Source organism: Hydrogenophaga sp. LT287, from assembly GCF_055702805.1.
Window position 1 is genome coordinate 1 of sequence record NZ_JBVPZC010000027.1, and the last position, 51,669, is coordinate 51,669.

The window sequence follows — 51,669 nt, forward strand, 5'->3', positions numbered from 1 at the left end:
CCACCGCCTTGCTCGACCGACTCACGCACCACTGCCACATCGTGGAGACGGGCAACGAGAGCTGGCGATTCAAGCATTCCAGTGCCGCTGGCGCGGCACTGCCAAAGCAACGCCCAAAGACTCAGAAGGGAGATCGAAAACCAGCGGACCCTATAGACTTATCCACAACCGAGTAGCCAAAAAACCCATCAACCCGGTGGCTCAGTATTCGACGTGATCACTGGCTCAGTTGTACTGATGAATCAACAATCGGTGAAAAAGGCGGGAAATTGAGTACTTTTTAAGAGGTCAACGCAAAACCGGGGCAAAAGCCCCGGTTCTCTTGTCTACTCTGGCGGCGGCGCTCAGGGCGCCAACCGGCCTCAGCGTCAGGTGTTGGGTGCCGTCTTGGAACTCCAGATCATGGTGATGACCAAGATGCCCATCACCACCCCCAGGGACACCGACACCGGAATCTTGAAGATGTCGATCAGCATCATCTTGGTACCAATGAACACCAGGATCACGGCCAGGCCGTAGTTCAGCAAGTGGAAACGGCTGGCGGCCGCTTGCAGCAGGAAGAACATGGCGCGCAGCCCCAGAATGGCAAACACGTTGCTGGTGAGCACAATGAACGGGTCTTTGGTGATGGCAAAAATGGCCGGGATCGAGTCCACCGCAAAGATCACGTCGGTCATGCCGACCAGGGCAATCACCATCAACAGCGGCGTTGCAATGCGCTTGCCGTTTTCAACGGTGAAGAACTTCTCGCCGTCGTACTCTTTGCTCACCGGCATGATCCGGCGCAGCAGCTTCAGGGCCGGGTTGTCGTCCAGGTTGGCCTCGGAATCCGCACCCACCCACATCTTGATGCCGGTCAGGATCAGGAAAGCGCCGAACACGTAGAGGATCCAGTGGAACTGGTCCAGCAGCCAGGCACCCACCAAAATCATGATGGTGCGCAGCACGATGGCGCCCAGAATGCCGATCATCAGCACCCGTTTCTGGAACGTGGGCGGTACCGCGAAGTAGGTAAAGATCAGCAGAAAGACAAAGATGTTGTCCACCGCCAGGCTCTTCTCGATCAGGTAGCCGGTGAGGAACTCCAGCGCCTTCTCGTTGGCGACCTCGACGGACCCGGTGGTGTCCTTGATGGCCCACCAGAACATGGCGTTGAAGACCAGACTGACCACCACCCAGGCCAGCGACCAGTACAGGGCCTCTTTGACACCCACCTCATGGGCGCCCTGCTTGGAGAGCACGACAAAGTCGACAAACAGTGCGACGAGCACGAAGGCGACGAAAACGCCCCATAGCCAAAGGGGAGCAATGGTTTCCATAGAAATACCTTGAAGGACGGTGTTGAAAAACAAACACCCTCCAAGGTCTGGCCTGAACCGGGCATGGCGCCCAGCCCGGAGTTTCCGGCGGCCTGATCGCATTGAACCAGACCACGTATTGACGAAAACCCCACCCGCCGAAACCGGGCAAAGCCCGGTGGCAGGTTGGTTACTCCCCTTGACGGGAACCGAGTAGTTTGGGGGCAGTTGGTTGCCGGCGCAAACTGAAGGTTCTTCAGGATTTGACTGAAGGACGTGGGCTGACCTCAGTCTCTGGCAAATTTTGCGATGGCTTCCTGAGGCTCAACATTGCATGCGCGGCACCAGTCGATGAACACCATCACATCCACATACATTTCACCGCGCTCCACTTTGGAAACGTAGGACTGTCCAACACCCAGTGTTTGAGCAAGCTGCACCTGTGAAAGCCCGGCGGACTGGCGAGTCCGCGCCATTTCAGCCTGCAAGGCTTGGTAGCGAGGATGGTGTATGGAGACGGGCACATATGGATGCTCTATCCCGATTTGGAATAGTCCATTTACGACTATTTCAGATTAAGATCCATTTGGCCGTGACATGTCGTTACAGGCTCTATCAATTAATTCAGGGAATCCATGAACAAATTCAAACTTCGATGGGCGGCATTGGCTGTCAGCACTGCCGTTTTGACCGCATGCGGGGGTGGAGATGACGCTGCCACCACATTGGCGGTCGAAGGCTTTTGGAGTGGCTCAACCACCACAGGGGTTGGTGTCAATCTGGCGATTTTGGAGAACGGAGAGACTTGGGGTGTCTACACCTCAGGCGGTGGGATCGCTGGTGCTTTGTATGGGAATACCACGGCCAGCGGTAACACCCTAAGCGGCTCAGGTTCGGACTTCAACATCCCATCCCGCACGACCTCCTCGGCCACTTATTCAGGCACCTTTGCCCCAAAATCTTCGATCAGCCTCACCACGTCAGGCGGCGTCTCCTTTACGGGGACTTATGAGGCAGCCTACGACCAGCCTGCTTCGTTGGCAGCTGTTGCAGGCTCTTTTACCGGTGAGGGCGTTTCGGGCAGCAGTCCGGTGCAAGGGGTATCTGTCACCATCTCTTCTTCAGGTGCCGTCACGGTACCTGCCAATCTGGGCTGCTCTGCATCAGGTTTAATTACTCCCCGCGCCAGTGGCAAGAACGTGTTCAACGTGTCCGTCACGTTCTCGGGCTCTACCTGCGCCTTGGGGAACGGGGCCACAGCGACAGGCATGGCCTACTACGACTCAGTCGATCAAGGCTTGGTAGTGCTGGCCTTGAACTCTGCGAAAACCGACGGTTTTATCTACATCGGTAGCAAGTAAACCCCGAAAAGGTCCCCGAGCGAATTTCGCTCGGGGACACTTCCACCACACTCAAACCGCCTCTTTGTAAAACGCTTGCCGCCCCACCGCCCGCGGCGCCTGGCTCGCCACCGCGTCGTGAATCGCGCCAATGTGCTGCGGCGTGGTGCCGCAGCAGCCGCCCACGATGTTCACCAGGCCTTCGGCGGCAAACTCGTGCAGCAGGCGGCTGGTCACGTCCGGCGTTTCGTCGAAACCGGTGTCGCTCATGGGGTTGGGCAGTCCGGCGTTGGGGTAGCAGCTGATGAAGGTGTCGCCCGCGACCTTGGCCAGTTCCTGGATGTAGGGACGCATGAGCGTGGCGCCCAGCGCGCAGTTCAGGCCCACGGCCAGCGGCTGGATGTGGCGCACGCTGGCCCAGAAAGCGGTGACGGTCTGGCCGCTCAAGATGCGGCCGGAAGCGTCGGTCACGGTGCCGCTGATGATGACCGGCAGGCGCTCGCCGCTGTTTTCAAAATACTCGTCGATGGCAAACAGCGCCGCTTTGGCGTTGAGGGTGTCGAAGATGGTTTCGACCAGCAACACGTCAGAGCCGCCTTCCACCAGCGCTTCCACTTGCTCGTAATAGGCGGCGCGCAGCTGCTCAAAGGTCACGTTGCGGGCGCCGGCGTCGTTCACGTCGGGGCTGATACTGGCGGTCTTGGGCGTCGGGCCCAGGGCGCCGGCCACGAAGCGGGGCTTGTCGGGTGTGCTGAATTTGTCGCAGGCTTCGCGGGCGATGCGGGCCGACGCCAGGTTCATCTCGCGCGCCAGGGGGGCCATGTCGTAGTCTTCTTGCGCAATCGTGGTGGCGCCGAAGGTGTTGGTCTCGATCAGGTCGGCGCCGGCGGCCAGGTAGCCTTCGTGGATGTCGCGGATCACGTCCGGGCGGGTCAGGCTCAGCAGTTCGTTGTTGCCCTTCACATCTTTGTGAAAGTCTTTGAAGCGTTCACCGCGGTACTGCGCCTCGCCGAGCTTGAAGCGCTGAATCATGGTGCCCATGGCGCCATCCAGAATGGCGATGCGTTTCGAGAGGATGTCAGGCAAGGCCTGGGCGCGGGTGTAGGTCGGGAAAGTCATGGATGGGATTGTAGGAACTGTGGCGGCGGCGGGCCAAAGCCGCGGCACGTGGCCTGCCCCGCAGCAAGGGCGCCCACACGCATACCCGACAATAGGCGCCATGAAACACCTCAACCCCCAGGAAGCCTGGGCCTGGCTGCAACAGGAGCGCGCGCGCAGTGCCGCCGACGGCAGCGCCGGCCCCTTGTTTGTGGACGTGCGCATGGAGATCGAGTCGCTCTACGTGGGCCGCCCGCCCGAGGTGGAGAACATTCCCTGGTACGAATACCCCGACCTCACGCCCGACCCGCAACGCTTTGCTGCGGCGGTGGAGAAAGAAGCGGGCGACAAAACCCGCCCGGTGCTGCTGATCTGCCGCAGCGGCAAGCGCACGCTGGACGCTGGCGCTGCCCTGGAAGCCGCCGGCTTTGCCCAGGTGGCGCATGTGGTGCACGGTTTTGAAGGCGAGCTGAACGACGCGTTCAAGCGCTCCAGCCTGAACGGCTGGCGTTTTGAGGGTTTGCCGTGGGAGCAAATGTGACCGGTGGCCTGAAATCACCCGATGGCGTTGTCCATGATTGATATTTCTCCCCAGGGCGAAACCCTGGAAGCTTGCGTGGGCGTGCTGCAGGAAGTGTTTGGCTATGACGCCTTTCGCGGCCCGCAGGCCGACATTGTTGGGCACGTGAGCGCGGGCGGCGACGCCCTGGTGCTCATGCCCACGGGCGGCGGCAAGTCGCTGTGTTACCAGGTGCCGGCCATCGTGCGCGAGCGCGCCGGGCACGGCCTCACAGTGGTGGTGTCGCCGCTGATCGCGCTCATGCACGACCAGGTGGGCGCGCTGATTGAAGCCGGCGTGGCCGGCGCTTTCCTGAACTCCAGCCTCACCAGCGAAGAAGCCCAGCAAACCGAAAAGCAGCTGCTGCGCGGCGAACTCACGCTCATTTACGCCGCCCCGGAGCGCCTGACCACACCCCGTTTTCTGGCGCTCATGGATTCGCTGCACGAGCGCGGCAAGCTCAGCCTGTTTGCCATTGACGAGGCGCACTGCGTGAGCCAGTGGGGCCACGACTTCCGGCCCGAGTACCGCTCGCTGGCGATATTGCACGAGCGCTACGCCGGCGTGCCCCGCGTGGCGCTCACCGCCACGGCCGACGACCTCACCCGCGCCGACATCGTGGAACGCCTGCAACTGCAACAGGCGCGCACCTTTATCAGCAGTTTTGACCGGCCCAACATCCGCTACCAGCTGGTGGAAAAGAAGGACGCCACCGCCCAGCTGATGCGTTTCATACGCGACGAACACACCAGCAGCGCGGGCCACGACGCGGGCATCGTCTACTGCCAGTCGCGCCGCCGGGTAGAAGAAGTGGCCGGCATGCTGAACGACGCTGGCCTGAACGCCCTGCCCTACCACGCGGGCATGGACGCGACCAAGCGCCAGCAACACCAGGACCGTTTCTTGCGCGAAGAAGGCCTGATCATGGTGGCCACCATCGCGTTTGGCATGGGCATCGACAAGCCCGACGTTCGCTTCGTGGCGCACCTGGATATGCCCAAAAACATTGAGGGCTACTACCAGGAAACCGGCCGTGCCGGTCGCGACGGCGAGCCCGCCAACGCCTGGATGGCCTACGGCCTGCAAGACGTGGTGAACCAGCGCCGCATGATCGACGAGAGCCCCGCGGCCGACGAGTTCAAGCAGGTGCTGCGCGGCAAGCTCGACGCCCTGCTCACCCTGGCCGAAGCCAGCGACTGCCGCCGCGTGCGGCTGCTGGCCTACTTTGGCGAAAAAAGCGAGCCCTGCGGCAATTGCGACAACTGCCTGCACCCGCCGGCGCTAACGGACGCCACCGAGTCGGCCCGCAAGCTGCTCTCCTGCATCTACCGCGTGCAGCAGACCAGCGGCACCGCGTTTGGCGCGGGTCACATCATGGACATCTTGCGCGGCAAGCAGACCGAAAAGATGGCGCAGTACGGGCACGACAAGCTGAGCACCTTTGGCATTGGGGCCGACCTGTCAGAAACCCAATGGCGCGCGCTGCTGCGCCAGCTGATCGCCATTGAAGCGGTGCAGGTGGACGCGGCGCACTACAACACGCTGCACCTGGCCGACGCCGCCCGCGAGATTTTGAAAGGGCAGCGCCCGGTGGCGCTGAAACTGGCGGCTGAAAAAACCCCGGGCCGTACCAGCCGCAGCAAGGCCGCGCGCAGCAGCGCGGCCGCAGCGCCCGACGGCCAGCCGCTGAGCCTGGCCGAACGCGACTGCCTGGACGCCCTCAAGGCCTGGCGCGGCGAAGTGGCGCGCGAGCACAACCTGCCCGCTTTTGTGATTTTTCACGACAGCACCTTGCGCGCCATTGCCAGCCGCATGCCCCAAACCGACGCCGACCTGGATGGAATTGCAGGTCTGGGACAGAAAAAGCGCGAGGCTTACGGTGCGGACGTGCTGCGGGTGGTGAGTGCTTTTGGGTAGTTTGGGCGCGCTGGAAAAAGCGATCTGAACACCATCGTTTGACCTGTTTTTCATAGCGCGACCACTCGTCGGTCGAAGCCTGTTTGAAGGGTAAAAAACCTCAAGGCGGAAGCGGCACCGCCGATGTTGAAGGTGAGCCCGGGGGCAACCCCGTTCACTGACTTTGAACATCGCGAAATGGAGTGCGGCATGTTTTTCAAGCTGCCATGGTTCGGCAAACGCCACCACGAGAAGTACCACGACACCCAGGTGCTGGAACTGGATTTCCTCGTTGACGAATTCCACGACGCGATGGCCGACATCAAAGATCCCGTGCGCACACGCCTGCACGCGGCCCTGATTTCTTGCCAGAGCCCCAAAGACCTCTGGTTTCTGCGCGGCAAGCTGTTCAACCTGATTTCCAAGCACCACTGCGAAAGCGAAGCCCACCAGCGTGTGGGCCGGCTCGACCAGAAGCTGCGTTTCTTTGTGGACCACCACCCGGACTACACGCCGGAAGAACTGCCCTCGGGGCCAATGGCGCTTCTTCACTGACCCCCCGCGCCGCGCTGCGCGCGTCACCCCCCCAGGGGGCAACGGTGGCGGCCCGGCCGGTTCCGCGGCGTTATGGAACAAGACATCTCTCTCACGCATGCTTGCTTGTCTCCTCGTTTGGCCCGTCGTTGAGACGGGCTTTTTCTTGGGCGCAACCCGCGCGGCGAGGGCGGTGTTTCTAGAATCACGGGCATGACTGCACCCCGCCCCCTGCTCATCGTCCAGACCGGTCGCACGCACGACCACATCCGCGAACGCCTGGGAGACTTTCATGACTGGATCGAGGCGGGTCTGCGCACAGGCGGTGCCGAGGTGACAACCTACGACGCCCGCTCGGATACACCGCCCCCCGCGCCGCAAACCGTAGCGGGCATTGTGCTCACGGGTTCACACGCCATGGTGAGCGACCGCGAAGCCTGGAGCGAAGCGCTGGTGCCCTGGCTGCAGCAGGCCGTGGCGGTGCAAACGCCGGTGCTGGGCATTTGCTACGGCCACCAGCTGCTGGCGCACGCGCTGGGCGGCGAGGTGGCACACCACCCACAGGGGGTGGAGATTGGCACGGTGCGCGTGCAGCGCCACGCTGCTGCACAGACCGACGCCCTGCTGGGGCACCTGCCCGACGACTTTGAAGCGCAGGCCACGCACTGGCAGTCGGTGCGCCGCCTGCCGCCGGGGGCGGTGCTGCTGGCCGGCAATGCGTTTGAGCCGCACCACGCCTTTCGGGTGGGGCCCAGCGCCTGGGGCGTGCAATTTCACCCGGAGTTTTCAGCCGAAGCGCTCAGGGCTTATGTGGAGGGCATGGGGCCGGTGCTGGCGCGCGCGGGGCGCGATGCGGCACAGATCAGCGCGGGCTTAAAGGACACGCCGCTAGCGGCTTCGGTGTTGCCGCGGTTTGCGCGGTTGGCCCTCAATGAGTAAAGCCGATACCGCGTGATTCGCGCACCTCGGGTTTGATGCGGTGCTCGGCTTCAAGCTGGGCCAAAAATTCGTCGGGCGCCAGCGTTTCAGCCAAAATTTCCACCTGCCGCTTCACCGCGGCGAAGTCGCCGGGGCACAGCTGTTCCAGCCGGGCCAGCCGTGAGCGCCAGGCGTCCGTCAACACCGCCGCCTCACCGCCCAGCGCTTCCACCACAAACATGCGCTCGCGCTGCTCACGGGTGAGCGGCTTGAAATGGATCTTGAACGTGAAGCGCCGCAGCGCCGCCTGGTCGATGCTGTCCATCAGGTTGGTGGTGCAAATGAAAATGCCCGCGTAGCGCTCCATGCCCTGCAGCATCTCGTTCACCTCGGTCACCTCGTAGGTGCGCTGGGCGCCGCGGCGGTCTTGCAAAAAGCTGTCGGCTTCGTCCAGCAGCAGCACCGCTTTTTCCGCCTCGGCTTCGCGAAACATGGCCGCCATCTGCTGCTCGGTTTCGCCCACAAATTTGCTCATCAGGTCGCTGGCGCGGCGCACCATGAGCGGTCGCTCCAGCTGCTGCGCCATGTGCTCGGCCAGCGCGGTTTTGCCGGTGCCAGGGGCGCCATGGAAACACAGGCAGCCGTGGCCGCGTGCCTTGAGCGCGCTGACGATGCGCGGCAGTTCGTAACGCGACTCCACGTTGAGCATGTCCAGGCTGTACTGCGTCACGCTGGGTCGCTGCAGCGCGTCGGGCCGACGGCCCAGGGCAAGGTCGGCGTGTTTGAGCTGGCGCTCGATCAGGTCGTCCAGCACCGGGGCCGGCGCAGCGCTCATGGCGGCTTTGCCCGCACGGCGGGGGGTGGGCTTGGCCGGTGCGGTGGCCAACTGGGCGAAGCGCACGGCGGTGCGAATCTGCGCCGGCGTGAGGCCTTTGCGCTCCGTCAGCCGGGCCACCAGCGCGTCCGACACACACACGTCTTCCAGCGTTTTGCGCACGAGCTGCTCGCGCGCGCCCGGTGGTGGGCTTTTCAGCTCCAGGTGGTAAGCGAAACGGCGGCGAAACGCCGGGTCAATTTGCTCGATGCGGTTGGTCACCCACAGCGTGGGCACGGCATTGGTTTCCAAAATCTGGTTGACCCAGGCCTTGCCGCTGACGCTGCCGGTGTGCGGCGCGGCCACGTGTTCGGCGCGCGCCATGAGCTGCGCCGCTTCGCTGGAGATGGGCGGAAAAACGTCTTCCACCTCGTCAAACAGCAGCACCGAATGGGCCGTGCCTTTCAAAAACACCTGGGCGATTTGCAACGAGCGATAGCGGTCGCGGCCGCTCAGGGCGTTGCCGTCGCGGTCGGCGTATTCCACTTCAAACAGTTCCAGCCCGGCGGCTTGTGCCACCACCCGGGCCAGCTCGGTTTTGCCGGTGCCAGGCGGGCCGTACAAGAGAATGTTGACGCCCGGTTCCTTGCGCGCCACGGCTTCGCGCAGCAGGCCACTCAGCAGCTGCACATCGTCGCCCACAAAGGCAAAGTCTTTGTCGGTCAGCGCCGAGCGGGCTGCCGGCCGGGTGAACACCGCCATCAGTTCGCTCTGCGTGCGGTACTCGCGCATCAGCACCGGCGGCAGCTTTTCACTCACTTTCATGAGGTCGGCCAGGTCGGTGATGTTGTGCTCGGAGATCAGGTTTTCGACCATGCCGATGCGCTCCAGCCGCGAGCCGGCGCGCAGCGCCTCGCCCACTTCGCTGGCTTTCACGCCCGCCACATCGGCAATGGCAGCATAGGCCTCGGGCGCGTTGTTGACCTTGAACTCCACCAGAATGGAACGCAGGTCGCGCTGGTAGCGCGCCAGCGTGCCGTAGAGCAACAGCGCACGCTCGGCGCGGTTGAGCTGCAGCAGGCCAGCCAGCGCGTCGATGTTTTTTTCCACCAGGGTGGACTGCTTCTTCAGCGCCTGGCTGAGCCAGTCGCCGGTGACGGCCAGCACGGCCAGCAGGTCTTTGGGCGATTCTTTGGCGTACTCGTCCAGGTAGAAAAACAGCGTGCCTTCTTCGTACGGGCCGCGCCAGATGCCGTAGCGCTCCATAAAGGCGTTGGTGCTCAGGCGGTCGTGGTCGCTCCAGAGTTCGTTGTCTTTGCAGCGGCGCTGCAAAAATTCCCGCAGCCGGCCCAGCACGGTCAGCGGCCACACCAGATGGCGCCCGGCCAGCGACAGCAAGGTGTTCAGGTCGCGCCGCACATTGAAGCGCGGGCCTTGGCGGGCGGCCAGTGTGAGCACGAAATGCGAACACATGAGGTCGAGCACCGGTGCCTGGCGCAGACCATGGGGCACGAACACCCGGCCTTCCGCCGCGCAGGGGCTGCGCCCTTCGCGGGGCTCTCGCGGTTCCAGCACCGCCCGCGCCAAAGGGCTTGCGGGCTGCACCGTGCGTTTGGTCATCCAGACACCTCCAGAAAAACCTCGGGCCGCCCAAGCCGGGCAGCCCACATGCGGCTCTGAGCGGAACATAACCCAGCTTGATGTTTCATGGAAGAGCGTGATGGAGCGTGTTTGAGCAATTTGTGGGGCTTTTCCCCAAGCCCGTTGGCGGGGACGGCGGGCCACAATGGCGCCATGCTGGAACTACACGACATTGAAGCCGCCGCCGCCCGTCTGACCGGGCAGGTGCTGGACACCCCATTTGTGGAATCGCGCACCATTTCGCAGCTCACCGGCTGCCAGGTGTTTTTGAAGTTTGAAAACCTGCAGTACACCGCTTCGTTCAAAGAGCGCGGCGCCTGCAACAAGCTGACCCAGCTCAGCGCCGACGAGCGCGCGCGCGGTGTGGTGGCCATGAGCGCGGGCAATCACGCGCAAGGGGTGGCCTACCACGCCCAGCGGCTGGGCATTCGGGCGGTGATCGTCATGCCCCGCTTCACACCGGGTGTGAAGATTGACCGCACCCGCGGCTTTGATGTCGAGGTGGTGCTGCACGGCGACACCCTGGACGAAGCCCGCGCCCACGCCTACGCCCTGGCGCAGCAGCAAGGCCTGGTGTTTGTGCACCCTTACGACGACGAAGCGATCGTGGCTGGCCAGGGCACGGTGGCGCTGGAAATGCTGCGCGCGCAGCCCGATCTGGACACCCTGGTGGTGGCCGTGGGCGGGGGCGGCCTCATCGCCGGCATGGCCACGGTGGCCAAGGCCCTGAAGCCCGGTATCCGCATCATCGGCGTGCAGACCGAGCGGTTTCCGGCGATGTACAACGCCATCAAGGGCACGCACCTGCCGCAGGGCAGCAGCACGATTGCCGAGGGCATTGCGGTGGGCACGCCGGGCGAGATCACCCAGGCCATCGTGCGCGAGAAGGTGGACGACCTGGTGCTGGTGGACGAGGGCGACATTGAGCAGGCCATCGTGATGCTGCTGGAGATTGAAAAGACCCTGGTGGAAGGCGCGGGCGCCGCCGGGCTGGCCGCGGTGTTGAAGTACCCCGAGCGGTTTGCCGGGCAGAAAGTGGGCCTGGTGCTGTGCGGCGGCAACATCGACCCGCTGCTGCTGGCCTCCATCATTGAGCGTGGCATGGTGCGCGCCGGCCGGTTGGCGCGTATTCAGGTGAACGCGCGCGACGTGCCGGGCAACCTCGCGCGCATCACCGGCATCGTGGCCGAGGCCGGCGCCAACATCGACGAGGTGCACCACCAGCGCGCCTTCACCTTGTTGGCGGCGCAAAACGTGGCGATTGAACTGGTGTTGCAAACCCGCGGCCGCGAACACATTGCGCAGGTGATCGAGTGCCTGCGCGAAGCCGGCTTCGACACCACGCTGCTCTAACGCACAGACCACCAAAACACATTTGCCGGCAACGCGCCGGCATTGGCGGCGTTTGCCATTTTTCCTCTGCGATCGGCGGGCATCTTGCTTCACACGGGTTGACGCCTGCCCAGTGGCTCTGCATCATGGTCCGGTGTCCAACACCAATCGGGAGGAAGCGCCATGAACACGAACGCCTTGTGGGACTCGCTGCAAAGCACCTTGGGCAGCCACATACCGCAACTGCTCGGGGCCTTGGCCATTTTTGTGCTGGGCTGGCTCATCGCCGTGGTGGTGCGCGCCGCCGTGCGCAAAAGCCTGGGCTTCATTGGCGTCAACCACCGGTTTGGCAAACTCACCGGCACCGGGGTCGACATTGAAGGCGCGGTGGCGCTGGGCCTGTTCTGGGTGGTGATTTTGCTCACGCTGGTGGCGGTGTTCAACTCGCTGAACCTGGCCATCGTGTCGGGTCCGTTTTCGGCCCTGGCTACCGAGCTGTTTGCCTACGCGCCGCGCCTGCTGGGCGGCCTGGTGCTGGCGCTGGTGGGCTGGCTGGTGGCCAGTGTGGTGCGCGCCGTCGCGCAAAAGCTGCTGGACAAGTCCACGCTGGACGAAAAGCTGTCGGAGCACGCCGACATGGCCCCCATGAGCGAAGGCCTGGCGGGTGCGTTGTTCTGGCTGGTCATTTTGCTGTTTGTGCCCGCGGTGCTGGGTGCGCTGGACATGGAAGGTTTGCTGGACCCGCTGCGCACCATGGTCACCCAAACCCTGAGCATGCTGCCTAACGCGCTGGGTGCCCTCATCATTGGGGGCGTGGGCTGGATCGTGGCCACCGTGCTGCGCAACCTCACCACCAACCTGAGCCGTACTGCGGGTGTGGACAAGCTGGGCGGGCAGGCGGGGCTGGCCGAGTCGGTCCGCTTGTCCACCGTCATCGGCCTGCTGGTGTTTGTGGCGGTGTTTCTGCCCTCGCTCATTGCGGCGCTGGACGCACTGAAGATCGAAGCCATTTCGCGCCCCGCCACCGACATGCTAGCCCTGCTGATGCAAGGCGTACCCCACCTGATTGCCGCCGGCCTCATTTTGGTGGTGACCTGGCTGGTGGCTTCGTTTGCCAGCAAACTGCTCGCCAGCCTGCTGGCCACGCTGGGTTTTGACACCCTGCCCGCCCGCATCGGCATGGCCCATGCCTTTGAGCGCACGCCCGCTTCAACCGCCGTGGGGCGGGTGGCGCTGTTTTTTGCCATGCTGTTTGCCAGCGTGGAAGCAGCCAGCCAGCTCGGTTTTTCGCAGGTGAGCGACATCGTGTCCACCTTTATCCGCTTTGGGGGCGACATCTTGCTGGGCTCGGCCATTTTGGTGATCGGCTTCTGGCTAGCCAATGTGGCCTACGACGCCATTGACCGGGCCAGCGGCGCCAGCACGAAAGGCCTGGCGCGCGTCGGGCGCTATGCCATTTTGGCGCTGGTGATCGCCATGGGTCTGCGCGCCATGGGCATTGCGGACGACATCGTGAATCTGGCGTTTGGCCTCACCCTGGGCGCTGTGGCGGTGGCGGTGGCCCTGGCGTTTGGCCTGGGTGGACGCGAAGCCGCCGGCAAAATGATGGAACACTGGCTGTCCCAGCTGCGCCGCAAAGAATGAACCCATGACCCAAGACACCCCTTTCGCCTCCGTCACCACCGACACCCTGCAACACGCGCTGGCCGACTGGTTTGCCCCCTGGGTGCAAGCGCTCGGCCTCACCGTGGAGGCGTTTTCAGACGGCGAAGTAACCCTGCGTCTGCCTCAGAACGACCAGCTCAGCCGCGTGGGCGGCATGGTGTGCGGCCAGGCGCTCATGTCGGCGGCCGACACCGCCATGGTGCTGGCCATCGTGACCCGCCTGGGCAACCAGCGGCCCATGACCACGGTGCAGCTCAACACCAGCTTCCTCAAGCCTTTGTCTAACCAGGACGCCCTGGTGACGGCGCGCATCGTCCGCGCCGGCAAAAGCCTCGTGTTTGGCGAAATTGACATCAGCGGGGCACGCGACGGCCAGAGCGTGTGCCGCGCCAGCACCACCTACGCGCTGCTGTAACCCCGTTTTTTTCGCCGTTCCACGGCGTCTGCCCTAAAATCAGCGGCAGTTTTGTTCATTCCTCTGGAGAACCCATGTCCCACCACGATCACGACAGCCACAAAGACCAGCCGCAAGATGTGGTGGAGTCCATCGTTCCCCTGATGCCCATCGTCCTGCCCATCGCCGGCGCTGTGCTGATCTTCCTGCTGGCCTTCATTGCCGTGTTCATGGCCTGACACCATCCCGTCAGCCCACCAGGCCGAACGCCCGCCCGGGCCTTCGGCCTTTTTCTTGTCACAGGCACGACCCAGCGCACGGTCGCCCTACACCACACAGCGCGAACCGGCCACAGCCCGCCGTCATACGCATAAGGTTATGCGGGTTTTGCATGTAACTTGCCGGTAACTGACCCGGCGCTTTCATAAAATTGTGCGAATAGGCCGACACGCGGATCAAAACCCGGGATCATCCTCCCGCTTTTTTCCTTCGTGCTGCATCCGCAACCCGTACAGCAGCCCCGAGCGCCGACCGCCCTTTTTCGCACAAGGGAGCCTCACAGCCGCCCCCAGTCTTGACTGGCTTGCGGCTGTTGGTGTCTCTTGGGCTTGCCGCTTTACAAACTCTGGAGCTTCTTCCCATGAACTCACCCGTGATGCAGGGCCTCAACCTGAACACCCCCGCCTACGTCAAAAATGCCCGGCTGATTGCCTGGGTGGCCGACATGGTTGCCCTGTGCAAGCCTGCCAGCGTGGTCTGGTGCGACGGCAGCGATGCCGAATACGACCGCCTGTGCCAACAGCTGGTGGACGCCGGCACCTTCAAACGGCTCGACCCTGCCAAGCGCCCCAACAGCTTCCTGGCATGGTCGGACCCGTCCGACGTGGCCCGTGTGGAAGACCGCACCTACATCTGCGCCGAGAAAAAAGAAGACGCCGGCCCGACCAACAACTGGATGGCCCCAGCCGACATGCGCAAAACCCTGCAGCCGCTGTTTGACGGCTGCATGACCGGCCGCACCATGTATGTGGTGCCGTTCAGCATGGGCCCGCTGGGCTCACACATCGCTCACATTGGCGTCGAGCTGACCGACAGCGCCTACGTGGTCGTGAACCAGAAGCTGATGACCCGCATGGGCAAGGCCGTGTACGACGTGCTGGGCACCGACGGCGAGTTTGTTCCCTGTATGCACACCGTGGGCGCGCCGCTGGCTGCGGGCGAGCAAGACAGCACCAGCTGGCCCTGCAACCCAACCACCAAGTACATCGTGCATTACCCCGAAACGCGCGAAATCTGGAGCTACGGCTCGGGCTACGGTGGCAACGCACTGCTGGGCAAAAAGTGTCTGGCGCTGCGCATCGCGTCCACCATGGGCCGTGACCAAGGCTGGCTGGCCGAGCACATGTTGATTCTGGGTGTGACCAACCCGCAGGGCAAGAAGTACCACGTGGCAGCGGCCTTCCCCAGCGCCTGCGGCAAGACCAACTTCTCCATGCTGGTGCCACCGGCCGGCTTTGACGGCTGGAACGTGACCACCATTGGCGATGACATCGCCTGGATCAAGCCCCACGCCGACGGCAAGCTCTACGCCATCAACCCCGAAGCGGGCTACTTTGGCGTGGCACCGGGCACCAACACGCTGACCAACCCCAACTGCATGGCCAGCCTGAACGAAAACGTGATTTTCACCAACGTGGCGCTGACCGACGACGGCGACGTGTGGTGGGAAGGCATGGAAAAGGACCAGGGCAAGTTCCCGGCGCACCTGGTTGACTGGCAAGGCAAAGACTGGACGCCCGAGATTGCCAAGCAGACCGGCGCCAAGGCCGCCCACCCCAACGCCCGCTTCACCGTGGCCGCCACCAACAACCCAGCGCTGGACAGCGCCTGGGACGACCCGGCCGGCGTGCCGATTGACGCCTTCATCTTCGGCGGCCGCCGTTCCACCACCGTGCCACTGGTGACCGAAGCCCGCAGCTGGACCGAAGGCGTCTACATGGCCGCCACCATGGGCTCGGAAACCACCGCCGCCGCCTTCGGCGCGCAGGGCGTGGTGCGCCGCGACCCGTTCGCCATGCTGCCGTTCTGCGGCTACAACATGAGCGACTACTTCCAGCACTGGCTCAACATGGAACAGCGCCTGAGCAGCCAGGGTCACAGCCTGCCCAGCATCTTCTGCGTCAACTGGTTCCGCAAAGACGAAGCCGGCAAGTTCGTCTGGCCCGGCTACGGCGAAAACATGCGCGTGCTGAAGTGGATGATCGACCGCATTGAAGGCCAGGCCGCCGGCACCGAGACCATGTTTGGCGTGGCCCCGACCTACGGTGAACTCAACTGGACCGGCCTGGACTTCACGCCCGAGCAGTTCAACACCGTGACCAGCATCGACAAAGCCGCCTGGCTGGAAGAGCTCAAGCTGCACGAAACCCACTTTGAGCAGCTGGCCTACCACCTGCCCCAAGCGCTGGTGGACACCAAGGCCGCGCTTGAAAAGCGCCTGGAAGCGCTGTAAGTACACACAGCGGCCCGAAAAAAGCGGTTCAGGGCACGACCTGCCCTGGGCTGTTGAAGCTCCCGGATGATCCATTCGGGCGAAAAAAAGCCACCGGTACCGCCGGTGGCTTTTTTGCTGGGCGCAGCCTTGTGGGCCGCGCGCTCAGCGCTTTGTCAGATGTAGTGCAAGTGCATGTTGCGGGTGCGGCTGGCGGCCATGCGCTCAATGAATGCGTCCCAGCCGGCCAACTTGACCGGGGTCACAGCGGTGTCCAAGCCCATCGGGGCCAGCGCATCGCTGAAATCGTTGTGGTCTTCCAGCGCGCGCAGGCGTGCCTGCGTCAGGTCGGCCATGAGCCGGGGATCGTTCTGGGCCAGATCCCACAGCCGGGCCTCGGCGCGCGCTTGAGCCAGGGTCTGCGACCAGCCGTCCAGCGAGCGCATGGTGCTGTGTGCCAGGCGGCGGGCGGTGCCGGCAAACAGCGCCGAGCCCGCGAAAATCACGACCCACAAGAAAACCCAGGCCAGAAAAAGGTGGCCATCGGCCCAGGTGCTGATGAGGCGGTCGGCGACCACCACGATGGCCGCGACCACAGCGGCCAGCAGCATGGCGGCGAGACCACGGGCACCGTCAAAACGGCGGCGGACACGGTAAGCCCCGGCCTTGGTAGCCAGGGAGGATGGGTTCAAACCCAGAGATTCGGGGGTAGGAGAGAAAACGGTGCTCATGAAGAACTCCTTAAAAAATGGCAAATGTCTTTTGGACAAACGGATATTAGGGTAAACCCCCATGTCATGCCAATTTATTTTTGTGATGCATTACATTCATATTGATGATGAATGAACGCAATTTCCGCACCCTCGACCTGAACCTGCTGCGGGTTTTTGACGAGGTGATGACCGAACGCAACCTCACCCGGGCGGCGCACAACCTCGCCATGACACAGCCCGCCGTGAGCAATGCGCTGAAACGCTTGCGCGAGGCCATGGGTGACGAGTTGGTGCGGCGCTCAGGCTACGGCGTGGAACCCACCCCGGTGGCGATGCTGCTGTGGCCCACCGTGCGCGACGCGTTGCAGCAACTGCGCGAGGCCCTCGACCCTGGCGACTTCACACCCGGTAGCGCCGCCAATGCCTTTGTGCTGGCCATGGCCGACGCCACCGCCGCCAAAATCGTGCCCGGTCTGATGGACATTCTGGAAAGCGAAGCCCCAGGCGTGAACCTGCGGGTGCTGCCCTTGACCACACGCGACCCGCGCGACTTGCTGGAATCGGGCTCAGCCGACCTCGCCATTGGCCATTTCCCCGGCGTGCTGGCCGAGCTGGGGGCTTTGCACCTGCAAGAAAGCAGCCCCCGTTTTTTGCACCAGCGCCTGTACGACGGCGAGTACGTGGTGGTGATGCGGCGCGGACACCCACTGGCTGGCCAGCCGCTGACGCTGGACAGTTACTGCGCGGCCCGCCACCTGCTGGTGAGTTTTTCAGGGCGGGCCTTTGGTTTTGTGGACGAGGCTTTGGCAGCGATGTCGCGCCAGCGGCGGGTGGTGTTGACGGTGAACCAGTTTTTCACCGCTGGGCGTGTGGTCGCCACCACCGACCTGCTGACCGTGCTGCCACGCCACTTTGTCGAGGCCACCGGCCGCGAACACGAACTGGCGCTGAGCGACTTGCCCCTGCCCGTGCCACCCGTGCATGTGGACGCGCTATGGCATCGGCAGGCATCGCACAGCAGCGCCCACCGCTGGTTGCGCCAGACCGTCGAGCGCGCTTCAGCCAGCGGTTTTTTGGCCGATAACGCTTAAAAACGCCTTGTTGGCTTTAAAAGATCGCTCCATGTCCATGAAACTCCTGCTCGCCGTTGACGGAAGCCGCTACACCCGGCGCATGCTGACCTACATCGTGTCCAACGAGCTGCTGTTTCGGCCCCACTACGAGTACGTGCTGTTCCATGTCCTGCCGGGCGAAGGTGGGCGTTTTGACGTAGCGGCCAACGATTCGATCCTGGACGAACCGAGCCATTTCCTGCAAACCCATGGTTTCAGCCCGCAACGCATGCTGCGCCAGGGCACGCCAGCGGCCGAACTGGTGTACGCCGCCAACCAGCTGCAAAGCAACATGGTGGTGATGGGTTGCCGAGGCCAGTCGGCACTCGAAACCGCCGTCATGGGCTCGGTCACCACCGAGGTGCTGGCGCGCTCACACGTGCCGGTGCTGGTCATTCGCTGAGGGGGCAGGCGGCTGCGGGGCGCGGCAATCTGGCCGACAATGCCCGCATGAATATCCAGCTTCTGAGCGACCTGCATCTCGAAGCCAACCCCGAATTTGTCGCCAGCCCCGCGCCGGGTGCGCAGGTGCTGGTGCTGGCCGGTGACATCGGTTCGTACCAGACCCGCCGCGACGGCAGCGTGATGGCCGAACCCGACTGGGGTTTGCAGCGCTTCTCGCCGCTGCCGCAATACGCGGGGTGGCCGGTGCCGGTGCTGTTTGTGCCGGGCAACCACGAGTACGACGCACTGGAATTGGACGAAGCCCACCAGCGCCTGCGCAGCACCTGCGATCGCCTGGGCATTGCCTGGCTGGAGCGCGAAACGCTGGCGATGGACGGCGTGCGCTTTGTGGGCACCACGCTGTGGAGCGACTACGACGCCCTGGGTGACGTGCACGCCAAGCCTGCCAAGGCGCCGCGTGCGCCCCGAAAGGGCGCGCACACGGCCTTTGCCGCCCCCGCTGCCGCTTCGCTCGCCACCGACCCGCTCACCCACCGCCTGCGCCAGCGCGAAAAAGCGTTCCGGGCCGCCAATTTTTACCTCACCAAAATGGCCGGCCAGCGCCACGGCCGGCTGTTTGACGCCGAGGCCATGCGCGCGCTGGCGCTGGACTGCCAGCACTGGCTGCGCAGCGCGCTGGACCAGTCCTTTGACGGCCCGACCGTGGTCGTCACCCACTTCGCGCCCACCCTGCACAGTGCCGACCCGCGCTACGGCCTGAGCCCGGGCACGGCCGGCTTCTGCAACGGGCTGGACGAATTGCTGCCCCTGGCCGACCTGTGGCTGCATGGCCACCTGCATTGCCCCACCGACGTGCAGGTGGGCCGCTGCCGCATCGTGGCGAATCCGCTGGGCTATGCGGACAAGCAAGAACAACGGGCCTTTGTGCCGCAGCACCTGATCAGCCTGCCCTGAAGGCGCTGTTGCGCCAGGTCAAAAGCGCGGCCTTGGCTGCTCTTACACTGCAGATTGATCAACCCCAACAGGAGACGCTTTCATGAAAATTTTGCTCGCGGTCGATGGCAGCAGCTACACCAAAAAAATGTTGGCTTACCTGGCCACGCACGACGAAGTGTTCAGCCCCACGAACGAGTTCACCTTGTTCACCGCGCAAACGCCGCTGCCTCCCCGCGCCCGCGCAGCGGTGGGTGCCGACATTGCCAATGGCTACTACGCCGACGAGGCGGAAAAGGTCACCGCCCCGGTGATCAAGTTCCTGAAGCGCCATGGCATAGAAGGCAAAGTGGTCAGCAAGGTGGGCGCCGCTGGCGAGTTGATCGCCAAAGCGGCCGAGGCCGGTAAATTTGACCTGGTGATGATGGGCTCGCACGGCCACAGCGCGCTGGGCAACCTGGTCATGGGCTCGGTGGCCACGCAGGTGATTGCGCACTGCAAGGTGCCGGTGTTGCTCGTTCGATAACCCCCCGCGCCGCCTGCGGCGTCACCCCCCAGGGGGCGATGCGAGTGGCCCGGCAGAGCCGGTTCCACTGCATCCCTGGGTGAAGTCGCGCTCTCCGGAGGGGACATTGATTTTCCGGCGGAAAGGGTTTGACCAAGGGCACCGCGGAACTGGCTTTGCCAGGCCGCCAGTGCCGCCCCTTGGGGGGTGACGCGTAGCGGCGCGGGGGGGTTATCTGGCCCTCAAGCCGTCAAAACAGGTGCTCAGCACCATGTCAATGATTTGCTCGGTGCTGTAGAGCCCGGTGCTTTTCAGAAAACCCAGCACCGGGTCGCAGGCGCGGGCGTACAGCGTGTACAGCACCGCAATGGGCGGCAGCGCCGGGTTCAGGCTGCCATCGGCCTGGGCGGCCGTGATCCAGGCGCCCATGCGGTCGCTCACGTCCATGAGCCCGTCCACGTAGGCTTTGTTGGTGGTCAGCGCGGCGCGCAGGCTGGAGTTTTCGCTCGGCAGCGACGGCATTTCGCCCGCCAGCTGCACCTCCATGGTCCAGCGTGCCACCGCGCGCAGCTGCTCAATGGGTGGCACCTCACCGGCTGGACGCTCCAGGCTGTCCAAAAACGCCCTTGCCCGCTCCATCACCCGCACCATGGCGGCAGCGGCTAGGTCTTCCTTGCTTGGAAAGTGCTTGTAGAGGCTGGCTTTGGCAATGCCCACCTCGGCCGCCACCTCGTCGACGGTCATGGCGTCAAAGCCTTTTTCGGCCAGCAGGCGGTTCACCGCTGAAACGATGGCGTCTTCACGGGCAATGTGCATTTGCTCGCGAAAACTGCGCTTGGGTGTGGCTTGCGGGGGAGATTTGAGGGCTGCGCTGACCATGGAAAACCTTTTTGTAGGACTCGGATTCTGCCCGATTTCGACGGCAAAGTCGATAACCCAACTGATAAGTATCTTTACATACTAATTGGTATTTTTTCGGACGATTAAGGATAAAGTGCGCTCAGCCCCCGGGTTTTCGGCGCGGTGTCCTTAGGGCACCACCCAGAAATCCAAGCTTGCCTCCCCTGGGGCGGTTCCTGTTTCACCCACTCAACCTGAAAAGACCCACACCATGAAAAAGACCCTCATCGCTTCCATCCTGGCCTTCGGCGCCCTCACCTCTGCCCAGGCCGCTGACATCGTGGACACAGCGGTGGCCGCCGGTTCGTTCAAAACCCTGGTGACCGCCATTCAGGCAGCCGGCCTGGTGGACACGCTCAAGGGCAAAGGCCCGTTCACCGTGTTCGCCCCCACCGACGCCGCCTTTGCCAAGGTGCCCAAGGCCGATCTGGACGCCCTGCTGAAAGACAAGGCCAAGCTCACCGCCGTGCTGACCTACCACGTGGTGCCCGGCAAGGTGATGGCGGCCGACGTGAAGGCCGGCAAAGTGAAAACCGTGCAGGGCTCGGAACTGACCATCGGCACCATGGGCGGTGTGACGGTGGACAACGCCAAGGTCACGGCCACGGACATCGCGGCCGACAACGGCGTGATCCATGTGATCGACTCCGTGGTGATGCCGAAGTAAACCGGCTCAGCCTCGGGCTCCAGACCCCGCCTCAGGCGGGGTTTTTTGCGTCAGGCTGTGGGCGGCAGCACTGCGCAAAGCGGTGCTGAGTGCATCGAGCACGTCGGAGCTGAGGTTCCAGCAATGCCAGTGCAGGGCCACGCCCAGGCGGTGGCGCGGCGCCAGGTTGACCAGTTCGCCGCTGGCCAGCAGCTCGCGCACCCGCAGTTCGGGCAACACGCTCACGCCCCAGCCGGCCTGCACCGCGCGCACCTGCCCTTCGCTGGACGGCACAAACAACTGCTTGAGCATGACGCGGGGCAAGCCAAACGCCTGCGACACAAAGCCGTGCTGCAGATTGTCTTTGCGGTTGAAGGCCACAAACGGCAGCTTGTGAAAGTTGTGCGCGCTCAGGCCTTTGGGGCAATGGGTGGCGGCGTAGTCGGCTTGTGCCACCACCACGTAGTCCATGGTGCCCAGCGGCTCCATCTTGCAGCCGCGCAGCGCCTGCCCCAACGAGGTGACACAGCCCAGCACCTGGCCTTCGCGCAGCCACTCGTGGGTAAATTCCTGGTCGTCGGTGATGATCTCGATCGGCAGGCCGCCCTGCGCCAGCGCGTTCAGCGCGGGCAGCGCCCAGGTGGCGATGCTGTCGGCGTTGATGGCCACCGAAATGCGCTCGTCTTCGCGGCCACCGCCGGTGGAACTGGGCGCGAGTTCCTTCAGATCTTTTTCCAGGTCGGCGCGCAGCAGCCGCATCATCTTGGCGTGCTTGAGCATGAGCTGCCCGGCCGAGGTGGGCTTGAGCGGGCGGCTGCGCACGATGAGCACCGTGCCCACCTGCGCTTCCAGGGCGCGCAGGCGCTGCGACACCGCCGACTGCGTGATGGACAAGCGCTGCGCGGCGCGCTCAAAACCGCCCTCTTCAATGATGGCGGCCAGGCATTCGAGGGCGTCGGGGTCAAAGGTGCTCATGGGGTGGGCGGCAACTTGGGTGGATGAACACGACCTGCATACCAGGTAACGGCCCGCAGGTCGGATGGGGCGTCGCACGGGGGTGGCACATGCATAAGCCAATCTGATGCAAGAAATTTTAAGTTAATTCCGCTTCACTTCAAGCCGGGTTTTTCCCATACTGCGCACCTGTTTCTTCCACTTTTTCGGAGCGGGTCATGCAAGTCACGGTATTGGGCGCGGGCATCATCGGGGTCAGCACGGCGTGGCATTTGCTGCAGCGCGGCCACACCGTCACGCTGGTTGACCGCCAGCCCGACGCGGCGCTGGAAACCAGCTTTGGCAACGCAGCGCAAATTTCGGTGAGCTACTGCGAGCCATGGGCCAACCGCGAAGCGCCGCTGAAGGCGCTGAAATGGATGTTTTCGGCCACCTCGCCGCTGCTGTTTCGCCCACAGATCGACCCCGCCCAGTGGCGCTGGGGTTTGCAGTTTCTGGGCCAGTGCAACGACGCCGCGTTTGAGCGCAACGTGGCGCAACTGGTGGCGCTGGGCTCTTACAGCCACGCGGCCTTGAAAGACGTGGTGGCCGAGACCGGCATCGAATACCACCGGCTCGAACGCGGTATTGCCCACTACTACACCGACCAGAAATCGTTTGACGGTGCGGCAGGCGCCGCTGCCGTGATGCAGAAGTTTGGTGTGAAGCGCAAAGTAATCAGCCGCGCCGAGCTGCTGAACATTGAACCCGCGCTGACGGCCTTTGCCGACCGCATCGTGGGCGGCACGTTCACCCCCAGCGACGAGTCGGGCGACGCGCGGGTGTTTACCCAGCAACTGGCCGCACTGTGCGCCCAACGCGGCGCGCAGATGCTTTACGGCCACGACATCGAAGCGATTGACGTCACCGGTGGCAGCGTGCAGCAGGTGCGCGTGCGCGACCGTGCAACCGGGGCCACACGCGCCCTGAAGGCCGACGCCTATGTGGTGGCCTGCGGCTCGTACACCACCCCGCTGCTCAAGCGCGTGGGCGTACACGTGCCCATTTACCCCGGCAAAGGCTACAGCGCCACCCTGCCGCTGCTGCAGCCGCACATGGCACCCCAGGTGAGCATGATCGACGACCAGCTGAAGATTGCGATGTCGCGCCTGGGCAACCAGCTGCGCGTGGCCGGCACCATCGAGCTGGGCGGGTTCGATGTGTCGCTGGACACGCCGCTGGCCAAAAAACGCTGCGAGATGCTGGTCAAGCGCATTGAAGAAGTGTTCCCCGGCGTGGCCGACACCCGCACACCCGAGCAAGGCGGCGACCCGCAGTTCTGGACCGGCCTGCGCCCGGCCACCCCCACCAACATTCCGCTCATGGGCCGCACGAAAGTGGGCAAGCTGTGGGTGAACGCTGGCCACGGCACGCTGGGCTGGACGCACGGCGCCGGCTCGGGCAAGGCGCTGGCCGAACTCATCCACGGCGAGCAGCCCGCCATGGCGTTTGATTTTTACGGCATGAAGCCCCAGACCCAGGCGCCCATGGCCCGCACAGCACGGCTGCAAACGCCACCGCCCAGCCAGGCCTGAGAATATCGATCAAGGCCGGTGGCTGCGCGCGGCAGTCACCGGCCTTTTTGCATCCCGGCGAGAAAGCCGTGCGCTGCGGCTGCGGTGACCCACACGCCGCCCGGCGCCCCAAAAAAAAACAGGAGACAAGCATGATCCCAACCTCTTTCAAGCTTGGCGATGGACGCGCGCTGGGCGGTGCATGGCTGGCGGTGGCCAGCATGCTGGCCCATGGCGCAGCGCAAGCGCAAGCCGCTGAGCCACCCACGCTGGACGAGCGCATCAGCGCCGTGGTGCAGCCCTATTCCGAGCCGTGGCCGGTGCCATTTTTTACTCGGTGCCCGTGGGCGGCACCAGTTTCCCACTCATCGTAGGCTGGCTGATCGCTGCGGCCGTGGTCTTCACGCTGTATTTCGGCTTCATTCAGTTCCGGGGCTTTGGCCATGCCATCCAGGTGGTGCGCGGGCGCTATTCCCATCCGTCCATGGCCGGTGAGGTGACGCCGTTTCAGGCCCTCACCACCGCCGTATCGGGCACCGTGGGCCTGGGCAACATTGCCGGCGTCGCGGTGGCGGTGGGCATCGGCGGCGCGGGTGCCACGTTCTGGATGATTCTGGCTGGCCTGCTGGGTATGGCGTCCAAATTTACTGAAGTCACCCTCGGCGTGAAGTACCGCAACGTGCACCATGCGGCGGGCACCGTCTCAGGCGGGCCCATGCGCTACCTCTCCAAAGGGCTGGCCGAGCGCGGCCTGCCACGGCTGGGCAAGTTTCTGGCGGCGTTCTTTGCCATCTGTTGCGTGGGAGGTGCCCTCGGCGGGGGCAACATGTTCCAGGCCAACCAGAGCTTTCAGCAGGTGGTGGGCGTGACCGGGGGGGCCGACAGCTTCCTGGCCGGCAAAGGCTGGTTGTTTGGTCTGATCATGGCCGTGCTGGTGGGCCTGGTGATCATCGGCGGCCTCAAGTCGATCGCCCGAGTGACGGAAAAAGTGGTGCCCTTCATGGCCGGCCTCTACATGGTGGCGGGCCTGGTGGTTCTGTTCGTCCACATCGACATGCTGCCCTGGGCCCTGGGCCAGATCTTCCTGGGTGCGTTCTCGGCCGAAGGCGTGGCCGGCGGCGTGGTGGGTGCGCTCATCCAGGGCTTCAAACGGGCCGCGTTTTCCAACGAGGCCGGCGTGGGCTCGGCGGCCATTGCGCACTCGGCGGTGCAGACCGACCAACCGGTGTCGCAAGGCTTTGCCGCGCTGCTGGAGCCGTTCATTGACACCGTGGTGATCTGCACCATGACGGCCCTGGTGATCATCATCACCGGCCATGTCGACGCCAGCGGCGTCACGCCCTTGGCCCATGGCGCCTCCGGTGTGGGCCTGACCTCGGCCGCCTTTGGCAGCGCGGTGCACTGGTTCCCCTATGTGCTGGCGCTGGCGGTGGTGCTGTTTGCCTTCTCCACCATGATCACCTGGAGCTACTACGGCCTGAAAGCCTGGACCTACCTGCTGGGCGACAGCCTGGCATCGGAACTGGTGTTCAAATTTTTGTTCCTCGTCTTCGTGGTCATTGGCTCCAGCATGGGGCTGGGCCCGGTGATCGACTTCTCAGACTCGATGATCTTCGCCATGGCGCTGGCCAACATCGTGGGCCTGTATTTCCTCATGCCCGTGGTCAAACGCGAGCTGGACAAATACTGGGCGGGTATTCGCTCGGGCCACATCAGCGTGACCAAGTAGGCCCTTTTTTCCTTTCTTCCCCGCAACACGCGGGGTGTCTTTCACGGCCCGCCCTGCGCGGGCCGTGCCCGTTTCAGAGGCCCTTGTTCGCGCCCATTGACGCGACGCAACGGGACCACACATGGCCCGGCCACCGCCGAGTGCGCGCTTCCTAGAATGAATTTTCATCATTCATCTTGAGGAGTTGGGCCCATGTTTTCCTTCAAAAAATCGGTGCCCTGGGTGGCCTGCGCTGCGCTGGTGGCTTGCGGTGGCAGCAGCGATTTGACCGACAACCCGGTGGGCGAACCCCTGGCCATCACGGCGGCCAACTACCTCACGGTGACGCAAGAGGTGCTGATGACCTCGTTCAGTCTGGTGGACACATCAGAAGCACTGGTGTACGGCGCCAGCGTGAGTGCCGTGCCCCAACCGCTGCGCTACGCGCGCCTGCAGCTGCCCCGGTTGCCCGAACGGGTGGCGGGCATAGGCGCCGTGGTGGTGGGCGCCGAGTACAGCGACATCCTGCCCTGTGAGAGTGGCAGCGTCACGATCACGTTTGACGACCGGGACAACAATGGGGTCGTCTCAGCCGGGGACGTGCTCACAGAAACCTTCAACAACTGCGTGGAGCTGGGGGAGACGGCCAACGGCACGCTGCGATTTGCTTTCAACACCCTCACGGGCGACCTGCAATCCACCGTGTTTGCGGCCAAGCTGACCTTGTCGTTCGAAGTTTTCCGCGTCACCTCGGCAGCGGGTTCGGTGCTGGCCAACGGCACGGTGACGCTCGACACCGTGTCCACCGGGCTTTACGCACAAACATTTGGCCTGACCACGGCCAGCTACCGCGAAGAGCTGAATGTGGGCGGTACCCTGACGAGCCGCACCCTGACCAACTTCACCACCCACGAAACCATTGAGCCCGCGCTGCTGGACTACGCGTACTCGGCCACGGTCAACGGCACCCTCACGTCGTCGGCCTTGGGCGGCAAGTCGGTGGTCATCGCCAACATCACGCCCTTCAGCGGGCTGGGCGCCCAAAACTACCCGCCCAACGGCCAGGCCCTCGTGACAGGCTCGGCCAGCAGCTTGCGCATCACGGCGGTGTCTGACACCCAGGTGTTCATCAGCGTGGACACCAACGGCGATGGCAGCGCGGACCTGTCGGAAACACACGCCTGGAGCGAGTTCATTTGACGCCACGGGCTCGCTGCAGCGGTTCCATGGCTGTGGCGCTGGCGTTGGTTTTTTCCAGCGCTGCACTGGCCATGGACTGCGGCACGCCCACGCTGGGCCTGGGAGCCGGGCGCGAGCACAGCCACTGGGCCGAGCGGGATGCTCAAGGCGCTACGGTGCTGACCGAACGCGGCTGGCTGGACCGTGTCGCGCTGGCGGCGGGAGGCCAATGCGGCACGGCCACATGGGAAGCGCAGTGGGCCCGCAGCCAGGGCACGCGCCACTACGACGGCCAGACCCAGACCGGCACGTCGGTGCAAACCAGCAGCCGCCTGCGCGTGGATGCACTCACGCTGAGCGGCTGGCTACCGCTGGGCACGCTCGCCCAGACAAGCCCGCAAGACGCTGACACCCCTTGGGCCTGGGGCGCTAGGCTGGGCTGGCGGCAGACCGACCGGCACATCGCCAGCACCACCACCGCGCTGGGCTACCCGGAGCGTTTTCGGGCCTGGCAGCTCGCGCTGGGCGCGCGCTGGCGCTTGCACAAGGCCGCCACCTGGCAACTGAGCGCCAGCAGCTGGGCCGGCGGTGGCCCTGGCGGCACAGCGCGGGTGGGCCTGCCCAACGCCGACCCGCTGACCCTGCCGCTGGGCCCCAACCGCCTGCTGGCGCTGGGCCTGCAGCTCGACGGTGGCGCGCGCAGCGCGCGGCCCGGCGCCTGGTCGTGGCAACTGCGGCTGGAAAGCCAGCTGGAGACCACCGCCGCCGGGGCAGCGCGGGCGGTCACCCGCAACGGCGTGCCGGTGGCCGTGGCGTGGATGCCTGAAATACGCCAGCGGCAGACGGTGCTGGCGGCCGCGCTGAACCGGCGGTTTTGAAAAAGCTGTTTGGTTTGAAACGGTTTGGGGAGCCCAGCGCGCTCAGCGCACCGGCCCGCCCATGCCTTGGCCCACGCGCTCGCTCATCCAGCGCAGCAGGTCCAGCCACATCTGGCGCATTTCGGCGTCCAGCGGCGTGCGAAACGCGCTGGTGAGTTCAATGGTGACCACCGGCATGCCTTTGTGCACGCCGCCGTAGTTGCCCAGGCTGCCGGGAAAAATGCCCACCTGGTCAAGGTACAGGCGGCCGAGCTGGGGCGGCGGCACACCGGGGCCGTCGAAGTCGAGCACGCCGTAGGGCGCGTGGATGCTCACCACCAGGTCGGGCTGGAAGCGCTCCATCTCGTCGTGCAGGTACTTCGATTCGGGCTCGGACAAGGGGCTGGGTCCGGGCCAGCGGCGCGGGTCTTTTTTGGTGCGCTGTTCCCAGTAGACCTTGGCGTCGCGTGCCCAGTTGGGCGTGGGAAAGTTGCGGTTCAGGTCCACGCCGCGGGCGTTCACCCGCTTGGCGGGCCGGGCCATCAGGCCGTCGGGGTTGAGCGCGGGAACGAAGCGCCAGTGGGCGTTGGACGGCGTTTCGGTGGCGCGTTGAATCCAGTGCAGCGCCAGCGAGGCCGACGACAGTTCGTCGCCGTGCATGGCGCCCACCACGAGCACGCGGATTTTGGCGTCGGGGGCCACCACGTCGCGGTAGTAAAGCGTGCGGCCTTGCACCGAGCGGCCCACGGTGGGTTTGAGCTGGGCGGCTGAGCACAAGGCGCCTGACACATTGGGCAAGCGCGCCACAAACTCACGGCAGGGATCGCTGCCCGGCACATCGGCCAGCGGGTGGCCAGGCCCGCGCGCCATGGCCAGGGCCGGGGTCAGCACCGCCGCAGCCAAAGCCAGCAGCACCAGACGCTTGCCCATTCGGAACGTGTCAATTTCACTCATGCAGGCATTCTAGGAGCCAGCCCGGCTTGAACGCCTTGCGCCCCAGGCAAGTGCCTGGGCAGAGCGTGACAGCTTGCACGCAGGGCGCCATGCTCGCCTTCAAGCGTCTTTTTCGCCGGCTTCGTACAGCGTCTCGCGGCCCATGCGGTCCAGTATCAGTTCGGCCGTCCAGGGCAGCATGAGGGCGCCGCAGCGGCTGTCGCGGTACAGGCGCTCCAGCGGCAGGTGTTTCATCATGCTTTGTCCGCCGCAGGTGCGAATGGCCAGGCGGGCAATGTCGTTGGCGCCTTCCATGACGCTGTAGTGCGCGGCGTACAGGCGCAGTTTTTCGTCTTTGCTCGGGTTGGGCTTGGCCTCGGCAATGGCGCGGGCAAAGATGCTTTTCATGTTCTCCAGCTGGATGCGCATTTGCGCCACCGTGATCTGCTTGGTGGGGAACTGGCGGCGCTTGATGGGCGGCTCGCCTTCGACCTCACCGCGCAGGTATTTCACGGTGAAGTCGTAGGCCGCGTTGGCCAGGCCCAGGTAGGTGGGCGAGAGCGTGAAGAACATGGCGGGCCAGGTTTGCGCGCCCTTGAAGTAAATGCCGCGCGGCATGAGCTGCTCAGCATCGCTCACAAAAACGTCTTTGAACGCGAGGTTGCGGCTGACGGTGCCGCGCATGCCCAGCGGGTCCCAGTCGCCGCTGATGCTGAAGCCTTCGGACGTGGCGGGCACGCTGATGTAAAGCGTGTCGCGCGCGTCGGGGTGGTCGTCGCCTTTGTCTTCGGTGCACAAAATGCCGTAGTAATTGGCTGCGCCCGAGAGGCTGGCCCAGATTTTTCGGCCGTTGATGAGCCAGCCCCCGTCCACCTTTTTGGCGGTGGTGCCAAAGGGCGCGCGCCCAGCGGCGGCAGCGGTACCTTCGCTGAAAGGCTGGGCGTAAATGGCGCCATCGTTCACGATGCGGCTGAAGTGCAGCTCGCGCCGGGCCAGGTGCTCGGCACGCTGCTCGTCGGTCATGGCAATGCCGTCGGCCAGCACACCGGTCCACATGGTGCTGCAAATGTGCATGTTCCAGGTGAGTGCGGTGGCGCCACAAAAACGGCCAATTTCAGCGGCCACCATCATGTAGGTGGTGTAGTCAGCGCCCAGGCCGCCGTGTGCGGTGGGCACGCAGAGTTTCAGAAAACCGGCGGCGCGCAGGTCGTCGTAGTTGGCAAACGGAAAGCTGGCTTCGCGGTCCCATTGCGGTGCGCGGGCGGCGAACACGTCGCGGCCCAAGGCGTGGGCCTTGGCCAGCAGCTCGCGCTGCAGCGGGGTGAACGGCATGTCGCCCACGGCGGGGGTGAAGTCCAGGCCGGTGTGTGGGTTGACGGGGTTGTTCATGGGGCTTGTCTCCTGCGAGTGGGGTGATGGGCTCAATGCGTGTCGGGCAGCGGCTTGGGCGTGGGCTCCTGCAGGAAAGCGAGCAACAGCGCGTCAAACTCGTCGGGTGCTTCCAGGTTCATCAGGTGGCCGATGCCAGCGAGTTCGGCGTAGCGCGCGCGCGGGATCGCGGCCGCCATCTGCTTCATCACGGCGGGCGCGGCCACGCGGTCAAACTCGCCGCCGATGAGCAAGGTGGGCACGCGGATCTGGGCCAGATCGGCCTGCCGGTCAAACGTGACCAAACATTCCAGCGCGCGGCGGTAGGTGGCGGCGGGTACGTTGGCCATGCAGTGCTCGGCCAGCTTAAGCCCCTCGGGCAACGAGCCGGGGCCAACCATCTGCGGCACCAGCTTGGCCGCCATGTGTGCCATGGTCTGGCCGGCGTCCAGCGGCGCCGTGCGCTGCGCAATGAACTGCTGCGCCCAGGCCTCGGCGCTCTTGCCGTCGGTGCGTTTGCCGAAGGCTGCGGAAGTGCCGCACAAGATGAGCTTGTTCACCTTGTCCGGGCGGCGGGCGATCACTTCTTGCGCCACCATGCCACCCATGCTGTGGCCCAAAAGCGCCACGCTGTCGCATTGCAGCGCGTCGATCAAGTCCACACAGCGCTGCGCCAGGCCTTTGAAGGTGTATGGCTCAATGGGCGCGCTGCGGCCATAGCCGGGCATGTCCCAGGCCACGGCGCGGTAGCCCAGGCTGGCCAGTGTTTCCACCTGTGGTGCAAAGGCGCGGTGGCCCCCGCCAATGCCGTGCAACATGAGCACGGTGGGGCCGCTGCCCAAGGTCATGAACTTGGGCAGTGTCATAGAGCCACCTTTCGTTTCAGACAGGGCGTTTTCATGCGTCCACCACCCGGCCTGCGCCCACCACCACTGCGTCGTCCAGCGACACGGTGCAGCCGCGCATCGGCCAGTCGAAATGGCCGCGGGTGTAGCGGCCAGCGGTTTCGTTGGCGCCGGTGCTGTAGAGAAAATTGCCGGCAAAGGCGCGCAGCTCGGTGCCGTTGAAGTCACGCTTGTCGTAAAGCGCCATGCTGTCCCAGCGGGCGGCATCGTTCAGGCCGTAGCCCACATGCGAAACGGCGTAAGCGTCTTTTTCGCCCCAGGCGGCAAAGTGCGAGCGCAACAGTTCGGCATCCACCCCGGTGCCGTAGATGCGGGTCACGTAGTCGTTTTCAATCGTCAACGTGATAGCGCGCTCGATGTAGCGCTTGAAGGTCAGGTTCACGTCACCCTCGGCCAGCACCAGCGTGCCGTTGACGCTACCGGCGGCGGGAAACGCCAGCACCAGGCCGCCCGGCCAGTGGGTGAGCGTGCCGGGGCGCGTGGTGCTGCCCCAGTTGCCACCAGCCACCGCGCCTGGCAGGGCGATGCTGAGGTCGGTGCCCGCGGCTGAGCGCACGCGCATGGCCTGGGCGCCGCGCAGGCGTTTCACATGCGCTTTCACGCGGGCTTCGGTGGCGTCGTCGGGCAGCAGGCGGGCCAGCGCTTCGGGGTGCTCGTTGCTCACGTACACCACGCGCGGCTGGGTGCTGCCGTTTCCCTGCAAAATGGCGGGCAGCTCGGGCGCGTGCATCAGGCCTTCTACCGTGCAGTCCACCACCAGGGTGCAGGCTTGCAGCGCGGCCACCACCGGCGCCAGCTGCTGAATGGCCGGCGTGGCGCCGGTGGACCGGGTGACCGGCTCCCGGGCGCTGAACACCGAGGGCAGCGTGAGCGTGAAGCTGCGCGCCCCCAGGCGGTCAGCCGCCAGGCGCGCCAATTCCATCAGCACCGGCCGACTTTGGGTTTCACCGAGAATGGCTACCGTGTCACCCGGTTGCAACGCGCAGCGGCGCAACACGGCCTCAAACGCGTCGACCCAGGCGGGTTCGATCCGCTCTTGCAACATAACGTCTCCTAAAGAAATACGCGCGCCCTTCCAAGGCGCGTTGGCCGGGTGGTTCCCTGCGGGCTTGATGCCTGGCACGGCACCGCCTATTATTGATGAATTTTCATGTAAATGGCACCCATGTCACCAGCCCGCTCTGCCGGCCACCAGGCCCGCCCACCCGACTTTTCTGCGCGCGAATTCCGCGCGTCGCTGGGCATGTTTGCCACCGGTGTCACCATCGTCACGGCGCGCACCGCTGCGGGTGAGCTGGTGGGCCTGACCGCCAACTCCTTCAACTCGGTCTCGCTCGACCCGCCACTGGTGCTCTGGAGCCTGGGCCGTGCGGCGGGCTCCATGGCGGCGTTTTCCAACGGCATGCACTACGCCATCAACGTGCTGGGCGCCGACCAGCAAGCCCTGGCCGAGCAATTTGCGGCCAAGGGCATCGACCGCTGGGCCGGTGTGGCGTTCACCGAAGGCGTCAGCGGGGCGCCGCTGCTGGCGGGTGCGGCCGCCACGTTTGAATGCTTCAACCGCAGCCAGTACGCCGAGGGCGACCATGTGATTTTTGTGGGCGAAGTAGAGCGCTGCGCCCACCGCGCCGACGCGTCGCCGCTGCTCTACCACGGCGGTAAGTTCTACACCGAACACCCCCTTTGACGATGGGCAGAAAGACGGACACCGCGCGGCCGCAAGGACCCGTCGAAGCAACCGGCTCCCGCTTTGTGGACGACTACCTGGGCTACCTGCTCGGCCAGGCCAACCATGCGCTGTTCAAAGACTTTGAAGCCGCGGTGCGAGCCGCCGGGCTGGGCTCGCTGGAATGGCGTGTGCTGGCCACGCTGAGCGACCAGGCCCCCATGCCCGTGGGCCAGCTCGCGCAAGAGGTGCTGAGCCAGCAGCCCACCGTCACCAAGCTGCTGCAGCGCCTGAGCGCACAAGGCTGGGTGCAGTTGACGGACGATCCACAAGACCAGCGGCGCACGCTCGTGGCCATCACCCCCGCAGGGCAGGAAAAAGTGAACCCCCTCATGGCCCAGGCCCGCGAACACGAAACCCAAACCCTCGCCGGCCTGAGCGCCGCCGACATTCAGCGCCTGAAAGCCCAGTTGCGCGCGCTGACCCACACCCGCTGATGCCATGACCACGATTCAACGCAAAGACCACCTCGACACGTTTGCCATCACCCTGCTGGTGGCGTGCTGCGCGTTTTGGGGTTTCCAGCAAATTTTGATCAAGTTCGCCAGCCGCGAAATCCCGCCGCTGTGGCAGGCCTCCATCCGCATGTGGGGCGCCACCACCCTGCTCTGGCTGTGGTGCCAATACCGCGGCGTGCCGCTGTTCAAACGCGACGGCACGCTCTGGGGCGGCTTGCTGGTGGGCCTGCTGTTTGCGGGCGAATTCTGCTTTATTTACCTGGGCCTCACGCACACCAGCGCCTCGCGCCTCACGGTGTTCCTCTATACCAGCCCGTTCTGGGTGGCGCTGCTGCTGCCGCGCTTTGTGGCGGCCGAAAAACTGCGCCGCATCCAGTGGGTGGGCCTGTTTGTCGCGTTCAGCGCCGTGGCCGTGGCCTTCAGCGAAGGCTTCATGCACAGCTCCCCCGTGGCCGGGCAATGGAAAGGCGACGCCATGGGCCTGGCCGCCGGCATGCTCTGGGGCCTGACCACACTGGCCATCCGCACCACGAAAATTGCCACCGCAGCGGCCGAAAAGTCGCTGTTCTACCAACTCGGCGTCACCGCCGCCGTCACACCCCTGCTCTCGCTCGCGCTGGGCGAAACCTGGAGCCTGAACTATTCCGCGCTGGCCTGGGGCTCCATTTTTCTGCAAACCGCCGTGGGCGCCTTCGCCAGCTACCTGGCCTGGATGTGGATGCTGCGCCACTACCCCGCCACGCAAATGGCAACCTTCACCTTTTTGACGCCGGTGTTTGCACTGGTGTTTGGCGTGGTGCTGCTGAGCGAACCGCTCACGCTGCAACTGGTGCTGGCGCTGCTGGGGGTGGCGGCGGGGATTGTGCTGGTGAGCCGGAAGGGGTGAAGGTTCAGCCAAACGCCAGGTTCAACACCAGGAACAACAGGAAGCCCTGCACCGCCGGCGCGGTGTCTGCCGGCAGCTCGGCGCACAGCCGCCGCCGGGTGGTGATGGCATCCGGCTCGTGAATGAGTCCCTGCGACTGACCACCCCGCAGCAACTCGAAGCGGGTCTTGAACAGGCTGCTGCGCCTGACCAGTTCGCCGCTGAACGGCTCGGTCACGGTGAGGGTCGCACGGCCCCAGAAGCCTTGAGGCACCGCCACCGCTGCCGAGGCCAGCCGCGCACCATCGTGCATCAGCTCGAAGCGGGTGTCGTTGGTCCAGCCGCGGCGTGTGTACTCAAATTCAATGGTGTATGCCGCGCCCGACAGGCGCAGGTCGATGCTGGACCGCAGCCGCTTCGGCGCCGGGTTCTTCAGCCGCGCGTTGCGGGCCTGCGCCCAGTCGGGAAAACACAGCTCGCCCAGTACCGCACCGTCCGCCGACTTCAGGTCGTAGGTGAAGCCGGAGAGGGCCGAGCGCTGTTCGGCGATCAGCAAGGACCGCTCCGGCGGTGGGGTTCGTGGCAGGCGGGCATGGCGTGGGCAGGCGTTTGGGCCTGCCCACTATAGCGATGCCCTCAGCCGATCAGCGCAAATGGTGTACCGGCGCCTGCCCGTAGACCGGCGTGTCCAGCCCCTCATACCTCGCCTTGAGCTGAAGCGACAGGAACTGCGAGTAGTGCCGGCTCTGGTGCAGGTTGCCACCGTGGATCCACAGCTGTTTCTGGTTGGTGGGCTTCCACATGTTGCGCAGCTCGCCTTCCCACGGCCCCGGGTCTTTGGTGGTGTTCGAGCCCAGCCCCCAGACCTTGCCCACGCGGTCGGCGACTTCGGGCGACACCAGGTCGGCGAGCCAATGGTTCATCGAGCCGTAGCCGGTGGCGTAGACCAGCAGGTCGGCTGGCAGCTCGGTGCCGTCGGTCAGCGTCACGCTCTTGGGGTTGATGCGCTCGATGTTGTTGTGGCTCTTGAGCTTCACGCTGCCGTTGGCCACCAGCTCGCTCGCGCCCACATCAATGTAGTAGCCCGAGCCGCGGCGCAGGTACTTCATGAACAGGCCCGAGCCGTCGTCACCGAAGTCGAGCATGAAACCCGCCTTCTCCAGCCGGCCGTAGAGGTCGGCGTCGCGCTTCTTCATCTCCTCGTACACGGGGATGTGGAAGGTGTGCATGATCTTGTAGGGCACGCTGGCGAACACGAGATCGGCCTTGTGGTGGTCAATGCCGTTCTTCAGCGCTTCCTCGCTGTACAGCCCGCCCAGCGCCAGTTCCATGAGCGAGTCCGACGGCGCAATGTGCGTGCTGCTGCGCTGAACCATGGTCACGTCGGCGCCGTTCTCCCACAGCGCCGCGCAGATGTCGTGGGCCGAGTTGTTGGAGCCCAGCACCACCGCCTTCTTGCCCTTGTACTGCTCGGGGCCAGGGTGCTTGCTGGAGTGGTGCTGGTCACCTTCGAAGGTCTCGGCGCCGGGGATCTTGGGCACGTTGGCGTAGCCCGAGACACCGAGCGCGAACACCAGCTGTTTCGGCCGCAGGGTGACCTCTTCGCCGTTGCGGTCGACCACCACGGTCCACTCGCCTTTGGCCTCGTCGTAGCTGGCCTTCTTCGCAGTGGTCGAGCCCCAGTAGTTGATCTCCATCACCTTGGTGTACATCTCCAGCCAGTCGCCCACCTTGTCTTTCGGCGCGAACACCGGCCAGTCGTCCGGGAAGGGCATGTAGGGCAGGTGGTCGTACCAGACCGGGTCGTGCAGACACAGCGTCTTGTAGCGGTTGCGCCAGCTGTCGCCGGGCCGCGCGTTTTTCTCCACCACGATGGTCGGCACGCCCAGCCGCCGCAGCCGCGCGGCCAGCATGATGCCGCCCTGCCCGCCGCCGATGATCACCACGTAGGGCTGCTCGTCGTAGCCCAGCCGCGCCTCTTCTTCGTGGCGCCGCTCCAGCCAGCTCTTGCGCCCCTGCTGTGCGCCGTGCTCCGCGCCCTTGACGCGGCGTGTGCCCTTCTTCTCTTCAAAACCTTTCAGCTCGACCATGGTGGTCAGCAACGTCCAGGCCTTGTCGTTTTTCAGGCGCAGGTGGCCGCGCCCGCGAGAGACCTGGGTCTCGAAAGTGAACCAGGCCTCTAGCACACCGTCGGCTTCGGTCGCCTCGCCTTCGAGCTGGAAGTTCGATGCGCCGGTTTCGGCCTGGCGCGCCGCGAGCATGTCGCGGATGGCATCAACACCTTCTTGGGTTCGGATGTTCCAGGTGAATGAAACGAGGTCGCGCCAGTAGCAGTCGGCGTCGAACAGCGGCAATACGGCGTCGGGTTGGCCGGATGCGAGGGCGGCGCCGAACTGGTCCAGCCAGGCCTGGGCACGCTGGGAAGGCGTGGTCACGGTCGTGGTGGTGGGCGCGGTGTCGGTTGCGGTATCGGTCATCGGTCTTGTCTCCTGTGGGTGCCGACCTCGAAGCGGGCCGGTGCCCCATACAACTCAAGACGCGTGCCATGCGGCGGACGCGCGCAAGTGCTTGATTTGCCGAGACTTTCAGAAGCGGTGCGGGTGTCACACCCCGTGCACCTGTCACCCGCAAAGTGACAGGTGTCACAACCTCTCGGCCGGGCTTTTAGTGGAGCGAGGGGCCGTCCTGCCTGTTCGGGGGAAGGATGTTGAACCGCTTCATCCGCCGGTACAACGTCATCCTCGACAGACCCATGGCGCGTGCCACGGCGCTCACGTTCCAGTGCGCCGCGCGCAGCGCCTGCAGCAGCGCCTCAGGCCCGTCGCCAGTCATGGCCTCCGCCGTATCAACCCGCGAAGTCAGCCGCGCGACCGACAACTCCGGCAGATCGTCCAGATCCATCGCCCCGCTCGCGCAGATGCTTGCCGCGTAGTCCAGCACGTTGCGCAGCTCGCGCAGGTTGCCAGGCCAGCGGTGCGCCAGCAGGCGCTGCAGCGCGGCGGGCGTGAGCGTGCGCCCGCCCAGCATCCGCGTGATCATGGCGCCCAGGTCGCTGCGTTCGCGCAGCGGCGGCAACTGGATGTGCGCGCCCTTGAGGCGGTAATACAGGTCGTCGCGGAAGCAGCCCGCCAGCACCCGCTGCTCCAGCGGCGCGTGCGTCGCCGCGATCACGCGGATGTTCACCGGCACCGGCCGGGTGGCGCCCACCGGCAACACCTCGCGCTCGGACAGCACGCGCAGCAACCGCGTCTGCAGTGCCAGCGGCATGTCGCCGATCTCGTCGAGAAACAGCGTGCCGCCGTCGGCCTCGGCGATCAGGCCGCGCTTGCCCTTGATGGATGCACCCGAGAAGCTGCCCGGCAGATGGCCAAACAGCTCGCTCTCGATCAGGTGCTCGGGGATCGCCGCACAGTTCACCGCCACAAAGGGCCGCGCGCGGCGCTCGCTGCTACGGTGCACCGCCTTGGCAAAAAATTCTTTGCCCGAACCCGTTTCGCCCGTGATCAGCAGGCTGATGGGCGTGTTCACCAGCCGCGCCACGCGCTCCACCTGCCGGTCCAGCGCGGCGTCGCCCGCCGAGAGCGCGGCCAGCGGCGCTGGCACCGCGCGCTCGCGCTGCGCAGCGGCCACCGGGCGCGGCGGCGGCGGCACGGCCGAGAGAAACAGCAGCTGCCGTCCACCCGCCAGCATCACCGCGCGCTGGTCCGAAGGCTGGGTCAGCACGAAGCGGCCGATCTGGCTGAACGACAGGTCAAACAGCGCCTCGAAGCTGCGCCCCACCAGCGGCGGCGCGTGCGGCGCTGGGCCCTGCAAAGCCAGTTGGGCACGCCGGTTGTGGCCCACCACGCGGCCGTGGCCGTCCAGCGCCAGCAGGTACTCGGGCTGCACGTCCAGGAACTGCGGCGCCGCCGAGAGTCGCAAGATCCAGTCGTGCCGATGGCGGTGCAGAAAGGCCGCGTGCTCGATGTCGTGCGCCGTCATCTTCACCAACTGCAGCGCCAGGTGCTGGCTGCTCTTGGGCTGGCTCGAACTGAGCTGCGAAATGTCGAGCACTGCGCTCAGCTCGCCCGCGCTGTCGTACACCGGCGCGGTGGTGCAGGTGAGCGGAATGTGGGTGGCGTCAAAGTGGTCGTCCAGGTGCACGGTGAGCGCTTTGCCGGTGCTGATGCAAGTGCCGACGCCGCAGGTCCCTGCGTGCTGCTCGCTCCAGTCAGCGCCGAGGTAGAGGCCCGCCTTGCGCAGGCTGGGCTCAAACACCAGGTCACCCAGAAAGTCCACCGTCACGCCGCGCGCGTCCGTCAGCAGCACCACATAACCCAGGCCAGCCACTTTGCTGTAGAGCGCCTCCAGCCCGTGACGCGCGATTTGCAACAGCGCCTCCATCTGGTCCTGGTGCTCGCGCAGCCGCGCCTGCGGCAGGATCACCGCTTCCTGCATGCGCGTCGGGTCCAGCCGGTGCTCGTGCACGCAGCGGTGCCACGAGTCGCGGATCACCTGCTCGTGCCGCGCTGCGGCTTGTGCGCCCACGCCGTCCGCAGCGACCTGCATCACGGTGGCAATGTGCTGGTGCGGTGTGCTGGGCATGCAAAAACCTTGTGAAAGCGGCCGAACAATCTGCCACCTTCACCCCAGAACGACCGCCTGTCAATTGCGGGTTTTCACCGAGGCTTCAACTTTTCTTCGCCAGCCCCAGCCGCTCAATCGTCGCCTTCTCGGCCTTGAACGTGCGTTCGCCATACGCCGTGTAGTCGGCGGTGCTCATGTAGATACTGGGCATGTAAAACTTGTCCAGCGTGGCCTGCACCGCTGGGTCTTCCAGGGTCTTGCGGAAAGCGTCGTGCAGCACCTTCACCACGGCCGGGTCCATGCCCTTGGGGCCGCCGATGCCAAACGGCGATTCGGTGATGGTGTCCCAGCCGCTTTCTTTGACGGTGGGCACGTCGGGAAAGGCTTTGTTGCGCTGGCTGCCCAGCGTGGCCAGCAGGCGCAGCTTGCCGCTGAACACGTGCGGTGCAAATTCGGTGGTGCCGCTCATGACGCGGATGTGCCCACCCAAAATGGCCTGCATGATTTCGGCCGAGCCTTTGTACGGAATGGGGTTGAGCTGGATGCCGGCTTTGGTGCTGAACTCTTCGATGGCCAGGTGCGGCGTGGTGCCGGTGCCGGTGTGGCCGTATTCGAGCTTGCCGGGGTTGGCCTTGGCGTAGGCCACCATGTCTTTGAGGGTCTTGAACGGTGCGTCGGCGGTGCAGGCAATGCCAAAGGTGTAGCCGGTGAGGCAGACGATGTGGCTGATGTCTTTGACCGGGTCAAAGCTCATGTTTTGCATGTGCGGCAGGCGGTAAATGCCCAGCGGCAGTTGGGTCAGGGTGTAGCCGTCGGGCTTGGCATTGACCATGGCGGCCGCGCCCATGGTGCCACCGGCACCGGGCTTGTTTTCAATCACCACCGGCACGCCCAGGCTCTTGCTGGCGCTTTCGGCAAAGGCGCGCATCACGCCGTCGCTGCTGCCGCCGGCCGGCCACGGGGCAATGAGCGTGATGGGGCGCGAGGGAAACTTGTCTTGTGCCCAGGCGGTGGCGGGCAGCAGGGCGGGCGCAGCTACGGCAGCGGCTGCGGCAGACAGGACCTGGCGGCGGTTGAATTCGGCGGGTTGGCGGGGGTTCATGCGGGTCTCCTGGTGGGTGGAATGGACAACCCGCAACATAGCCCGGCGCGCGCCGACTGAAAACAGGGGCAGCCCCATGCCTGGCCCGCTTTGGGTCACCCACGCGACCGCGCCGGTGGCCCGCCGCTTCAGCTGGCCACCGCGCGCGCCTGGTGTTCGGCGGCAAAGGCCACGTACCAGTCCAGACAACCCGGGTTGGCCATGGCTTCCTTGTTGATCACCTTGTCCAGCGGCTGACCAAGCAGCAGCTTTTTGATGGGCAGTTCCTGCTTCTTGCCCGAGAGGGTGCGCGGTATTTCAGTCACCTGGAACACGGCGTTGGGCAGGAAGCGCGGCGAGAGCGCGGTGCGGATGGCGCCGTTGATCTTGGCGGTCATGGCGTCGTCCAGCGCCAGGCCGGGCCGCAGCACCACGAAGAGCGGCATGTAGCTTTCGCGCCCCAGGTACTCCAGGTCCACCACCATGCTGTCGAGCACTTCCGGCAGGGCTTCGACCGCGCTGTACAGCTCGCTGGTGCCCATGCGCAGGCCGTGGCGGTTGATGGTGGCGTCGGACCGGCCGTAGATGACGCACGAGCCGTCCGGGTGGATGCGCAGCCAGTCGCCATGGCGCCAGACGGCGCCGGCTTCTGGGCCGAGGTCCCGGTCGCCGGGCCGCCCCAAGACCGGGGCAGCCCCCTCGGGGGGCAGCGGACCTCGCGCAGCGGGGGAGCGTGGGGGTAACGGCTGACCGCCGCCGGGCTTTCGCCCATGACCCGCCGGGTACATGTCGAAGTAGCTGCCCAGCAGGCGCTGGTTGTCCACGTCGCCCACGAAGTACAGCGGCATGGACGGGATGGGTTGCGTGCAGACCAGTTCGCCCACAGCGTCGATGACGGGCTGGCCCTGTTCGTCCCAGGCTTCCACCGCGCAGCCCATCAGGCGACACTGCATGCGGCCAGGGGTTTGCGGCAGTTCACGGTGGCCGCCGATGAAGGCGCCAGCGAAGTCGGTGCCTCCAGAAATGTTGCACCACCAGATGTCGCGCTGCGCTTCGGTTTGAGCGATGGCGGCGAACTGCGCCGTGCCCCAGTTCTGGGCGTCTTCCGCCAGCGGTGAGCCGGTGGTGCCGAGCGCGCGCACGCTGGAGAGGTCGCCGCAGGTCGACAGGTCCACACCCGCCTTCAAACAGTTCGCAAAAAACGCTGCGCCGGCGCCGAAGAAGGTCACACCCTGTTCGGCCGCGAAGCGCCAGAGCACGGTCCAGTCGGGCTGGTCTTTGCTGCCGCCGGGGTTGCCATCAAAGATGACGCAGGTGGTGCCGTTGAGCAGGCCGCTGGTCTGCGCGTTCCACATCACCCAGCCGGTGGAGCTGTACCAGTGGTAACGCTCGCCCCAGCTGTTGGGGTGGTAGCTGCAGCCCACGTCGTTGTGGATGATCTTGAGCGCCAGCGCCACGATGAGCGTGCCGCCGTGGCCGTGCACGATGGGCTTGGGCAGGCCGGTGGTGCCGCTGCTGTAGACGATCCACAGCGGGTGGTCGAACGGCAGCCACAGGGGCTCAAAGGCCTGCACCGCGGCGTCGTCCTGCGCCACGGCGGTGCTGAAAGCGGTGCAAGGCTGGGCCGCTTCGAGCGCGTTGTCCACCGCCGCGGGTTCTTCGGCCAGGTTGGTGTGCAGGATCACATGGCGCACGGTGGGCAGGGCCGCGCGCAGCTCGGCCACCACGGCCAGGCGGTCGAAGTCTTTGCCGCCGTAGGTCACGCCGTCGCAGGCAATCAGCGCCACGGGTTCGATCTGTTTGAAACGGTCGAGCACGGCGTTGGTGCCCATGTCGGGCGCGCACACGCTCCACACACCGCCGATGCTCACCACCGCGAGGAAGGCGACCATGGTTTCAGGAATGTTGGGCAGGTAGGCCGCCACGCGGTCGCCGGGCACCACGCCCTGCGCCTGCAGGTGCAGCGCGAGCGACGCGACCTGGCGGCGCAGTTCGGGCCAGCTCAGCTCCACCGCGCGGCCTTTTTCGTTGCGGCTGACCACCGCCGCAAAGCCCGCCGCGTGGGCCGGCTGCACATGGCGAAACACCTGCTGCGCGTAGTTGGCCTGCGCGCCCGGGAACCAGTGGGCGCCCGGCATCACGTTGCGCTCCAGCACCGCCTGGTGGGGCGTTGGCGAGCGCAGGTCGAAATAGTCCCAGATGCTTTGCCAAAACGCGTCCAGGTCGGTGGTGGACCAGCGCCAGAGCGCGTCGTAGTCATCAAAACGCAGACCGCGGTGCTCGGCCAGCCACTGCTGGTACAGGCGAATTTGCGGAACGTAGGGCGGCGGGCTCTGGCGCATGGCGGTCTCGTGGTGTCTCCGGGACGGGCAGCGTAGCAGTTGGACCGCCAACCGACCAGTGCCGAGGTGACAGCCCAAGCCGCCGCGCGTGGCCGCCCTTGGCGGCGCGGGATGTCCCCCCTTTTGAGGACGTTTCCCCCCATTGGGTGAATGGCGCCCACAACGGCGCAGGTTTAGCTTAGAGCCTCCTTCAACCCCGTCATGAGGAGCCTGCCATGGATACCCTTTCCGTCAAATGGACCCACACCGCGCTCGAAGCCATCCGCCACATCGGTGCGACCGGCGTGGGCGCAGACCGCAACCGCATCGGGCCGCCCATGGTGGCGCGCTCGCTCGCGCTGCTGCACACCGCCCTATTCGATGTCTGGGCCGTGCACGACGCGCAAGCGCTGCCGGTGCACCTGGGCACAGCGCGCGTCACGGGGGCCACCGAAACGCAGATCGAAAAAGCCATCAGCCACGCCGCCCACGCCGTGCTGAAAGACCAGTTCCCCAGCGAAACCGCCACGTTTGACGCCATGCTAGCCAGCCAGGGCAGTGCGCCGAGCACGAGCACCAACCCGGCCACGCCCGAAGGCCTGGGCAACCTGGCCGCGCAGGCCGTGCTGGCCCATGCGCACACCGACGGCGCCAACCAGGCCGGCTTGTACGCCGACACCACCGGCTACAGGCCGGTCAACATGCCGATGCACGTCACCTCGCCAGCCACGCCGTCGGACATCCTGGTGCCCGAACGCTGGCAGCCACTGGCTTATGCGGACGGCAGCGGCGCGGTCAAGGTGCCAGGCTTCATCGGCCCGCAGTGGCAAGACGTGCGTCCGTTCGCCCTGACCTCGGCCGGACAGTTCCGGCCGTCGGCACCGGCTGCACTCACCTCGCAGGCGTTTCTGGACCAGGCCAGACACGTGGTGGATGTGCAGGACAAGCTCAGGGTCAAGCAAAAGGTGATCGCCGAATACTGGGCCGATGGCCCCAGCTCCGAGCTGCCGCCGGGCCACTGGGAGGTGTTTGCGGCCTTCGTTTCGGCGCGCGACCACCACACCCTGGCGCAGGACGTGAAGATGTTTTTTGCCCTGGCCAACGCGATCCACGATGCCGCCATTGCCACCTGGGAATGCAAGCGCTATTACGACTATGTGCGCCCGGTCACCGCCATCCGGCACCTCTTCCGTGGCAAACGCATTCGCGGCTGGACCGGCACCACCGAAGCCACCATCGACGGCGAAGCCTGGCGCCCTTACCAAGTGAGCAGCTTCCCCACGCCGCCGTTCCCGGAGTTCACCTCGGGGCACAGCGCGTTTTCCATGGCGGGCGCCGAGGTGCTGAGCCGCTTCACCGGCAGCGATGCGTTTGGCGCCAGCTACACCCAGCCAGTGCCCCTGCGCGTGGAGCCGGGCCTGGCCACCGCGGCTGGCACGGTGCTGAGCTGGAGCAGCTTCAGTGCAGCCGCACAGGAAGCGGGCGAATCGCGGCTGTACGGCGGCATCCACTTTTATGAAGGCAACGTGGCCGGTCTGGCCATGGGTCGCAAGGTGGGCGCACAAGCCTTTGAACGCGCCCAGGCTCACTGGCTCGGCCGGCCCTGATAACAAGGGCCAAGGGGCAGTGGCGGTAGCATCGGACCCATGCCCCTGCCCACCCCCACGCTCGAACCCGCCTTCGACCTCACCGTCTTCGTCGCAGCCCCCTTGGAGGCCGGCGACATCACCGGGCTCAACAGCCGGGGCCGCCGGCGCATCATTCCCATCACCGGCGGCACGGTGAGCGGCCGGGTCAACGGCGCGGTGTTGGCCGGCGGTGCCGACTTTCAGCTGGTGGTGAGCGACACCTGCGCCGACCTGGATGCACGCTACCTGCTGCAACTGAACGACCCGGCCTGGCCCGGCGCCCATGTGTTTGTGCAAAACCGCGCGCTGCGCCGTGGCTCGGCCGAAGACATTGCCAAGCTGGTGCGCGGCGAGCCGGTGGACCCAGCGGCCATTTACTTCCGCTGCGCACCCAGCTTTGAGGTGTCGCACCCTGCGCTGGCGTGGCTGACCGAGAGCCTGTTCGTGGGCACCGGCGCGCGCTTTCCAGACCGGGTGGAGATGCGGTTCTTCCGCGTCGCCTGACACCGGGGCTGCGCATCGGCAGCTCCTGTTGTCCCGCGCGGGTCTGCGCTGCTGCAGCGCGGCTTGTGGGCGTCTCTCGCTGCGGTCAGAATCGCGGCCGCACGCTTTCCTGATTTTTACTTTAACAACAACGGAGTTTCTTCCCATGGGTCTATTCAACTGGACAGAAAAACCGGCCTCCACCCTCGCCAGCGGCGGCGTGGTGGGGCCCGACGAGCGGCTGTCGTGGCCACAAACCACGGTGATGGGTGTGCAGCACCTGATCGCCATGTTTGGTGCCACCGTGCTCGCGCCCATCCTCATGGGTTTTGACGCCAACGTCGCCATCCTCATGAGCGGCATCGGCACGCTCATCTTCTTCGTCATGACGCAGGGCAAAGTGCCGAGCTACCTGGGTTCGAGCTTCGCGTTCATTGGCGTGGTGATTGCCGCCAGCGGCTACGCCGGCCCCGGCCCCAACGCCAACATTGGCGTGGCGCTGGGCGGCATCATCGCCTGCGGCATCGTCTACACCCTCATCGGCGCCATCGTGCAGGCCGTGGGCACCGGCTGGATCGAGCGCTTCATGCCGCCGGTGGTCACCGGCTCGGTGGTGGCCGTGATCGGCCTGAACCTGGCCCACATCCCCATCAAAAACATGGCGCCCACCAACTTCGACGCCTGGATGCAGGGCGTGACCTTTGTCTGCGTGGCGCTGGTGGCGGTGTTCAGCAGCGGCATGCTGCAGCGCCTGCTGATCCTGATGGGCCTGATCGTGGCCAGCGTGGTCTACGCCGTGCTCACCAACGGCCTCGGTCTGGGCAACCCGATGGACCTGTCGGGTCTGATCAACGCTGCCTGGTTTGGCATGCCCAACTTCAGCGCACCGGTATTTGAAGCCAACGCCATGCTGCTGATTGCGCCGGTGGCCGTGATTCTGGTGGCGGAAAACCTGGGCCACATCAAGGCCGTGACCGCCATGACCGGCAAAAACCTGGACAAATACATGGGCCGCGCCTTCATGGGCGACGGCGTGGCCACCATCGTGGCAGGCAGCGCCGGCGGCACCGGCGTGACCACCTACGCCGAAAACATCGGCGTCATGGCCGCCACCAAAATTTACTCCACCGCCATCTTCATGGTGGCGGGCATCATGGCCATTTTGCTGGGCTTCAGCCCCAAGTTTGGCGCGCTGATCCAGGCCATTCCGCTGGCGGTCATGGGCGGTGTGTCCATCGTCGTGTTTGGCCTGATCGCCGTGGCCGGCGCCAAGATCTGGGTCGACAACAAGGTCGATTTTTCGAACAACAAAAACCTGTTGGTGGCCGCCATCACGCTGGTGCTGGGTACGGGCGACTACACACTCAAGTTCGGTGAATTCGCGCTGGGTGGCATCGGAACGGCTACGTTCGGCGCGATCTTGTTGCACGCGCTGCTGAACCGCAAAGCCTGATCCACCGCTTTTTGGGTTTCACCCCTCAGCCTGGCCCCTGCATCGGGGGTCAGGCTTTTTTTGCGCTCGGCACCCCAGGCGCCTACGCAGTTCCGCGTGCAGCGGCTCAACAGAGGCCCGCGGAATCTGGCGTTCAAGCGCCCGGTGAAAGTGACGATATAGGGGGTATTCAATTTCAATGTTTTCGCCCCATGGACTCTGACCTGCACGGCCCCAACGACGACCTGGGCCACTACCTCTCGCTGATGGTTACCCACGGCGCATCCGACCTGTTCCTATCCAGCGGCACCGCTGCGGCCATGAAGGTGCAAGGCGTCATCAAGCGGCTGTCTGAAGGCAAGCTGGACGCCACCCACACCCAGCGGCTGGCCTATTCGGTCATGCGCGAGTCGCAAATCCGCGAGTTCGAGTCCACCCTGGAATGCGACCTGGCCATCGCCCTGCCCGGCCTGGGCCGCTTTCGCGTCAACGTGTACCGCCAGCGCGGCGACGTGGCTGTGGTGGTGCGCCACATCAACGCCAAAATCCCGTCACTGGACGCGCTCAAACTGCCACCGGTGCTGAAAAAACTGGCCCTGCTCAAGCGCGGCCTGGTGCTGGTGGTGGGTGCTGCGGGTTCGGGCAAGTCCACCACGCTGGCGGCCATGCTCGACCACCGCAACCGCAGCGTGAGTGGCCACATCCTCACGGTGGAAGACCCGATGGAGTTTGAACACGCCCACGGCCTGTCCATCGTGGACCAGCGCGAGGTGGGGCTGGACACGCAGAGCTTTGACGAAGCGCTGCGCCACGCGATGCGCGAAGCACCCGACGTGATCATGATCGGCGAGATCCGCGACCGCGAAACCATGCAGCACGCCATGGCCTACGCCGAAACCGGGCACCTGTGTGTGTCGACCCTGCACGCCAACAACGCCAACCAGGCGGTGCAGCGCATTCTGAATTTTTTCCCCGAAACCGCCCACCGCCAGGTGTTGATGGACCTGTCGCTCAACCTCAAGGGCGTGGTGGGCCAGCGGCTGATACGCGGCTCAGCGGGTGCGTTGGTGCCGGCGGTTGAAGTGATGCTGCTCTCGCCCTACGTGGCCGACCTGATCCAGAAGGGCCAGACCGACGAGATCAAGGACGTGATGGCCAAGAGCACCGAACTGGGCATGGCCACCTTTGACCAGTCGCTGTACGAGCTGTACCAGCGCGGCGACCTCACGGCCGAGCAAGCGGTGGAATACGCCGATTCGCGCACCGACCTGTCGCTGCGCATCCGCCTGCACGCCGGCAAGCGGCCCGACGCCGGCAGCCTGCGCATGGCCGGGTGAATCCAGGAACCCGGTTGATCGCTGCGTGAAGCAGTGCTCACCCCGCCACCAGCGCTGGCGCCCACCGGGTTGTGCGCACGCCACAGGGCCGGCAATGTCACACGAATGGATGGTCGGAGCAAGCGCAAAGCCCGGGTCGGGAGGGTGCCAGCACTTACGCTGAACACCCCAAGAGGTGCCTGCGGGCACACCTCAACGCCTTGATTTCCGAAAAAACCCATGTCCTATTTGCCCCCCATTCGCCGTTTCGTATGGCCTCTGGTAACCGCCGCGCTGCTGTCTGCCTGCCAAACAGCACCCCCCGCACCAGCGCCTTACAGCGGTCCGGTGCTGCCGATCCAACAAGCCGACCGGGGTGTGGAGATCATGCTGCCAAGCTCTGCCTTGTTTGAAGTGGGAAAAAGCTCACTCAATGCGCAGGAAGCGGGGCCGTATCTCGACCGCATTGCGTACCTCATCAAAACCAAGAGCGACAAGCAGGTGGCGCTTGAGGGCCACGCAGACAACGTGGGCAACCCCCATCTGAACCAAAAGTTGTCCGATGAGCGGGCTGCCGAAGTTGGCAAAGGCCTGGCAGCCCGGGGTGTGCCTGAGCAGCGCATCAAAACTTCGGGCTTCTCTTCGCGGCGCCCGGTGGCATCCAACACCACCGCCGAAGGGCGGCAACTCAATCGCCGTGTCGAGGTGGTTTTGCTGGACGAAAAGGTGGAAAACATCACCCGGGGCGAGCCCGCGGGCGCTTTTGCCTCGGCGTGGGACCAACTCAAGAACCTGATTGATCAGGGCGTCGTCAAGGCCGTGGATAAATAAGAGCATGCAACGCAGACAATGGCTGGCCTTGGGTGCCGGTGTGATCGCATCCGGAAACGCCCTGGCACAGTCTGGCAACCGCAAAGCAGCTGCCACGGGCAACAAGGTGATCGGCATCGCTTTGGGTGGCGGCTCTGCGCGCGGATTTGCCCACATTGGGGTGCTCCAGGCGCTGGACGAAGCCAAGGTCCCGATCAGCATCGTGGCGGGTACCAGCGCGGGTTCGCTGGTGGGTGCCTTTTACGCTGCGGGGTTTTCACCCTGGAAGATGCAGGAAGTGGCGCTGAAAGTGCGCGACATCGATGTGGCCGATCTGTCCTCTGGCAACCGGCGCGGCATGTTGGGTGGAGCAGGCCTGAGACGCCTGGTCAACAGCTACCTGGACAACATGCCCATCGAGAAAATGCCCCGTCGGTTTGCGGCCGTGGCCACCGACCTGGCCACTGGCGAACTGGTCGCGCTGAAACGCGGCGACACCGGCGGTGCAGTGGCGGCCTCTTGCTCCATTCCGGGCGTTTTCATTCCAGCCCTTTTTGAAGGCCGGGAACTGGTGGATGGTGGACTGACCAGCCCGGTGCCTGTGGGTGTGGCGCGGCAGATGGGCGCCGATATGGTGATTGCTGTCGATGTGGGCGGACGCCCCACCAGCAAACCCCGCTCGGGGCTTTACGAGATCATCTTGCAATCGTTCGAGATCATGGGGCGCTCACTGGCGCAAATGGAAAGCAAGACGGCGAACCTGCTGATCCAGCCCAAGACGGACCGCTTTGACAGTTCCGATTTTTCCGCCCGCAAGGAAATGATCGAAGCGGGCTACTTGGCAGGCCAGGCGGCCTTGCCAGACCTGCGCCGCCGGCTCGGTCTCTCGTAAACGCCAGCAGGCCGGGGGCGCACGGCTCGCCTTTCAGCCTTCCCGCTCGCAGCGCCCCTGCGCCGTGGCCAGGCCACGGAAATCGCTGGTCCAGGTCTGGCTGGCGGTGTCGATCTGGATGCGCTCGTTGTCCAGCGCGGTCAAGATCAGCGTCTCGCGGACGTTGAAGGTGTACACCGGCACGCCGTCAATCTGCACCGAACGCACGCGCTGCTGGTCGTAAGCAATGGCCACGGTGCGCGTCCAGGTGGTGCGCGCCGGCAGGTACACGGCTTCGCACACCAGCGTGGTGCTGGCGGGTTCGGTCTGGGCGCCAGCCAGCACCGTGAACCCGGCCAACACGGCTGCCAGCGGGCGTTTCACGGCTGTGGGTCCTGCTGCGCCATGCGCTCGCTTTTCCAATACACGTCGTCGCCGCCGTTCATGCGGTTGAGCACGCGCGCCAGCACAAACATGAGGTCGCTCAAGCGGTTCAGGTACTGGCGCGGGGTTTCTTTCAGCGCCTCTTCGTTGCCCAGTGCCACCACAGCGCGCTCGGCGCGCCGGGCCACGGTGCGGCAAACATGGGCTTGGGCGGCGCCGCGGGTGCCGGCGGGCAAAATGAATTCTTGCAACCGCGGCAGTTGTTCGTTGTAAGTGGCCAGGGCATCGTCCAGTGCCAGCACCGCCTCGGGCTTGAGCAGCTCGAAGCCCGGAATGGACAGCTCGCCGCCCAGGTTGAACAGTTGGTGCTGAACCTCGACCAGCAGCGTGCGCACGTCGGGCGCCATGTCTTCGCACAGCAGTACGCCGATGTGGGAATTGAGCTCGTCCACCTCGCCCATGGCGTGCACGCGCAGACTGTTTTTGGACACGCGGGTGTTGTCACCCAGCCCGGTGGTGCCGGCGTCGCCGGTGCGGGTTGCAATTTGTGTGAGTCGGTTGCCCATGAAAAGTCCTCAGGTGGCGGGTGTGCAGACAAAACCGCATTGTGCGGGAACGCGGGGCCCAGCGCCCTCTGTGCGGCCCGTAACCACACGCGTGCAGATGTGTCCCAGGCAAATATCCTGTCAACCAGGCAACAGGTGGCAAAACCACTGGCCGGCCGGGCTGGCGTGGGTTGGAATGGGCGCTCGTTCAACGCACTGGAGCCCGACCATGACACGTCAACGAAACCGCATCACCCCATTTGAGATCCGCAGCGTGCAGCTGATGGCCGCCTGCACGCTGGGGCTGGCTGGCCTGGCGAGCAACCAAAGCGCGCCCAGCTCGCCGTCGGGCGGTGCCAAAACGAGTCTGTCTTCTGCGGCCGGCGCCGCACACACCCAGCGCCCCAACACCCCGGCCACCTTGCGCCGGCCAGAAACCCTGGAAGAACAGAAAAAGAAGGCGGCTTGAAGGGCGAGCAGCGGTCCTTTGGTGTGACTTGCCAAGTGCCACCCAACCGCCCCGAAAGCGACAGCCACCGAGCGCACGGCGGAGGTGCGACCGCGTAAACTGGCGGCCTGCAGACACCCGCTGCGCAGGAGACACGCCATGAACGCCCCCACACCACATACCCACCTTGCCCCCGACATTCAGCCCCGCGAGGTGCCCGCCGAACTGATGGCGGCGCTGCAAACCCGTTTTGGTGCGCAGTGCTCCACCGCGCTGGCGGTGCGCGAGCAACACGGGCGCGACGAGTCGGTGTACGACGTGCCGCCACCCGCTGCGGTGGTGTTTGCCCAGAGAACGCAAGACGTGGCCGACGCCGTGGCGCTGGCCGCCCGGTACCGGGTGCCGGTGATTCCCTTCGGCGTGGGCTCGTCGCTGGAAGGCCACTTGCTGGCTGTGCAGGGTGGTATCAGCATCGACGTGAGCCGCATGAACACGGTGTTGTCCATCAACGCCGAAGACCTGACCGTGACGGTGCAGCCCGGCGTGACGCGCAAGGCGGTGAACGAAGCGGTGAAAAGCGAAGGCCTGTTCTTCCCCATCGACCCCGGCGCAGACGCCTCCATTGGCGGCATGGCGGCCACGCGCGCCAGCGGCACCAACGCCGTGCGCTACGGCACCATGCGCGAAAACGTGCTGGCGCTGGAAGTCGTCACCGCCAGCGGCGAAGTCATTCGCACCGGCACCCGCGCCAAAAAAAGCAGCGCCGGCTACGACCTCACCCGCCTCATGGTGGGCAGCGAAGGCACGCTGGGCGTCATCACCGAAGTCACGCTCAAGCTGTACCCGCTGCCCGAAGCCATTTCGGCCGCCACGTGTTCGTTCCCCAGCATCGAAGCGGCGGTGCGCACCACCATTCAGGTAATCCAGATGGGCATTCCCATTGCCCGCTGCGAGCTGATCGACGCCGGCACCGTGCGCATGGTCAACGCGCACAGCAAGCTCGGCCTGCGCGAAGAACACATGCTGCTGATGGAATTCCACGGTTCGCCGGCCAGTGTGAAAGAGCAGGCCGAAACGGTGCAAGAAATTGCCAGCGAGTTCGGCGGTAACGCCTTTGAATGGGCCACCACGCCCGAAGAGCGCACCCGCCTGTGGACCGCCCGGCACAACGCCTACTTTGCCGCCATACAGAGCAAGCCGGGTTGCCGCGCCGTGTCCACCGACACCTGCGTGCCCATCAGCCGCCTGGCCGACTGCCTGCTCGACTCCGTGGCAGAAGCCGACGCCAGCGGCATCCCCTACTTTTTGGTGGGCCATGTGGGCGACGGCAACTTCCACTTTGGCTACCTGATCGACCCCACCAAACCCGAAGAGCGCGAGCAGGCCGAGGTGCTGAACAACCTGCTGGTGGCGCGCGCGCTGAGCCTGGAAGGCACCTGCACCGGCGAACACGGCGTGGGCCTGCACAAAATGGACTTCTTGCTGACCGAAGCCGGCAGCGGTGCGGTGGACATGATGCGTACGATCAAGCGCGCACTCGACCCGCACAACATTTTGAATCCGGGCAAGATCTTCGCACTCTGAACGGGCGTCTGCGCCTCAACCCCCTGCCACAATGGGCGGAGCCGCGCGCCACTTGCGGCCGCCGAAACAACAAAAGGCTGACAGACCTTGGCTATACCCCGGCTAAAAGAATACTTATATATTACATGGAGCTGGCCTCACATGATCCGTCACATTTCCCCATGGTTGCTGGCGCTGGTATCTGCTTCAGTAGAACGCTACCTGGTTCCACGCTTGCTTCACACCAAGTCGGTGAATTGAACGCGGCCGTGCCCTGCTTTGATCGCTATAGATAAGGCCCGTTAAAGTCTGAACTTTGTCTGATTTTCGCGATCAGAGTGTCATGGAAAAAGAAAGCGCAAGAAGTCAGACACTGGAGCAACTTCACGAACGGCGCAAACAGGTCGTGAGGCTGTACAGACAAGGCACCAAGATCATGCAGATCGTCACGATGACGGGGCTGAGCTACCCGACAGTGCGAACGGCTATCGATCTGTTTGACGCTGGCGGCTGGGGTGCGA

At 65.0% G+C, this 51,669-nt stretch carries 51 protein-coding genes; 33 read left to right on the forward strand and 18 right to left on the reverse strand.

The window, feature by feature from the left end; translation table 11 throughout:
- Positions 1-176, forward strand: a 176-nt coding sequence (locus tag AC0GNR_RS15865; RefSeq protein WP_472901917.1) for an ATP-binding protein, incomplete at its 5' end; no start/stop codon positions are given.
- 192 nt (positions 177-368) lie between these two features.
- Here AC0GNR_RS15865 and AC0GNR_RS15870 read toward each other — a convergent pair.
- A complete protein-coding gene (locus AC0GNR_RS15870) occupies positions 369-1,319 on the reverse strand; it encodes a TerC family protein (RefSeq protein ID WP_472901872.1) in 951 nt (316 codons plus the stop codon).
- A gap of 266 nt (positions 1,320-1,585) precedes the next feature.
- On the reverse strand, positions 1,586-1,774 hold the full coding sequence (locus tag AC0GNR_RS15875; RefSeq protein ID WP_472901918.1) for a helix-turn-helix domain-containing protein: 189 nt from the start codon (positions 1,772-1,774) through the stop codon (positions 1,586-1,588).
- A 159-nt stretch (positions 1,775-1,933) separates the two neighbouring features.
- Here AC0GNR_RS15875 and AC0GNR_RS15880 point away from each other — a divergent pair, with 159 nt between their 5' ends.
- Positions 1,934-2,659, forward strand: coding sequence for a hypothetical protein (locus tag AC0GNR_RS15880; RefSeq protein ID WP_472901873.1), 726 nt, complete (start codon positions 1,934-1,936; stop codon positions 2,657-2,659).
- 51 nt (positions 2,660-2,710) lie between these two features.
- On the opposite strand, the gene AC0GNR_RS15885 is transcribed toward AC0GNR_RS15880, so the two are convergent.
- Positions 2,711-3,757, reverse strand: coding sequence for a homocysteine S-methyltransferase family protein (locus tag AC0GNR_RS15885; protein ID WP_472901874.1), 1,047 nt, complete (start codon positions 3,755-3,757; stop codon positions 2,711-2,713).
- A gap of 100 nt (positions 3,758-3,857) precedes the next feature.
- Here AC0GNR_RS15885 and AC0GNR_RS15890 point away from each other — a divergent pair, with 100 nt between their 5' ends.
- From AC0GNR_RS15890 to AC0GNR_RS15905, 4 genes are all read left to right on the forward strand, one after another.
- A complete protein-coding gene (locus tag AC0GNR_RS15890; RefSeq protein ID WP_472901875.1) occupies positions 3,858-4,277 on the forward strand; it encodes a rhodanese-like domain-containing protein in 420 nt (139 codons plus the stop codon).
- A 33-nt stretch (positions 4,278-4,310) separates the two neighbouring features.
- Complete coding sequence (gene recQ / locus AC0GNR_RS15895) at positions 4,311-6,212, forward strand: DNA helicase RecQ (protein WP_472901876.1); 1,902 nt, start codon at positions 4,311-4,313, stop codon at positions 6,210-6,212.
- Positions 6,213-6,401: 189 nt separating this feature from the next.
- A complete protein-coding gene (locus AC0GNR_RS15900) occupies positions 6,402-6,746 on the forward strand; it encodes a hypothetical protein (protein ID WP_472901877.1) in 345 nt (114 codons plus the stop codon).
- A 192-nt stretch (positions 6,747-6,938) separates the two neighbouring features.
- Positions 6,939-7,664, forward strand: a complete 726-nt coding sequence (locus AC0GNR_RS15905) for a glutamine amidotransferase (RefSeq protein ID WP_472901878.1) — start codon at positions 6,939-6,941, stop codon at positions 7,662-7,664.
- Here the strand turns inward: AC0GNR_RS15905 and AC0GNR_RS15910 are convergent.
- Positions 7,654-9,930, reverse strand: coding sequence for an ATP-binding protein (locus AC0GNR_RS15910; protein WP_472901919.1), 2,277 nt, complete (start codon positions 9,928-9,930; stop codon positions 7,654-7,656). The two genes, AC0GNR_RS15905 and AC0GNR_RS15910, sit on opposite strands and share 11 nt — an antisense overlap.
- Before the next feature lie 321 nt (positions 9,931-10,251).
- On the opposite strand from AC0GNR_RS15910, the gene AC0GNR_RS15915 reads away from it, so the two are divergent.
- The 5 genes from AC0GNR_RS15915 to AC0GNR_RS15935 all read left to right on the forward strand — a co-directional run bounded on the left by AC0GNR_RS15915 (position 10,252) and on the right by AC0GNR_RS15935 (position 16,001).
- Complete coding sequence (locus AC0GNR_RS15915; RefSeq protein WP_472901879.1) at positions 10,252-11,451, forward strand: threonine ammonia-lyase; 1,200 nt, start codon at positions 10,252-10,254, stop codon at positions 11,449-11,451.
- Positions 11,452-11,613: 162 nt separating this feature from the next.
- Positions 11,614-13,074, forward strand: coding sequence for a mechanosensitive ion channel (locus tag AC0GNR_RS15920; protein ID WP_472901880.1), 1,461 nt, complete (start codon positions 11,614-11,616; stop codon positions 13,072-13,074).
- A gap of 4 nt (positions 13,075-13,078) precedes the next feature.
- Positions 13,079-13,510, forward strand: a complete 432-nt coding sequence (locus AC0GNR_RS15925) for a PaaI family thioesterase (protein WP_472901881.1) — start codon at positions 13,079-13,081, stop codon at positions 13,508-13,510.
- A 74-nt stretch (positions 13,511-13,584) separates the two neighbouring features.
- Positions 13,585-13,728, forward strand: a complete 144-nt coding sequence (locus AC0GNR_RS15930; RefSeq protein WP_322303182.1) for a hypothetical protein — start codon at positions 13,585-13,587, stop codon at positions 13,726-13,728.
- A 401-nt stretch (positions 13,729-14,129) separates the two neighbouring features.
- Positions 14,130-16,001 carry a phosphoenolpyruvate carboxykinase (GTP) gene (locus tag AC0GNR_RS15935; RefSeq protein ID WP_472901882.1) on the forward strand — a complete coding sequence of 624 codons (1,872 nt, stop codon included), beginning with the start codon at positions 14,130-14,132 and terminating at the stop codon, positions 15,999-16,001.
- Between the two features lie 155 nt (positions 16,002-16,156).
- On the opposite strand, the gene AC0GNR_RS15940 is transcribed toward AC0GNR_RS15935, so the two are convergent.
- Positions 16,157-16,711 (reverse strand): hypothetical protein, encoded by a 555-nt coding sequence (locus tag AC0GNR_RS15940; RefSeq protein WP_472901883.1) that lies wholly within the window; start codon positions 16,709-16,711, stop codon positions 16,157-16,159.
- A gap of 107 nt (positions 16,712-16,818) precedes the next feature.
- Between AC0GNR_RS15940 and AC0GNR_RS15945 the strand changes: the two genes are divergently transcribed.
- The 4 genes from AC0GNR_RS15945 (at position 16,819) to AC0GNR_RS15960 (ending at position 19,669) form a co-directional block, all read left to right on the forward strand.
- Positions 16,819-17,784 carry a LysR family transcriptional regulator gene (locus AC0GNR_RS15945; RefSeq protein WP_472901884.1) on the forward strand — a complete coding sequence of 322 codons (966 nt, stop codon included), beginning with the start codon at positions 16,819-16,821 and terminating at the stop codon, positions 17,782-17,784.
- A 31-nt stretch (positions 17,785-17,815) separates the two neighbouring features.
- The gene (locus AC0GNR_RS15950; protein ID WP_472901885.1) at positions 17,816-18,208 is read left to right on the forward strand and encodes a universal stress protein; all 393 of its coding nucleotides are present in this window, start codon (positions 17,816-17,818) and stop codon (positions 18,206-18,208) included.
- Between the two features lie 47 nt (positions 18,209-18,255).
- The gene (locus tag AC0GNR_RS15955) at positions 18,256-19,164 is read left to right on the forward strand and encodes a metallophosphoesterase (RefSeq protein ID WP_472901886.1); all 909 of its coding nucleotides are present in this window, start codon (positions 18,256-18,258) and stop codon (positions 19,162-19,164) included.
- Between the two features lie 82 nt (positions 19,165-19,246).
- Entirely contained in the window at positions 19,247-19,669 is a 423-nt protein-coding gene (locus AC0GNR_RS15960) for a universal stress protein (RefSeq protein ID WP_472901887.1), read from the forward strand.
- Between the two features lie 210 nt (positions 19,670-19,879).
- On the opposite strand, the gene AC0GNR_RS15965 is transcribed toward AC0GNR_RS15960, so the two are convergent.
- On the reverse strand, positions 19,880-20,527 hold the full coding sequence (locus tag AC0GNR_RS15965; protein WP_472901888.1) for a TetR/AcrR family transcriptional regulator: 648 nt from the start codon (positions 20,525-20,527) through the stop codon (positions 19,880-19,882).
- Positions 20,528-20,759: 232 nt separating this feature from the next.
- On the opposite strand from AC0GNR_RS15965, the gene AC0GNR_RS15970 reads away from it, so the two are divergent.
- Complete coding sequence (locus tag AC0GNR_RS15970) at positions 20,760-21,215, forward strand: fasciclin domain-containing protein (RefSeq protein ID WP_472901889.1); 456 nt, start codon at positions 20,760-20,762, stop codon at positions 21,213-21,215.
- 6 nt (positions 21,216-21,221) lie between these two features.
- Here AC0GNR_RS15970 and AC0GNR_RS15975 read toward each other — a convergent pair whose 3' ends face one another.
- Entirely contained in the window at positions 21,222-22,169 is a 948-nt protein-coding gene (locus AC0GNR_RS15975) for a LysR family transcriptional regulator ArgP (RefSeq protein WP_472901890.1), read from the reverse strand.
- A gap of 197 nt (positions 22,170-22,366) precedes the next feature.
- On the opposite strand from AC0GNR_RS15975, the gene AC0GNR_RS15980 reads away from it, so the two are divergent.
- The 5 genes from AC0GNR_RS15980 (at position 22,367) to AC0GNR_RS16000 (ending at position 27,466) form a co-directional block, all read left to right on the forward strand.
- The gene (locus AC0GNR_RS15980; RefSeq protein WP_472901891.1) at positions 22,367-23,722 is read left to right on the forward strand and encodes a D-amino acid dehydrogenase; all 1,356 of its coding nucleotides are present in this window, start codon (positions 22,367-22,369) and stop codon (positions 23,720-23,722) included.
- Positions 23,723-23,853: 131 nt separating this feature from the next.
- The gene (locus AC0GNR_RS15985) at positions 23,854-24,075 is read left to right on the forward strand and encodes a hypothetical protein (RefSeq protein WP_472901892.1); all 222 of its coding nucleotides are present in this window, start codon (positions 23,854-23,856) and stop codon (positions 24,073-24,075) included.
- On the forward strand, positions 24,045-25,430 hold the full coding sequence (locus AC0GNR_RS15990; protein ID WP_472901893.1) for an alanine/glycine:cation symporter family protein: 1,386 nt from the start codon (positions 24,045-24,047) through the stop codon (positions 25,428-25,430). The genes AC0GNR_RS15985 and AC0GNR_RS15990 overlap by 31 nt, the downstream gene beginning before the upstream one ends.
- A gap of 192 nt (positions 25,431-25,622) precedes the next feature.
- On the forward strand, positions 25,623-26,609 hold the full coding sequence (locus AC0GNR_RS15995; protein WP_472901894.1) for a hypothetical protein: 987 nt from the start codon (positions 25,623-25,625) through the stop codon (positions 26,607-26,609).
- Between the two features lie 26 nt (positions 26,610-26,635).
- On the forward strand, positions 26,636-27,466 hold the full coding sequence (locus AC0GNR_RS16000) for a hypothetical protein (RefSeq protein ID WP_472901895.1): 831 nt from the start codon (positions 26,636-26,638) through the stop codon (positions 27,464-27,466).
- Positions 27,467-27,508: 42 nt separating this feature from the next.
- Here AC0GNR_RS16000 and AC0GNR_RS16005 read toward each other — a convergent pair whose 3' ends face one another.
- From AC0GNR_RS16005 to AC0GNR_RS16020, 4 genes are all read right to left on the reverse strand, one after another.
- Positions 27,509-28,399 carry a M14 family zinc carboxypeptidase gene (locus AC0GNR_RS16005; RefSeq protein ID WP_472901896.1) on the reverse strand — a complete coding sequence of 297 codons (891 nt, stop codon included), beginning with the start codon at positions 28,397-28,399 and terminating at the stop codon, positions 27,509-27,511.
- A 99-nt stretch (positions 28,400-28,498) separates the two neighbouring features.
- Positions 28,499-29,767 carry an acyl-CoA dehydrogenase family protein gene (locus AC0GNR_RS16010; RefSeq protein WP_472901897.1) on the reverse strand — a complete coding sequence of 423 codons (1,269 nt, stop codon included), beginning with the start codon at positions 29,765-29,767 and terminating at the stop codon, positions 28,499-28,501.
- Between the two features lie 32 nt (positions 29,768-29,799).
- Positions 29,800-30,612: an alpha/beta fold hydrolase gene (locus tag AC0GNR_RS16015; protein WP_472901898.1), complete on the reverse strand. Its 813-nt coding sequence runs from the start codon at positions 30,610-30,612 to the stop codon at positions 29,800-29,802.
- Between the two features lie 31 nt (positions 30,613-30,643).
- Positions 30,644-31,696: a 2,5-dihydroxypyridine 5,6-dioxygenase NicX family protein gene (locus AC0GNR_RS16020; protein ID WP_472901899.1), complete on the reverse strand. Its 1,053-nt coding sequence runs from the start codon at positions 31,694-31,696 to the stop codon at positions 30,644-30,646.
- A 120-nt stretch (positions 31,697-31,816) separates the two neighbouring features.
- Between AC0GNR_RS16020 and AC0GNR_RS16025 the strand changes: the two genes are divergently transcribed.
- Genes AC0GNR_RS16025 through AC0GNR_RS16035 form a run of 3 tightly spaced genes read left to right on the forward strand, consistent with a single transcriptional unit; the run spans position 31,817 to position 33,721 of the window.
- Complete coding sequence (locus tag AC0GNR_RS16025; RefSeq protein ID WP_472901900.1) at positions 31,817-32,338, forward strand: flavin reductase family protein; 522 nt, start codon at positions 31,817-31,819, stop codon at positions 32,336-32,338.
- A gap of 2 nt (positions 32,339-32,340) precedes the next feature.
- On the forward strand, positions 32,341-32,814 hold the full coding sequence (locus tag AC0GNR_RS16030; RefSeq protein ID WP_472901920.1) for a MarR family winged helix-turn-helix transcriptional regulator: 474 nt from the start codon (positions 32,341-32,343) through the stop codon (positions 32,812-32,814).
- 4 nt (positions 32,815-32,818) lie between these two features.
- Positions 32,819-33,721: a DMT family transporter gene (locus tag AC0GNR_RS16035; RefSeq protein WP_472901901.1), complete on the forward strand. Its 903-nt coding sequence runs from the start codon at positions 32,819-32,821 to the stop codon at positions 33,719-33,721.
- A 4-nt stretch (positions 33,722-33,725) separates the two neighbouring features.
- Here the strand turns inward: AC0GNR_RS16035 and AC0GNR_RS16040 are convergent, their stop codons facing one another.
- The 5 genes from AC0GNR_RS16040 to AC0GNR_RS16060 all read right to left on the reverse strand — a co-directional run bounded on the left by AC0GNR_RS16040 (position 33,726) and on the right by AC0GNR_RS16060 (position 41,689).
- Positions 33,726-34,256, reverse strand: a complete 531-nt coding sequence (locus AC0GNR_RS16040) for a hypothetical protein (RefSeq protein ID WP_472901902.1) — start codon at positions 34,254-34,256, stop codon at positions 33,726-33,728.
- 88 nt (positions 34,257-34,344) lie between these two features.
- Positions 34,345-36,177, reverse strand: a complete 1,833-nt coding sequence (locus AC0GNR_RS16045; RefSeq protein WP_472901903.1) for an NAD(P)/FAD-dependent oxidoreductase — start codon at positions 36,175-36,177, stop codon at positions 34,345-34,347.
- Positions 36,178-36,364: 187 nt separating this feature from the next.
- Positions 36,365-38,284 carry a sigma-54-dependent Fis family transcriptional regulator gene (locus tag AC0GNR_RS16050; protein WP_472901904.1) on the reverse strand — a complete coding sequence of 640 codons (1,920 nt, stop codon included), beginning with the start codon at positions 38,282-38,284 and terminating at the stop codon, positions 36,365-36,367.
- Between the two features lie 85 nt (positions 38,285-38,369).
- Positions 38,370-39,368: a tripartite tricarboxylate transporter substrate binding protein gene (locus tag AC0GNR_RS16055; RefSeq protein ID WP_472901905.1), complete on the reverse strand. Its 999-nt coding sequence runs from the start codon at positions 39,366-39,368 to the stop codon at positions 38,370-38,372.
- A 128-nt stretch (positions 39,369-39,496) separates the two neighbouring features.
- Complete coding sequence (locus AC0GNR_RS16060) at positions 39,497-41,689, reverse strand: acetoacetate--CoA ligase (RefSeq protein ID WP_472901906.1); 2,193 nt, start codon at positions 41,687-41,689, stop codon at positions 39,497-39,499.
- 215 nt (positions 41,690-41,904) lie between these two features.
- On the opposite strand from AC0GNR_RS16060, the gene AC0GNR_RS16065 reads away from it, so the two are divergent.
- From AC0GNR_RS16065 to AC0GNR_RS16090, 6 genes are all read left to right on the forward strand, one after another.
- A complete protein-coding gene (locus AC0GNR_RS16065) occupies positions 41,905-43,275 on the forward strand; it encodes a vanadium-dependent haloperoxidase (protein WP_472901907.1) in 1,371 nt (456 codons plus the stop codon).
- Positions 43,276-43,314: 39 nt separating this feature from the next.
- Positions 43,315-43,800: a DUF3237 domain-containing protein gene (locus AC0GNR_RS16070; RefSeq protein ID WP_472901908.1), complete on the forward strand. Its 486-nt coding sequence runs from the start codon at positions 43,315-43,317 to the stop codon at positions 43,798-43,800.
- 145 nt (positions 43,801-43,945) lie between these two features.
- Positions 43,946-45,232, forward strand: a complete 1,287-nt coding sequence (locus AC0GNR_RS16075; protein WP_472901909.1) for a solute carrier family 23 protein — start codon at positions 43,946-43,948, stop codon at positions 45,230-45,232.
- A 191-nt stretch (positions 45,233-45,423) separates the two neighbouring features.
- The gene (locus tag AC0GNR_RS16080) at positions 45,424-46,548 is read left to right on the forward strand and encodes a PilT/PilU family type 4a pilus ATPase (RefSeq protein WP_472901910.1); all 1,125 of its coding nucleotides are present in this window, start codon (positions 45,424-45,426) and stop codon (positions 46,546-46,548) included.
- Between the two features lie 219 nt (positions 46,549-46,767).
- The gene (locus AC0GNR_RS16085) at positions 46,768-47,358 is read left to right on the forward strand and encodes an OmpA family protein (RefSeq protein ID WP_472901911.1); all 591 of its coding nucleotides are present in this window, start codon (positions 46,768-46,770) and stop codon (positions 47,356-47,358) included.
- 4 nt (positions 47,359-47,362) lie between these two features.
- Positions 47,363-48,229 carry a patatin-like phospholipase family protein gene (locus AC0GNR_RS16090; RefSeq protein WP_472901912.1) on the forward strand — a complete coding sequence of 289 codons (867 nt, stop codon included), beginning with the start codon at positions 47,363-47,365 and terminating at the stop codon, positions 48,227-48,229.
- A 33-nt stretch (positions 48,230-48,262) separates the two neighbouring features.
- On the opposite strand, the gene AC0GNR_RS16095 is transcribed toward AC0GNR_RS16090, so the two are convergent.
- Both AC0GNR_RS16095 and AC0GNR_RS16100 read right to left on the reverse strand, forming a co-directional pair.
- Positions 48,263-48,592, reverse strand: a complete 330-nt coding sequence (locus AC0GNR_RS16095) for a hypothetical protein (RefSeq protein ID WP_472901913.1) — start codon at positions 48,590-48,592, stop codon at positions 48,263-48,265.
- Positions 48,589-49,158 (reverse strand): cob(I)yrinic acid a,c-diamide adenosyltransferase, encoded by a 570-nt coding sequence (locus AC0GNR_RS16100; protein WP_472901914.1) that lies wholly within the window; start codon positions 49,156-49,158, stop codon positions 48,589-48,591. Before AC0GNR_RS16100 ends, AC0GNR_RS16095 begins: the two co-directional genes overlap by 4 nt.
- Before the next feature lie 208 nt (positions 49,159-49,366).
- On the opposite strand from AC0GNR_RS16100, the gene AC0GNR_RS16105 reads away from it, so the two are divergent.
- The 3 genes from AC0GNR_RS16105 to AC0GNR_RS16115 form a co-directional block, all read left to right on the forward strand.
- Entirely contained in the window at positions 49,367-49,606 is a 240-nt protein-coding gene (locus AC0GNR_RS16105) for a hypothetical protein (protein WP_472901915.1), read from the forward strand.
- A 138-nt stretch (positions 49,607-49,744) separates the two neighbouring features.
- Positions 49,745-51,169, forward strand: coding sequence for an FAD-binding oxidoreductase (locus AC0GNR_RS16110; RefSeq protein ID WP_472901916.1), 1,425 nt, complete (start codon positions 49,745-49,747; stop codon positions 51,167-51,169).
- A gap of 322 nt (positions 51,170-51,491) precedes the next feature.
- A partial coding sequence (locus AC0GNR_RS16115; RefSeq protein WP_472900050.1) for a helix-turn-helix domain-containing protein occupies positions 51,492-51,669 on the forward strand: 178 nt, incomplete at its 3' end.

Coding starts and splice junctions, on each gene's coding strand:
- AC0GNR_RS15870 (WP_472901872.1), bottom strand. CDS start 1,319: ATGGAAACCATTGCTCCCCTTTGGCTATGGGGCGTTTTCGTCGCCTTC.
- AC0GNR_RS15875 (WP_472901918.1), bottom strand. CDS start 1,774: ATGGCGCGGACTCGCCAGTCCGCCGGGCTTTCACAGGTGCAGCTTGCT.
- AC0GNR_RS15880 (WP_472901873.1), top strand. CDS start 1,934: ATGAACAAATTCAAACTTCGATGGGCGGCATTGGCTGTCAGCACTGCC.
- AC0GNR_RS15885 (WP_472901874.1), bottom strand. CDS start 3,757: ATGACTTTCCCGACCTACACCCGCGCCCAGGCCTTGCCTGACATCCTC.
- AC0GNR_RS15890 (WP_472901875.1), top strand. CDS start 3,858: ATGAAACACCTCAACCCCCAGGAAGCCTGGGCCTGGCTGCAACAGGAG.
- recQ (WP_472901876.1), top strand. CDS start 4,311: ATGATTGATATTTCTCCCCAGGGCGAAACCCTGGAAGCTTGCGTGGGC.
- AC0GNR_RS15900 (WP_472901877.1), top strand. CDS start 6,402: ATGTTTTTCAAGCTGCCATGGTTCGGCAAACGCCACCACGAGAAGTAC.
- AC0GNR_RS15905 (WP_472901878.1), top strand. CDS start 6,939: ATGACTGCACCCCGCCCCCTGCTCATCGTCCAGACCGGTCGCACGCAC.
- AC0GNR_RS15910 (WP_472901919.1), bottom strand. CDS start 9,930: ATGTGTTCGCATTTCGTGCTCACACTGGCCGCCCGCCAAGGCCCGCGC.
- AC0GNR_RS15915 (WP_472901879.1), top strand. CDS start 10,252: ATGCTGGAACTACACGACATTGAAGCCGCCGCCGCCCGTCTGACCGGG.
- AC0GNR_RS15920 (WP_472901880.1), top strand. CDS start 11,614: ATGAACACGAACGCCTTGTGGGACTCGCTGCAAAGCACCTTGGGCAGC.
- AC0GNR_RS15925 (WP_472901881.1), top strand. CDS start 13,079: ATGACCCAAGACACCCCTTTCGCCTCCGTCACCACCGACACCCTGCAA.
- AC0GNR_RS15930 (WP_322303182.1), top strand. CDS start 13,585: ATGTCCCACCACGATCACGACAGCCACAAAGACCAGCCGCAAGATGTG.
- AC0GNR_RS15935 (WP_472901882.1), top strand. CDS start 14,130: ATGAACTCACCCGTGATGCAGGGCCTCAACCTGAACACCCCCGCCTAC.
- AC0GNR_RS15940 (WP_472901883.1), bottom strand. CDS start 16,711: ATGAGCACCGTTTTCTCTCCTACCCCCGAATCTCTGGGTTTGAACCCA.
- AC0GNR_RS15945 (WP_472901884.1), top strand. CDS start 16,819: ATGAATGAACGCAATTTCCGCACCCTCGACCTGAACCTGCTGCGGGTT.
- AC0GNR_RS15950 (WP_472901885.1), top strand. CDS start 17,816: ATGTCCATGAAACTCCTGCTCGCCGTTGACGGAAGCCGCTACACCCGG.
- AC0GNR_RS15955 (WP_472901886.1), top strand. CDS start 18,256: ATGAATATCCAGCTTCTGAGCGACCTGCATCTCGAAGCCAACCCCGAA.
- AC0GNR_RS15960 (WP_472901887.1), top strand. CDS start 19,247: ATGAAAATTTTGCTCGCGGTCGATGGCAGCAGCTACACCAAAAAAATG.
- AC0GNR_RS15965 (WP_472901888.1), bottom strand. CDS start 20,527: ATGGTCAGCGCAGCCCTCAAATCTCCCCCGCAAGCCACACCCAAGCGC.
- AC0GNR_RS15970 (WP_472901889.1), top strand. CDS start 20,760: ATGAAAAAGACCCTCATCGCTTCCATCCTGGCCTTCGGCGCCCTCACC.
- AC0GNR_RS15975 (WP_472901890.1), bottom strand. CDS start 22,169: ATGAGCACCTTTGACCCCGACGCCCTCGAATGCCTGGCCGCCATCATT.
- AC0GNR_RS15980 (WP_472901891.1), top strand. CDS start 22,367: ATGCAAGTCACGGTATTGGGCGCGGGCATCATCGGGGTCAGCACGGCG.
- AC0GNR_RS15985 (WP_472901892.1), top strand. CDS start 23,854: ATGATCCCAACCTCTTTCAAGCTTGGCGATGGACGCGCGCTGGGCGGT.
- AC0GNR_RS15995 (WP_472901894.1), top strand. CDS start 25,623: ATGTTTTCCTTCAAAAAATCGGTGCCCTGGGTGGCCTGCGCTGCGCTG.
- AC0GNR_RS16000 (WP_472901895.1), top strand. CDS start 26,636: ATGGCTGTGGCGCTGGCGTTGGTTTTTTCCAGCGCTGCACTGGCCATG.
- AC0GNR_RS16005 (WP_472901896.1), bottom strand. CDS start 28,399: ATGAGTGAAATTGACACGTTCCGAATGGGCAAGCGTCTGGTGCTGCTG.
- AC0GNR_RS16010 (WP_472901897.1), bottom strand. CDS start 29,767: ATGAACAACCCCGTCAACCCACACACCGGCCTGGACTTCACCCCCGCC.
- AC0GNR_RS16015 (WP_472901898.1), bottom strand. CDS start 30,612: ATGACACTGCCCAAGTTCATGACCTTGGGCAGCGGCCCCACCGTGCTC.
- AC0GNR_RS16020 (WP_472901899.1), bottom strand. CDS start 31,696: ATGTTGCAAGAGCGGATCGAACCCGCCTGGGTCGACGCGTTTGAGGCC.
- AC0GNR_RS16025 (WP_472901900.1), top strand. CDS start 31,817: ATGTCACCAGCCCGCTCTGCCGGCCACCAGGCCCGCCCACCCGACTTT.
- AC0GNR_RS16030 (WP_472901920.1), top strand. CDS start 32,341: ATGGGCAGAAAGACGGACACCGCGCGGCCGCAAGGACCCGTCGAAGCA.
- AC0GNR_RS16035 (WP_472901901.1), top strand. CDS start 32,819: ATGACCACGATTCAACGCAAAGACCACCTCGACACGTTTGCCATCACC.
- AC0GNR_RS16045 (WP_472901903.1), bottom strand. CDS start 36,177: ATGACCGATACCGCAACCGACACCGCGCCCACCACCACGACCGTGACC.
- AC0GNR_RS16050 (WP_472901904.1), bottom strand. CDS start 38,284: ATGCCCAGCACACCGCACCAGCACATTGCCACCGTGATGCAGGTCGCT.
- AC0GNR_RS16055 (WP_472901905.1), bottom strand. CDS start 39,368: ATGAACCCCCGCCAACCCGCCGAATTCAACCGCCGCCAGGTCCTGTCT.
- AC0GNR_RS16060 (WP_472901906.1), bottom strand. CDS start 41,689: ATGCGCCAGAGCCCGCCGCCCTACGTTCCGCAAATTCGCCTGTACCAG.
- AC0GNR_RS16065 (WP_472901907.1), top strand. CDS start 41,905: ATGGATACCCTTTCCGTCAAATGGACCCACACCGCGCTCGAAGCCATC.
- AC0GNR_RS16070 (WP_472901908.1), top strand. CDS start 43,315: ATGCCCCTGCCCACCCCCACGCTCGAACCCGCCTTCGACCTCACCGTC.
- AC0GNR_RS16075 (WP_472901909.1), top strand. CDS start 43,946: ATGGGTCTATTCAACTGGACAGAAAAACCGGCCTCCACCCTCGCCAGC.
- AC0GNR_RS16080 (WP_472901910.1), top strand. CDS start 45,424: ATGGACTCTGACCTGCACGGCCCCAACGACGACCTGGGCCACTACCTC.
- AC0GNR_RS16085 (WP_472901911.1), top strand. CDS start 46,768: ATGTCCTATTTGCCCCCCATTCGCCGTTTCGTATGGCCTCTGGTAACC.
- AC0GNR_RS16090 (WP_472901912.1), top strand. CDS start 47,363: ATGCAACGCAGACAATGGCTGGCCTTGGGTGCCGGTGTGATCGCATCC.
- AC0GNR_RS16100 (WP_472901914.1), bottom strand. CDS start 49,158: ATGGGCAACCGACTCACACAAATTGCAACCCGCACCGGCGACGCCGGC.
- AC0GNR_RS16105 (WP_472901915.1), top strand. CDS start 49,367: ATGACACGTCAACGAAACCGCATCACCCCATTTGAGATCCGCAGCGTG.
- AC0GNR_RS16110 (WP_472901916.1), top strand. CDS start 49,745: ATGAACGCCCCCACACCACATACCCACCTTGCCCCCGACATTCAGCCC.